At 54.4% G+C, this 57,671-nt stretch carries 47 protein-coding genes (2 of these 47 only partly in view); 24 read left to right on the forward strand and 23 right to left on the reverse strand.

The window, feature by feature from the left end:
- The 5 genes from HNQ92_RS05690 to HNQ92_RS05710 all read left to right on the forward strand — a co-directional run.
- Positions 1-1,762 carry the 3' portion of an alginate lyase family protein gene (locus tag HNQ92_RS05690; protein WP_184172094.1) on the forward strand. Its footprint begins 206 nt before the window's first position, so 1,762 of the gene's 1,968 nt are visible here — the last part of the coding sequence; its start codon lies off the left edge, out of view; its stop codon occupies positions 1,760-1,762.
- A gap of 32 nt (positions 1,763-1,794) precedes the next feature.
- Complete coding sequence (locus HNQ92_RS05695) at positions 1,795-2,679, forward strand: EamA family transporter (RefSeq protein ID WP_184172096.1); 885 nt, start codon at positions 1,795-1,797, stop codon at positions 2,677-2,679.
- Positions 2,680-2,999: 320 nt separating this feature from the next.
- Complete coding sequence (locus tag HNQ92_RS05700) at positions 3,000-5,846, forward strand: tetratricopeptide repeat protein (protein ID WP_184172098.1); 2,847 nt, start codon at positions 3,000-3,002, stop codon at positions 5,844-5,846.
- 439 nt (positions 5,847-6,285) lie between these two features.
- Positions 6,286-7,245 carry a nitrilase family protein gene (locus HNQ92_RS05705; RefSeq protein ID WP_184172100.1) on the forward strand — a complete coding sequence of 320 codons (960 nt, stop codon included), beginning with the start codon at positions 6,286-6,288 and terminating at the stop codon, positions 7,243-7,245.
- A gap of 80 nt (positions 7,246-7,325) precedes the next feature.
- Positions 7,326-9,494 (forward strand): polysaccharide lyase family 8 super-sandwich domain-containing protein, encoded by a 2,169-nt coding sequence (locus HNQ92_RS05710; RefSeq protein WP_184172102.1) that lies wholly within the window; start codon positions 7,326-7,328, stop codon positions 9,492-9,494.
- A gap of 26 nt (positions 9,495-9,520) precedes the next feature.
- Here HNQ92_RS05710 and HNQ92_RS05715 read toward each other — a convergent pair whose 3' ends face one another.
- Positions 9,521-10,279, reverse strand: a complete 759-nt coding sequence (locus HNQ92_RS05715; protein ID WP_184172104.1) for a glucose 1-dehydrogenase — start codon at positions 10,277-10,279, stop codon at positions 9,521-9,523.
- A gap of 442 nt (positions 10,280-10,721) precedes the next feature.
- Here HNQ92_RS05715 and ypfJ point away from each other — a divergent pair, with 442 nt between their 5' ends.
- The 3 genes from ypfJ (at position 10,722) to HNQ92_RS05725 (ending at position 12,248) form a co-directional block, all read left to right on the forward strand.
- A complete protein-coding gene (gene ypfJ, locus HNQ92_RS05720) occupies positions 10,722-11,570 on the forward strand; it encodes a KPN_02809 family neutral zinc metallopeptidase (protein ID WP_184172106.1) in 849 nt (282 codons plus the stop codon).
- Positions 11,571-11,769: 199 nt separating this feature from the next.
- Positions 11,770-11,901: a hypothetical protein gene (locus HNQ92_RS28900; protein ID WP_281380717.1), complete on the forward strand. Its 132-nt coding sequence runs from the start codon at positions 11,770-11,772 to the stop codon at positions 11,899-11,901.
- Positions 11,898-12,248 carry a hypothetical protein gene (locus HNQ92_RS05725; protein ID WP_184172108.1) on the forward strand — a complete coding sequence of 117 codons (351 nt, stop codon included), beginning with the start codon at positions 11,898-11,900 and terminating at the stop codon, positions 12,246-12,248. The genes HNQ92_RS28900 and HNQ92_RS05725 overlap by 4 nt, the downstream gene beginning before the upstream one ends.
- Before the next feature lie 46 nt (positions 12,249-12,294).
- On the opposite strand, the gene HNQ92_RS05730 is transcribed toward HNQ92_RS05725, so the two are convergent.
- Positions 12,295-13,134 carry a metallophosphoesterase gene (locus tag HNQ92_RS05730; protein WP_184172110.1) on the reverse strand — a complete coding sequence of 280 codons (840 nt, stop codon included), beginning with the start codon at positions 13,132-13,134 and terminating at the stop codon, positions 12,295-12,297.
- A 131-nt stretch (positions 13,135-13,265) separates the two neighbouring features.
- Here HNQ92_RS05730 and HNQ92_RS05735 point away from each other — a divergent pair, with 131 nt between their 5' ends.
- Positions 13,266-13,976 (forward strand): SRPBCC family protein, encoded by a 711-nt coding sequence (locus tag HNQ92_RS05735; protein ID WP_221307395.1) that lies wholly within the window; start codon positions 13,266-13,268, stop codon positions 13,974-13,976.
- Positions 13,977-14,085: 109 nt separating this feature from the next.
- On the opposite strand, the gene HNQ92_RS05740 is transcribed toward HNQ92_RS05735, so the two are convergent.
- From HNQ92_RS05740 to HNQ92_RS05750, 3 genes are all read right to left on the reverse strand, one after another.
- Positions 14,086-16,293: a B12-binding domain-containing radical SAM protein gene (locus HNQ92_RS05740; protein ID WP_184172112.1), complete on the reverse strand. Its 2,208-nt coding sequence runs from the start codon at positions 16,291-16,293 to the stop codon at positions 14,086-14,088.
- Positions 16,294-16,438: 145 nt separating this feature from the next.
- Positions 16,439-17,326 (reverse strand): aldose 1-epimerase family protein, encoded by an 888-nt coding sequence (locus HNQ92_RS05745; RefSeq protein ID WP_184172114.1) that lies wholly within the window; start codon positions 17,324-17,326, stop codon positions 16,439-16,441.
- Positions 17,327-17,392: 66 nt separating this feature from the next.
- On the reverse strand, positions 17,393-17,992 hold the full coding sequence (locus tag HNQ92_RS05750; RefSeq protein WP_184172116.1) for an RNA-binding protein: 600 nt from the start codon (positions 17,990-17,992) through the stop codon (positions 17,393-17,395).
- Between the two features lie 532 nt (positions 17,993-18,524).
- Between HNQ92_RS05750 and HNQ92_RS05755 the strand changes: the two genes are divergently transcribed.
- Positions 18,525-19,808, forward strand: a complete 1,284-nt coding sequence (locus tag HNQ92_RS05755; protein WP_246439707.1) for a Gfo/Idh/MocA family protein — start codon at positions 18,525-18,527, stop codon at positions 19,806-19,808.
- 9 nt (positions 19,809-19,817) lie between these two features.
- Complete coding sequence (locus tag HNQ92_RS05760; RefSeq protein ID WP_184172118.1) at positions 19,818-20,783, forward strand: sugar phosphate isomerase/epimerase family protein; 966 nt, start codon at positions 19,818-19,820, stop codon at positions 20,781-20,783.
- A 975-nt stretch (positions 20,784-21,758) separates the two neighbouring features.
- Here the strand turns inward: HNQ92_RS05760 and HNQ92_RS05765 are convergent.
- Together HNQ92_RS05765 and HNQ92_RS05770 are read right to left on the reverse strand one after the other, a co-directional pair.
- A complete protein-coding gene (locus HNQ92_RS05765; RefSeq protein ID WP_184172120.1) occupies positions 21,759-22,190 on the reverse strand; it encodes a hypothetical protein in 432 nt (143 codons plus the stop codon).
- A gap of 365 nt (positions 22,191-22,555) precedes the next feature.
- On the reverse strand, positions 22,556-23,065 hold the full coding sequence (locus HNQ92_RS05770) for a metallophosphoesterase family protein (RefSeq protein WP_184172122.1): 510 nt from the start codon (positions 23,063-23,065) through the stop codon (positions 22,556-22,558).
- Between the two features lie 144 nt (positions 23,066-23,209).
- Here HNQ92_RS05770 and HNQ92_RS05775 point away from each other — a divergent pair, with 144 nt between their 5' ends.
- The 5 genes from HNQ92_RS05775 to HNQ92_RS05795 all read left to right on the forward strand — a co-directional run bounded on the left by HNQ92_RS05775 (position 23,210) and on the right by HNQ92_RS05795 (position 30,157).
- On the forward strand, positions 23,210-24,265 hold the full coding sequence (locus HNQ92_RS05775) for a 3-oxoacyl-ACP synthase III family protein (RefSeq protein ID WP_184172124.1): 1,056 nt from the start codon (positions 23,210-23,212) through the stop codon (positions 24,263-24,265).
- Positions 24,266-24,322: 57 nt separating this feature from the next.
- Positions 24,323-24,937: a DUF6134 family protein gene (locus HNQ92_RS05780; RefSeq protein ID WP_184172126.1), complete on the forward strand. Its 615-nt coding sequence runs from the start codon at positions 24,323-24,325 to the stop codon at positions 24,935-24,937.
- A 183-nt stretch (positions 24,938-25,120) separates the two neighbouring features.
- Positions 25,121-27,943 carry an outer membrane beta-barrel protein gene (locus HNQ92_RS05785; protein WP_343062966.1) on the forward strand — a complete coding sequence of 941 codons (2,823 nt, stop codon included), beginning with the start codon at positions 25,121-25,123 and terminating at the stop codon, positions 27,941-27,943.
- A gap of 22 nt (positions 27,944-27,965) precedes the next feature.
- A complete protein-coding gene (locus tag HNQ92_RS05790) occupies positions 27,966-28,706 on the forward strand; it encodes a GLPGLI family protein (protein WP_184172128.1) in 741 nt (246 codons plus the stop codon).
- A 563-nt stretch (positions 28,707-29,269) separates the two neighbouring features.
- A complete protein-coding gene (locus tag HNQ92_RS05795; RefSeq protein WP_184172130.1) occupies positions 29,270-30,157 on the forward strand; it encodes an OmpA/MotB family protein in 888 nt (295 codons plus the stop codon).
- A gap of 84 nt (positions 30,158-30,241) precedes the next feature.
- On the opposite strand, the gene HNQ92_RS05800 is transcribed toward HNQ92_RS05795, so the two are convergent.
- Complete coding sequence (locus HNQ92_RS05800; RefSeq protein ID WP_184172132.1) at positions 30,242-31,246, reverse strand: phosphotriesterase family protein; 1,005 nt, start codon at positions 31,244-31,246, stop codon at positions 30,242-30,244.
- 38 nt (positions 31,247-31,284) lie between these two features.
- On the reverse strand, positions 31,285-32,952 hold the full coding sequence (locus tag HNQ92_RS05805; RefSeq protein WP_184172134.1) for a fatty acid--CoA ligase: 1,668 nt from the start codon (positions 32,950-32,952) through the stop codon (positions 31,285-31,287).
- A 107-nt stretch (positions 32,953-33,059) separates the two neighbouring features.
- Here HNQ92_RS05805 and HNQ92_RS05810 point away from each other — a divergent pair, with 107 nt between their 5' ends.
- Positions 33,060-34,016, forward strand: a complete 957-nt coding sequence (locus tag HNQ92_RS05810) for a threonine ammonia-lyase (protein WP_184172136.1) — start codon at positions 33,060-33,062, stop codon at positions 34,014-34,016.
- Positions 34,017-34,481: 465 nt separating this feature from the next.
- On the opposite strand, the gene HNQ92_RS05815 is transcribed toward HNQ92_RS05810, so the two are convergent.
- A complete protein-coding gene (locus HNQ92_RS05815; RefSeq protein WP_184172139.1) occupies positions 34,482-37,202 on the reverse strand; it encodes a TonB-dependent receptor in 2,721 nt (906 codons plus the stop codon).
- A gap of 259 nt (positions 37,203-37,461) precedes the next feature.
- On the opposite strand from HNQ92_RS05815, the gene HNQ92_RS05820 reads away from it, so the two are divergent.
- The 5 genes from HNQ92_RS05820 to HNQ92_RS05840 all read left to right on the forward strand — a co-directional run bounded on the left by HNQ92_RS05820 (position 37,462) and on the right by HNQ92_RS05840 (position 41,478).
- The gene (locus HNQ92_RS05820) at positions 37,462-38,598 is read left to right on the forward strand and encodes an alpha/beta hydrolase (RefSeq protein ID WP_184172141.1); all 1,137 of its coding nucleotides are present in this window, start codon (positions 37,462-37,464) and stop codon (positions 38,596-38,598) included.
- A gap of 353 nt (positions 38,599-38,951) precedes the next feature.
- The gene (locus HNQ92_RS05825) at positions 38,952-39,332 is read left to right on the forward strand and encodes an iron chaperone (RefSeq protein WP_184172143.1); all 381 of its coding nucleotides are present in this window, start codon (positions 38,952-38,954) and stop codon (positions 39,330-39,332) included.
- Between the two features lie 13 nt (positions 39,333-39,345).
- Entirely contained in the window at positions 39,346-39,924 is a 579-nt protein-coding gene (locus HNQ92_RS05830) for a sugar O-acetyltransferase (protein WP_184173721.1), read from the forward strand.
- Positions 39,921-40,904, forward strand: coding sequence for an NAD-dependent epimerase/dehydratase family protein (locus tag HNQ92_RS05835; protein ID WP_184172145.1), 984 nt, complete (start codon positions 39,921-39,923; stop codon positions 40,902-40,904). Before HNQ92_RS05830 ends, HNQ92_RS05835 begins: the two co-directional genes overlap by 4 nt.
- A gap of 43 nt (positions 40,905-40,947) precedes the next feature.
- The gene (locus tag HNQ92_RS05840) at positions 40,948-41,478 is read left to right on the forward strand and encodes a GNAT family N-acetyltransferase (RefSeq protein ID WP_221307396.1); all 531 of its coding nucleotides are present in this window, start codon (positions 40,948-40,950) and stop codon (positions 41,476-41,478) included.
- A gap of 109 nt (positions 41,479-41,587) precedes the next feature.
- Here HNQ92_RS05840 and HNQ92_RS05845 read toward each other — a convergent pair whose 3' ends face one another.
- From HNQ92_RS05845 to sucC, 4 genes are all read right to left on the reverse strand, one after another.
- On the reverse strand, positions 41,588-42,532 hold the full coding sequence (locus HNQ92_RS05845; RefSeq protein WP_184172147.1) for a helix-turn-helix transcriptional regulator: 945 nt from the start codon (positions 42,530-42,532) through the stop codon (positions 41,588-41,590).
- Positions 42,529-43,209: a DUF6624 domain-containing protein gene (locus HNQ92_RS05850; protein WP_184172149.1), complete on the reverse strand. Its 681-nt coding sequence runs from the start codon at positions 43,207-43,209 to the stop codon at positions 42,529-42,531. Before HNQ92_RS05850 ends, HNQ92_RS05845 begins: the two co-directional genes overlap by 4 nt.
- Positions 43,210-43,218: 9 nt before the next feature.
- Positions 43,219-44,610 carry an MATE family efflux transporter gene (locus HNQ92_RS05855; RefSeq protein ID WP_184172151.1) on the reverse strand — a complete coding sequence of 464 codons (1,392 nt, stop codon included), beginning with the start codon at positions 44,608-44,610 and terminating at the stop codon, positions 43,219-43,221.
- Between the two features lie 92 nt (positions 44,611-44,702).
- Positions 44,703-45,926, reverse strand: a complete 1,224-nt coding sequence (gene sucC / locus HNQ92_RS05860) for an ADP-forming succinate--CoA ligase subunit beta (RefSeq protein ID WP_184172153.1) — start codon at positions 45,924-45,926, stop codon at positions 44,703-44,705.
- A gap of 142 nt (positions 45,927-46,068) precedes the next feature.
- Here sucC and HNQ92_RS05865 point away from each other — a divergent pair, with 142 nt between their 5' ends.
- Positions 46,069-46,734, forward strand: a complete 666-nt coding sequence (locus HNQ92_RS05865; RefSeq protein WP_184172155.1) for an ABC transporter ATP-binding protein — start codon at positions 46,069-46,071, stop codon at positions 46,732-46,734.
- 237 nt (positions 46,735-46,971) lie between these two features.
- Here the strand turns inward: HNQ92_RS05865 and HNQ92_RS05870 are convergent, their stop codons facing one another.
- The 3 genes from HNQ92_RS05870 to HNQ92_RS05880 all read right to left on the reverse strand — a co-directional run bounded on the left by HNQ92_RS05870 (position 46,972) and on the right by HNQ92_RS05880 (position 49,601).
- The gene (locus HNQ92_RS05870) at positions 46,972-47,418 is read right to left on the reverse strand and encodes a DUF4174 domain-containing protein (protein ID WP_184172157.1); all 447 of its coding nucleotides are present in this window, start codon (positions 47,416-47,418) and stop codon (positions 46,972-46,974) included.
- A 190-nt stretch (positions 47,419-47,608) separates the two neighbouring features.
- Positions 47,609-49,237, reverse strand: a complete 1,629-nt coding sequence (gene groL / locus HNQ92_RS05875; RefSeq protein WP_184172159.1) for a chaperonin GroEL — start codon at positions 49,235-49,237, stop codon at positions 47,609-47,611.
- 67 nt (positions 49,238-49,304) lie between these two features.
- Positions 49,305-49,601, reverse strand: a complete 297-nt coding sequence (locus HNQ92_RS05880) for a co-chaperone GroES (RefSeq protein ID WP_184172161.1) — start codon at positions 49,599-49,601, stop codon at positions 49,305-49,307.
- Positions 49,602-49,829: 228 nt separating this feature from the next.
- Here HNQ92_RS05880 and HNQ92_RS05885 point away from each other — a divergent pair, with 228 nt between their 5' ends.
- A complete protein-coding gene (locus HNQ92_RS05885) occupies positions 49,830-50,537 on the forward strand; it encodes a hypothetical protein (protein ID WP_184172163.1) in 708 nt (235 codons plus the stop codon).
- 91 nt (positions 50,538-50,628) lie between these two features.
- On the opposite strand, the gene secG is transcribed toward HNQ92_RS05885, so the two are convergent.
- The 6 genes from secG to tamL form a co-directional block, all read right to left on the reverse strand.
- Positions 50,629-51,048, reverse strand: coding sequence for a preprotein translocase subunit SecG (gene secG, locus HNQ92_RS05890; protein ID WP_184172165.1), 420 nt, complete (start codon positions 51,046-51,048; stop codon positions 50,629-50,631).
- Between the two features lie 108 nt (positions 51,049-51,156).
- Complete coding sequence (locus HNQ92_RS05895) at positions 51,157-51,978, reverse strand: hypothetical protein (RefSeq protein WP_184172167.1); 822 nt, start codon at positions 51,976-51,978, stop codon at positions 51,157-51,159.
- A gap of 59 nt (positions 51,979-52,037) precedes the next feature.
- Entirely contained in the window at positions 52,038-52,592 is a 555-nt protein-coding gene (locus tag HNQ92_RS05900; RefSeq protein ID WP_184172169.1) for an LptE family protein, read from the reverse strand.
- A gap of 18 nt (positions 52,593-52,610) precedes the next feature.
- Entirely contained in the window at positions 52,611-53,903 is a 1,293-nt protein-coding gene (locus HNQ92_RS05905; protein WP_184172171.1) for a sigma-54 interaction domain-containing protein, read from the reverse strand.
- A 15-nt stretch (positions 53,904-53,918) separates the two neighbouring features.
- Positions 53,919-55,382, reverse strand: coding sequence for a tRNA (N6-isopentenyl adenosine(37)-C2)-methylthiotransferase MiaB (miaB, locus tag HNQ92_RS05910; protein ID WP_184172173.1), 1,464 nt, complete (start codon positions 55,380-55,382; stop codon positions 53,919-53,921).
- Between the two features lie 172 nt (positions 55,383-55,554).
- Positions 55,555-57,671 carry the 3' portion of a translocation and assembly module lipoprotein TamL gene (gene tamL, locus HNQ92_RS05915; RefSeq protein WP_343062968.1) on the reverse strand. The gene runs 319 nt beyond the window's last position, so 2,117 of the gene's 2,436 nt are visible here — the last part of the coding sequence; its start codon lies beyond the right edge, outside the window; it ends in the stop codon at positions 55,555-55,557.

The raw sequence follows: 57,671 nt of genomic DNA on the forward strand, positions 1-57,671 counted from the left end.
GCGGGCGCGCACGGCCGTGAAGCATCCCGTCGACCGGGCCGCGCGGGGTACTTGGCGGGGGAAGGCGGCTTCCGAGAAAGACCTTCAGGTAGCCAATGACGCCCTGCGGCAGGTGCTGGTGGGGCAGCCCGCCTACCCGCCCTACTTCTGCGGCGACGACATCGACTGGGGTACTTCGCCCGTGCCCGACAAGGAGTGGGTCTGGCAGCTCAACCGCATGAGTTTCTGGGACGCCCTGGCGCTGGCCTACGGACATACCGGCGACGAAAAATACGCCCGCGAATGGAGCGCCCAACTGCTGGACTGGAGCCGCAAAAACCCGCGCGACGAGGCCCACAAGTACGCCTGGCGGTCCATTGAGGCGGGGATTCGGGGCTACCGCTGGATGGGCCTCTACCAGCGGTTTCTGGACGCGCCTTCGTTTACGCCCGAGGTACTGGTGGCGTTTCTGAATAGCGCCTACGACCACGCCAGCTACCTCATGACCACCTACTCCAAAGGCAGCAACTGGGCCCTGATGGAAGCCGAAGGCATGGCGTTCATCGCCCTGACGTTCCCGGAATTCAAAGATGCCCCCGCCTGGCGCGACGAGGCGGTCCGGCGGCTGAACCTGGAGATCCACAACCAGGTGTACCCCGACGGCCACCAGCGCGAGCTGGCCTTTGGCTACCACATGGGCTGCATCGGCTGGTTTATGCGGACTTACGAGCTGGCCGGGCTCAACGGCCAGCAGTCGCTGTTTTCGGACAGTTACACGCGTGTGATTGAAAAAATGTGCGAAGTACCCCTGAAGCTCGCCTTCCCGGATGGCACTACGCCGCAGTTTGGCGACTCCTGGACGGGCAAGCCGGGGCAGTACTACGGCCAGCTTCGGGAGTGGGCGGGGTACTTTCAGCGGCCCGACTTCCTGTACGTCGCCTCCGAAGGCCGCGAAGGTACCCCGCCCGCCGCCACGGCCTTTGCCCTCGAAACCAGCGGCCTGTACTCCTTGCGGAGTAGTTGGGACAAAGACGCCATTTGTCTGGTGCTTAAGTGCGGGCCCGACGGCGGCGGCCACTGCCAGCCCGACAACGGTACCTTTGAGCTCTACGCGGGCGGGCGCTCCCTCATGCCCGACGCCGGGAGCTACATCTACAGCGGCGATCCCGAAAACCGCGCCTGGTTCCGACAAACCAAAGTACACCAAACCCTCACCCTCGACGGCGCCAACGCTGCCTACGCGCCCAAGCTGCTGCGCTGGCAGCCCCAACCCGCCCTGGACGTACTCGTGGTCGAGAACGCCAGCTACCCCGGCCTCACCCACCGGCGGGCGGTGCTGTTTGTGGATAAAAAGTACTTCGTGATCGTGGACGAGGCCCTGGGCGAAAGTACCGGCGACGTAGACCTGCACTTTCAGTTGGCTCCGGGCGAAGCCGTGTTTGACCAAAGTACCTTGGCCGTGCGCTCCGACTTCGCCGAGGGCTGGAACGTGCTGGTGCGAACTACCCCGCAGCCCGGCCTGGAGCTGACGCCCGAGGAGGGGCAGGTGTCGTTTGTGTATACCCAGAAAGAACCCCGCCCCGCCTTCCGGTACCGCCTCCGCAAAAGTACCCCTTCGCCCGACCTGCGGTTTGTGACGGTGGTGGTACCTTACGCCGCCGGTCCGGTGCCGAAGGTAAGCGCCCGGCTGCTGGGTACTTCCGCCGTCGGCGCGGCGCGCGTGGAGCTGGAGGTAGTCGTCAACGGCGAAACGAAGCGCGTGGGCTACGCGCTGGCCGACTAAATCAAAGTACCTTTTAATCATTACTCCCAAAATTGCTGGAAGGAATTTTCATCACGGCTGCGCTCGTCGTGCGGATTCTGGCCAATCCGCTGGGCAACGTATTCCAGAAAACCCTGACGACCCGGGGCCACCATCCCCTGCTGGTCAACTTCCTGACTTACCTGCTGCTGGGGCTGGTTTGTGTGGTACCGGCCTACGGGCTAGCGTGGGGTACCTTGTCGCCGGACTTCTGGCTCTACTCGCTGCTGGGAGGGGCCGTGGGGGCGCTGGGTAACGGTTTTTTGGTCAAAGCCCTCCAGAAAGGCGACCTATCCGTACTGGGTCCCATCAATGCCTACAAGGCCGTGATCGGGATGCTGGGCGGGGTACTTTTCCTGGGCGAAGTACCTGGCCTCTGGGGGCTGGCGGGCGTCGCCCTGATCATCTACGGCAGCTATTTTGTGCTCGAAACCACCGGCGAGGGCTTTTCCTGGGTACTTTTGCGAAGGAGTGAGATCCGGTTCCGACTCCTGGCCATGCTCTTGACCGCCATCGAGGCCGTGTTTGTCAAGAAGGTAGTACTGGCTTCGTCGGTGGCGGTGGCTTTTATGGGTTGGTGCTGGTTTGGGGCGCTTTTTTCCGGGCTGATCTTGCTCGTATTCCGTGTTAACCTCCGGCAGGAAATGCAAAAACTTTCCTTTCGTGATAGCCCGCCCTACCTAATGCTGATTGTTTGCGTAGGCCTGATGCAGTTCACCACCAACTACGTCTTCGACCACCTACCCGTGGGCTATGCGTTGTCCCTGTTTCAGCTATCTACCCTTGTGAGCGTCTGGTTTGGCTACCGGCTTTTCCAGGAAACCCACATCCAAAAAAAGCTCCTCGGCTCGGTCATCATGCTAGTAGGTTCGGTGATTGTGATTCTTTTTAAGGAGTAGGGAAGGGAAGGCCTAGATGAAAAAAGACCGCGGTGTGGTCACATGTTTATAGTTAAAAGGATCCCTAGTGTACCCGACCGTAGAGCGGTCGCACCCCGCTACGTTTGTGCGTCATCGGTCTCCGACCGAGAAAAGTACTCGCCCATCTGGTGCTGCGGTCACAGACCGCGTGACACCAGGGCGTGTAGCGGAGTGCTGCTCAGTTGAAAACTACGCTCAACGAAGCAGGCCGCTTCCTTTACTTTTAATCTGCAAAGACTTAGATTTAGGATCATATAATCTCAAGTCGTAGCTCCCACGCCCGCCACTTCCTTACCTCTATGAAAACAGAATTAGAATATTCTGAAGAAGCCAAACACCTCCGAGACACGAATAGAGTAGAAGAAGCCTTCATTTTAGTGGATCATGGATTATCATTTTACCCAAAATCGGCAATTCTATTTTTCAGAAAAGGTACTCTTTATTCATTCATAAAAGATTACGGACAGGCTATCTATTTTCACAATCATAGCATTTATCTTGATCCTGCCTTTGCCTCTCCTGAGTATGGGTTGGGGAGTGTCTATCATGATTTAAAAGAGTACGATCGGGCCATCCACCACCACGAGCAAGCCATTAAGAAGGATCCAAATGATGCCAATCCCGAGCATGGGCTGGGGAATACCTATCTTGCATTAAAAGAGTACGATCGGGCCATCCATCACTACGAGCAGGCTATCCAGATGGATCCAAACGATGCCTATCCCGAGTTTGGGCTGGGTAATGTCTATTTAGATTTAAAACATTATTCTCGGGCTATTCAGCATTATAATCAGGCTATCCAGAAGGAGCCTAATTTCGCTCATCCAGAAGAAAGGCTGGGAACTGTCTATCATGATTTAAAAGATTTCACTCTGGCCATCCTACATTATGAGCAGGCCATCCAGAATGATCCTGACTTCGCTGCTCCCGAGCACGGCATGGGGAATGTCTATCATGATTTACAAGATTACCCTCGGGCGATCCATCACTACGAGCAAGCCATCCAGAAGGATCCTGACTTAGCTGCTCCCGAGCACGGGCTGGGGAATGTCTATCGTGCATTACAAGATTACCCTCGGGCAATTCATCACTACGAGCAGGCCATCCAGAAGGATCCTGACTATGCCCATCCCGAGCACGGCATGGGGAATGTCTATCATGATTTACAAGATTACCCTCGGGCGATCCATCACTACGAGCAAGCCATCCAGAAGGACCTAAACGATGCCTATCCCGAGAACGGGCTGGGGAATGTCTATCGTGCCTTAAAGGATTACCCCCGGGCGATCCATCACTACGAGCAGGCCATCCAGAAGAATCCAAACTTCGCCTATCCCGAGCACGGGCTGGGTAATGTCTATTTAGATTTAAAACATTATTCTCTGGGCATTCAGCATTATAATCAGGCCATCCAGAAGGATCCTGACTCAGGCCTTCCCGAATACGGACTGGGGATAACCTATTATAATTTAAAAGAGTATTCTCATGCTAGAATTCATCTTACACGTTGCATATTTCTAGATAGTAGTTTAGCAACAGGAGTCGCTTACCAATTAGTGCCGATTTTTGACAAAGAGATACCATGCCCCTATTTAGTTCTTCATTTAGTGAGAATCGTTCCAGAAACATGGTCTGATTTAACTAGCATAGTACAACGCGCCCAAGCCCAGAGTCGAACGGTACAGCTATATCAAACTTATCTGAAAAATTACAGTGTAAGTAAAGAGAGCCAAAAGCAATACAAGTATCTGGAAGCACTCATTAATTACTTTATGGGGCTACCCTTCGAAGCTTACCGCATTTTTGGACAGGAAATTGATAGTAGTGAGGATTCTATTTCTCTCATGGGTAACTATTATTGGTTACAGGCGGCCACGGCTTTTGCTATTCCAGATGACACTTATAACACTCTGAAAGAAAACGCTATCTCAGATGCGTATGAACTTCTGAGCGCTCCTACTGATGCCTCAGCTCAGGAGTTATATTATGCAGCTCAAATTCTTTGGAATGAATTCCTATCCAAAAATGACCCAAAATTTGCCGAGCAGGCAGACCGTGCCTTTCAACTGGCTGATGAAGCTTCATACTTGCCCGCCGCTTACATGAGGGTACTGACACTTGGCACTTTGAACCGTACAGAAGAACAAGCTCAGAAAATAGCCCATATAATAAGTCTGGAGCTATCTGATCCTGATGGTCCTGCCTTTTTGAGAGGCTTTGAAGTGCAGAACTTAGATCCATCAAAAAAAGATTTTCTTACTCCTATATTGAAGTATGCTCATTTCACAGAAATAATTGAAGCCATTGAGCTTGTAAGCGAGGGCCCCGTCGCAAAAATACCCGAATTCTATCAGGCATGGCATATGCCTAATCTGGAAGAGATCCGAATTAAAGTAGAAAAAGTGGAGCTCGAAAATCTTAAATCAGGCCTGTTAAATTCATTTGTAGAAAAGGTAGGGTCTATATATAACACAGAGCGAGCAAATAAACTTAAAGAAGAGATTGATTTCATCGATGATGATTTACAGGATTCAATAGAACGTATTTTCACTAAGTACGATACACCAGTATCAAGTGAAGGATATTCCACAGATCTAGAATTCGAATTAGCGACCTTTATTCATAAATGGCGGGTAGCTCAACGTTACAGGCATGATGGTGGAGTAATGAGTGGCCGAATTGTCTACGAGAAGGTTATCGCTTACTTTATGCATAAAGGCATTTTAGAGCCTTTATCGGCCTTTTCACTTACGTATTACGCTTTCTTTATTCAGGAACGCCATAAACCTAAAAATCTCTATTCAATTTTCAGTTCAGCGTCCTTAGAGGGGACTACAGACATAGGAAAGGAAGCCTTAGCTGGCGTAGGAAAAACAATTATATCAACCACCCTCGAAATAGGCTCTGCCAGTCTTTCGCCGGTCACTTTTTTTGTGGGATTTATGATCAAAACGATCCTTCAGCACCGAGCGTTATTCTCATCTTCATGCTTAATTACGTTGTCGGCCAAAGACGATTACAACACCTTCAAGAGAATCTTAGACGAAAACACCTTAGAGCTAGTGAAACAGTATCGTCCCAAAGATCCAGACGAGCAAGGAGTCTGGGAGCAAATCTGCCGCTGGTACGATGAGCGTTCACTCTAGTTACATGCCAAGTAGTAACCACCAGCTAAAATCAACTAGCTCCGGTAACCTGCTAAGCGTAGTCTCCGACTCGGCGGCACCCCGCTGGGCGGCACCCGCTACGTTTGTGCGTCTTCGGTCTCCGACCGAGGTAAAGTACTTGCTCCCTGGTACTTCGGTCACAGACCGCGTGACACCAGGCCGTAGTTCAAACTACGCCCAACGGGGGGCTAGATGAAAAAAAGACCGCAGCGCGGTCACACGGTTTAGTTAAAGTCGTGCCCTCTTACGTACTGACCGACCACCCTGTGGTCGCACAGACAGGTTTCCCAGGAGAATGTAATGTTTCGTTCCGTTGTACGAGAAACAGAAGTCTAGAGAAAGTACCTCTAGTTGCCGATTTTGCTAATTTATTCCTAAATAGGTACTTATTTTGACCGTTTTAATTCAATTCCCTCTCATGCAGAACCTAAAAATAGCCACCGCGCAATTTGAGAACCGCAGCGGCGATAAAGCGTATAATTTGTCGGTGATCGAAAAGCTGGCCCAGCAAGCGGCGGCAGCGGGAGCGGACGCCATTGCGTTTCACGAATGCTCCGTGACGGGCTATACCTTTGCCCGGTACCTTTCCAAAGAGCAGATGCTGGAGCTGGCGGAGCGGATTCCGGACGGAGCGAGCGTAGCCCGCCTGACGGAAATAGCCCGTAGGTACGACATCGTGGTGCTGGCGGGGCTGTTTGAGAAAGACGAAAACGATGATTTATTCAAAGCCTACGTGTGCGTGGACAAAAACGGACTGGTGGCCAAGTACCGCAAGCTGCATCCGTTTATCAACCCGCACCTCACGCCCGGCGATGGCTACTGTGTCTTTGAGCTCAAGGGCTGGAAGTGCGGCATTTTGATCTGCTACGACAACAACGTCATCGAAAACGTGCGGGCGACCACGCTGCTGGGCGCGCAGGTGATCTTTATGCCCCACGTGACCATGTGTACGCCCTCCACGCGGCCAGGAGCGGGCTTTGTGGACCCCGCGCTCTGGGCCAACCGCGAGGCCGACCCTACCTCGCTCCGGTTGGAGTTCGACGGCCTGAAGGGGCGGGCGTGGCTCATGAAATGGCTACCCGCCCGCGCCTACGACAACGGCGTGTACGTGGTGTTCTCCAACCCGATTGGCATGGACGACGACCAGCTCAAGAACGGCTGCTCCATGCTCCTGGACCCTTTTGGCGATGTGTTGGCCGAGTGCCGTACCTGGGAGGATAGCTTCGTGATGGCCACCTTTATGCCCGAAAAACTCACGCAGGCGGGCGGGTACCGGTACCTGAAAGCCCGGCGGCCGGACCTCTACCGCGACATCCTGGGGCAGGAGCACCGGCCCGAGCAGAAGGTGGTGTGGCTAGAGGACCAGGGAAAAGAATAATTACCTATGTGACCGATAGAAACGGACTTCGTGAAGCTTTTGGAAGGGAATTGACTAAACCCTATTAACTGTTTTCTTCCATGAAGTACCTCTTACGGTGCCTGCCGCTGGCACTGATTCTTTCGCTATTGGCCTCGTTGGGTATGGCCCAAACCGAGGATATAAAATTGATTAAAAAACGGGTCGTGGAGGCGCTGATGGCTAGTCCGGTCAGCGATAGTACGGTGGAAGCCGCCCTGGCCAAGATGAACGAAGACGGTAGCTTCCGGGGCATCAACTACGAAGACCTGAGCCGCACGGCCAGCTACCCACACCGGGAGCACACCCGCGACCTGCTGTACATGGCGAAGGTTTACCAAACCAAATCGTCCCGCTTTTACAAGAGCAAGTCCCTGAAGGCGCAAATAGAAAAAGGGCTGGGCTTCTGGGCGAAGCACGATTTTGTGGGCGACAACTGGCACGACAGCCAGATCACTACCCCAACCGACCTGGGCGATCTGCTGCTGGTAATAGGCGACGAACTACCCAAGGACCTAGTGGCGAAGCTGCTGCCCATTGTCGGCCGGGCCAACATGAACGCCTCGGGCGCGCGGCCCAGCGGCGACCGCATCGTGATTGCGGGCATTCTGGCCAAAAACCTGCTTTTTCAGGGCAACTACCAGGAGTTTGATAAAATCATTCGGATCATTGAGGGAGAGCTGAAGTTTGCGACGGGCGAGCGCGGGATGCAGCACGACTACAGCTTTCACCACCGCGTGGACCGCGTGAACAACACCTCTTCCTACGGCTACGGCAAGTACGCCAACGCGTTCGGGGAGTGGTCGTACTACGTGGCGGGTACCCGCTATGCCTTTTCCAAAGAAAAAATAAATCATTTGGTGGACTACTACCTCGACGGCGTGTACAAGCAGATGGTGTACGGGGTGTACGAGGACATCAGTGTCAAGAACCGAAGCATCTCTCACAAGGCGACCTTCCGGCCGCACAGTACCCTCGAGATCGAGCGGCTGCTGGTCAGTACTGACTACCGCAAAGCCGAGCTGGAGGAAATCATCCGGCTGCGGAAGGGGCAAGCGAAGCCCTCGGCCTCCTTTGCCAAGTTCTTCTGGCAAACGGAACATTTCGTGTTTCAACGCCCGACTTACTACACCACCGTGCGCATGTTTTCGACCCGCAACCGCAACATGGAAGAACCTTACAACGGACCGGGAAAAACTACGCACCACCGCGCCGACGGCACCAACTACCTGATGTTAAAAGGCGATGAGTACCACAACATCTGGCCCGTGTACGACTGGCAAAAGATCTCGGGGACGACCATCGTGCAGAAACCCCAGCTACCGGGCCCGGACAACATCCAAAAGGACGGCCTGACCGACTTTGTGGGGGCCGTAACCGACGGCCTGTACGGAGCCGTGGCCTTCGATTTTAAGAGTCCGCATGACCCCCTGGAAGGCAAGAAAGCGTGGTTCTTTTTCGACCAGGAGTACGTATGTCTGGGTACGGGCATTAAATCAGCAGCCAACCAGGAGGTAGCCACTACCGTGAACCAGGTACTTTTGCGGAGCGAGGTACAGCTAATGCAGGAGGGTACTTCCCAGCAACTGCCGAAAGGAAGCCGCACCCTCCAGAACGTAAAGTGGGTACATCACGATAAGGTTGGCTATATTTTTCCCCAACCGGCCACCGTCCAGCTGTCCAACCAGGCCGAAACGGGCCGCTGGTCGGACATTACGGACCAAAAAAATATCAGCAAGGAGTTGGTCAGCGAAGAGGTATTTAACCTGTGGTTTAACCACGGTCGGAAGCCGAACGGGGCGTCCTACGCCTACATTGTGGTACCTGACGTAACGGAGCAGGCACTGAGCCAGAGTAGCCAGAACAACCGCTCGGTCGAAATCCTTTCCAATACCTCGGCGCTCCAGGCTGTGAAGCACGGACAGCTGGGTATCAGCCAGCTCGTTTTCCACCGCGCCGGGTCGGTCGAGATCGGGCCGGGCGTCACCGTAGCGTTGGATAGCCCCGGTCTGGCCATGCTAAAAACCAAGGACGGGCGGCTGAGTGAACTGACCCTGGCCGACCCATCGCGAAAACTCAGCCGGATCATGCTGACTGTGAGTGGCGTATACAAGGCCAAGGGTGAAAACTACCGCACCCTCGTGGACGAAAAGCAGCAAAGTACCCTTTTTATCGTGGACCTACCCCAGGACGTTTATAATGGAAAGAGCGTACACATCAGCGGCTTATGACCGCTGCTCAGGGTACTTGGCCCGCGTCAATAGGCCGTCCAGCCGCCGTCGGCCGTGACGGTGGTACCATTGAGGAAGCTCGCTTCGTCGGAGGCTAAAAACAGCGCCAGCTGAGCAATTTCGGCGGGTTCGGCGGCCCGAATATTATTAGCCGTGCCCGCATTCATGCGTTCGAACCCGGCGGGATGAATGTGGGCGTGTTCCATGATGTTGGTCGTGACGCCTCCCGGCGCGATGGCATTGCAGCGAATGCCGCGCGGGGCGTACTGGTAGCCAATGTTTTTGGTGAGCCCGATCAGCCCGTGCTTGGAGGCCGTGTAGGCCGCTCCGGCCCGTCCACCGTACAGCCCTCCGATGGACGCCACGTTGATGATGACGCCTTTTTCTTGTTGTAAAAATACAGGAATCGCTTTACGACAGGCATAGAACGGTCCGCTCAGGTTCACGGCCAGGACGGTATCCCACAGGGTATTGGAGACATCCGCCGCCGGTGTGAAATCATCCATGATGCCCGCGTTGTTGACCAGCATATCCAGGCCACCCCAGTGCGCCACGGTTTCGTCGATGAGTCGATTGACCTCTTCTTCGCGCGCGATATCGGCCGTCAGGGCGTGCACCAGGTACCCCTGCTCCAGCAGGCGTTGGGTAGCGGCTTCGAGCGGCGCGGCGTGCAGGTCGGAGAGCATCACCCGGGCCCCTTCTTGGGCAAAACGCTCGGCGATGGCTTTTCCAATGCCGGAAGCCGCTCCGGTAACGATGGCGATTTTATCTTGTAACTGGTTCATAGCGAGTAATGTGGTTGTTTGGTAAGTGAAAAGAAACCCGATTGGATTGGGCCCGTTTTGATAAAACAAAGATAAAGGCAGGCAGAGCAGCTTTTCCTGACCAATGCCTCCCCACCAACTGATATAAATCAGGTACCTCGCCGCTCCGGTTATTAAAGTACGTAGTCAGTCGGCAAAGTCCCCCTCTACTGAAAGGAGAGGGGGACTTAGGGGGCGGTCCGCCGCGCGGTGAGGTCAAAAAACAACTTACCAACCGGCGCGCCAGAAGTACCCAGGAAAACGTACTTTTGAACGAGTGATGCAAAGTACCCTGGCGCGTGGAATTTCGAAGGTACTTTGCATCCAGGCATACCTATTGTAGAGCGACGAAAGGGGGTACTTTTGGTGCCAACTAATTCCCCAGTTTTGATGAACGAACTTAACCACTAAATCCTGATCGAGTATGCGTTGGCAGAATTTACGAAGAAGCGGAAATGTAGAAGACCGCCGCGGCATGTCCGGCGGAGGCAAAGTAGCGGTGGGCGGCCTGGGGTTCGTCATTTTATTGGTAGTGGGCCTGCTGACGGGCCAGGACCCCGGCGAGATCCTGTCTAACCTCCAGGGCGACCAGCCCACCGAACAGACCGGCACCCGCCCTCCGGGGCCGCGGCCGGATGATAAAATGGCCGATTTCGTGTCGGCCGTGCTGGGGAGTACCGAGGACGTCTGGACGCAAATCTACGCCGAGAACAACGCCCAGTACCAGGCTCCGCGGCTGCAGATCTTCGAGGGCGCTACCCAGGGAGCTTGCGGTAGTGCTTCGGCGGCCATGGGGCCGTTTTACTGCCCGGCCGACTACAAGGTGTACATCGACCTGTCGTTTTGTGATGCCCTACGGGATCGGTTCAAGGCACCGGGCGAGTTTGCGGTGGCCTACGTGGTGGCCCACGAGGTAGGCCATCACGTGCAAAACCTGATGGGTGTTTCGGAGCAGGTGCAGCGGCAGCGTGGCCGCCTGAGCCAGGCCGAGTACAACAAACTTTCCGTCAAACTGGAGCTCCAGGCCGACTTCCTGGCGGGCGTCTGGGCCAACCGGGCGCACGAAATGGAAAATATCCTGGAGCCGGGCGACCTGGAAGCGGCCCTGAAAGCGGCCAACGCCATTGGCGATGATAAGCTGCAAAAAGAAGCCCAGGGCTACGTAGTACCCGACGCCTTTACGCACGGCACGTCCCAGCAGCGCATGTACTGGTTCAAGAAAGGCTACGAAACCGGCGATCTGAATCAGGGAAAATTTGAGGATATTCGGTAGCAGGAGAGGCCCGCTGATCACACCAAAGTACCTTGCCCGAACCGGCATCTTGAAAGCATTTCTTATAAAAAAAAGTAGGGTAGGTAGCGCGACGGGGAGACTGCCAGTCTGTACTTTTGTGTACCCGATCAAAGCGTGAGCCTAATCGTAAATAAGCTTCGCTACGGAGGGTATCTACTGTTCAACCATTCCTACTAAAATGAAAAGAATTGTTAGCACGAGCCTGTTGCTGATGCTCGTATTTTTTGGCGCCTTGGGCCAAACCCCGTCCGACACCATTGAGATCAAAAAGGCGCTGGGTATTGTATTCCGCAAAACGGCAAGAATTTGACGCCTAAGCAGCTGCTGGAGATAACCAGCTCCAATCCGGAGGCGTACGAACTCATGAAGAAGGCTAGGAATAAGGGGAACGTCAGCGCGGTCTTTAGCGGGGCGGCAGGTTTTTTAATCGGTTGGCCCCTGGGGACGGCCATTGCCGGTGGAAAGCCTAATTGGGCTTTGGCGGGCATTGGTGCGGGGCTTTTGGTGGTGGGAATCCCTATTTCGGCGGCTTCCACGCGCGAGGCCAAACGGGCCGTTCGGATTTATAATGATGATTTGAAAAAAGAAGCATTGACGCAGTTCGATCTTAAAATCGGCCTGACGGGCACCGGCTTAAGCGCAAAGCTGACGTTTTGACAAGGGACGTAAAGTGTAAAGTGCCTATCGCACCCATAAAGCTAACCTACCCCCGCTCCAGCCTAAACACCGTGATCTCCGGCCGCACGTTGAACCGCACCTGCCACAAATGCCCCAGCGCGCGGTTGATGTAGAGCGTGCGGCCGTCGTCCAGGGCAAAGGTACCTGCCGTGTACCTTTTGTTGCGTACGGGCAGCATCGGAGCCCGCAAAAAAGGCGGCTTGCACTGGCCGCCGTGCGTATGGCCCGACAAGATCCAGCTTTGGTAGCCGTTCCAGACGGGTTCGTCGGCTACGTCGGGGTTGTGGCAAAGTACTACGTTAGCCTGCTCTTTTTGCAGATCGCTCATAACCTGGTGGGGTGCGAAGTTGGTACCCCAGAAATCGTCGAGGCCCACGAAGTTCAGCCCGGCTAGGTTTTGCTGTTCGTTTCTCAATATACTAATTCCCTTTTCTTCCAAAATCCCCGCCACGCGCTGAGCTACCTCCGGCTCCTGCCAGTTAAGGCCGTAGTCGTGGTTACCAAGTACCCCCAAGGTACCTAATTTGCCCCGCACGGCGTGGGCGTATACTTCCCGCAGCTGCGCGAACTGCTCCTCGGATTCGTAATTGACGAAATCGCCGGTATACACCACAAAGTCAGGAGCGAGCTGCTGGGCCTTCTCAAACGACTCGATGAGGTACTGGCGGTCGAAGCGGTTGCCCACGTGCGTGTCGCTGATCTGCATGAGCGTCTTGCCCACCAAGGCGTCGGGCAAGTGTTTGATGGGCATGGGTACTTGTACAAATTCCAACCAGAAGGGTTCGACTTGCCAGGTGTAGAGGCCCGTCAGGAGACCGGCTCCGCCCAGCGCGGCGGCTCCCTGCAAAAAGTGTCTTCGATTCATGCGTTTTAGGAGCGGGTAAAGTACCCGGGTGGATCAATAACGACTTACTTAGGCTTAGCAAGATAAAGCCATTTTCCCAAACAACCCGTATTTCTTCGTAGTTATAGCTACTCAACCAGCTACGAATTGCCATGAAAAAAGCCTATAGTACCCTGATGCCCCGTCAGCGAACCAACGTAGGTTCTACTGAGCGGATCGTATCCCTGTTTGGCGGAGCCTGCCTGCTGTACGATGCCCTAACGAAAGAGGATACCAGTGTGGTGGAGGCTCTGGTGGGAGGGTACCTGATATTCAGGGGAGCTACCGGCTACTGCCCCGTGCATTCGGCCATCGAAGAGCGCCCCGCCCGGGAGCACAGCCAGAACATCAACATCAAAACGCGCCTGCTCGTGAAGCGCCCCCGCCAGGAGGTCTACGATTTTTGGCGCAAGCTCGACAACCTGCCCCTGTTCATGAACCACCTCGAATCCGTAACCGTACTGAACGAGAGGGAGTCGGAATGGAAGGCCAAAGTACCCGGCGGACTGGGGACGATCGGCTGGCGTAGCGAGATCGTCAAGGAAGAACCGGGCAGGCTCCTGGGCTGGCATTCCAAGCCGGGGGCGGTCATCGAAAATGGCGGCAAAATTGAATTTAGTGATCTGGGAGAAGGAGGTACCGAAGTGCAGGTGGTGATTTCCTACAAAGCACCCCTGGGCGTACCGGGCAAAGAGATTTCCCGGCTGCTGAATCCTTACTTCCGCGACATGGTGCTGGAAGACATCCTGAATTTTAAAAACTACCTCGAAACCAACGAAGTACCCGCGCCCCGCGAGCCCCTCCGGTACGATGGCGAGTCGTAAGTGGCAGAGGGCATAGGGGGAAGGGCATAGGGTACTTTAGTTGAAAGTACCCTGGCAAGCTCCCTTTCTCCGCGGGAGAAAGGGCTAGGGATAGAGGCATTTCACATCCCTACACCACCAGCAACCCGCTGGCGCGAAGTTCTCGCCAGGTACCTGAAGCGCTAAACGCCTCGAAAGTACCCAGGCCCGCGTTTTCGAAATCTTTTCTAAAATCCTCCAGCTGGTATGGTACGGGCTGCGTGGCAAGTACCTTGGGCAGGGCGTGGAGCAGCCACTCGGCTACGGGGATGGACGCTTCGACGGCCCACTCGTTTTTTTTATCGTAAAAAATCAGCTCGGCTCCTTGTACGCGCTGCTTACCCCGTTTTTCTTCAAAAATATTCAACGTAGGCAAACTACCCAGCCAGGTCAGGACGGCGTTGGGGCGGGGGGCTTCGGGGGGTACTTGCCGGAGGCTGTTTTCGATGTAGCGCGGCGGAACGGACGTAGAAGGTACTTTAAAATCGAACCAACGCCCGAGCGGAAACTCGAAACAGACGCCGTGCATGTAGTTGAAGAGCGACTTCCGCAGGCCTTCGGCGAAGCGGTCGTGGTCGGTACCCTGCGGGTCGTGGTGGTAGAGGTCGTTGTCGGCGAAGCCGCCGAAGTCGGGCCCGATGCGCTGCACGTTAAACGCCGCCGGGTGCAGACCTACGGGGCTGTGGGCGGTCATGGCGAAGCGGTGCCAAAAGCCCGACTGTACGACGCCCTGCTCAAAAAGCTGCCGTACCATTTCGAGCGAATCGATGGTTTCCTGGGCCGTTTGGGTGGGGAAGCCGTACATCAGGTAGGCGTGGACCATGATCCCCGCCTGCGTGAAGGCGTCGGCGACGCGCGCTACCTGGGCCACGGTGACGCCCTTCTTCATGCGCTCCAGCAGGCGGTCGGAGGCTACCTCCAGCCCGCCCGAAACCGCAATGCAGCCCGAGGCCTTGAGCAGGCGGCAGAGGTCCGGCGTAAAACTTTTCTCAAACCGGATGTTGGTCCACCACACCACGGTGAGCTTCCGGCGCAGGATCTCCAGCGCCAGGTCGCGCATGAGCGCCGGGGGCGCGGCTTCGTCCACAAAATGGAACCCGTTCTGCTCGGTTTGCGCCATGATTTCCTCGATCCGGTCGCAGAGCAGCTCCGCCGTCACGGGCTCGTAGCGCTTGATGTAGTCGAGCGAAATATCACAAAACGAGCACTTGCCCCAGTAGCAGCCGTGCGCCAGCGTGAGCTTGTTCCAGCGGCCGTCGCTCCAGAGCCGGTGCATGGGGTTCACGATCTCGATCACCGAGAGGTAGTTGTGCAGGGGCAGGTCGGCGTAGTCGGGGGTACCTACCTCGCGCTGGGGTACGTCGCGCTCGCGGGCACCGTTGAGGTACTTGACGTGCCCGTCGGCGGTGCGGAGGTAGGTACGTTTGAGCTGTGGCTCCTCGCGCTGGCTGTCCAGGTACTCCAGTAGGTACTTCAGGGGCGCTTCGCCGTCGTCGAGGCAGAGGTAGTCTACGTAGTCAAAAAAGCGCGGCTCCCGCAGCGAACGCAGCTCCGTATTGGCAAAGCCCCCGCCCATCACTACTTTGACGTGGGGGTAGTTTTGCTTGAGGTATTGCCCGCACTTGAGCGCCCCGTAGAGGTTGCCGGGGAAAGGTACCGTCAGGCACACCACGCTCGGCGCGCAGGTACTTAGCTTTTCGGCCAGGGCTTCCTGCAGCAGCTGCGACAGGTAGGTATCGGGAGCCAGCAGGGCTTCGTGGAGCTCGTCGAAGTGCGTGGCGGTGCGGCCCAGCCGCTCGGCGTAGCGGCTAAAGCCAAAGTACGGGTCTACGGCTTCCTGGATCAGGTCGCCCAGGTCTTCGAGGTATAGCGTGGCCAGGTGTCGGGCTTTGTCGTGAATGCCCATCGTGCCAAAGGCCCAGTCGAGCTCTTCCAGCGCCGCGAAGCGCCCCGCTTCGGGCAGGTAGCTGCGGTCGCAGATGCGGTGGGCCAGGGTGGGGTTTTTATTTTGTAAAAAACGAATAACCGGCCCGATGGTACTTAAGTAGTCGTCGCGCAGGCTGTAGATGCGGTAGCTGTTGTCGGTGAGCTCGGCGTCGGAGGCTTCCAGTTGCGCAAACAAAGTACCCAGCCCTTTTGCCGAAAAAAGTTTTAAGATCACCTCGATGCCCAGATCCGCCTGCTGCGCCGCCCGCCCGAGCGTGTTCAGGTACCCTTTCAGGTAGGCTGTGGCGGGGTAGGGGGTGTTGAGCTGGGTAAAGGGGGGCGTGATCAGTAAAATGTTTTTATTCCCGGACATGGCGGCACGTGGTCGTTTTTCAAGCGCAAAGATAGCGAATTCTCCGCCGGGACCGGAGGGAGGCTAAAGCGTAAAGCCAGCCTAAAGGTACCTCTGGCTTTACACGTTGATTATTAATCATAAAGTACCCCCGTTGCGAGGTACCTTACTCGCTGATCTCGATGATAAACGAAGCCTCGAAAGTCTGCCCCGCTTCCAGACGCTGGATGGCTTCCTTGTGTTCCAGCTGCTGGTCGGCATCCGCGCGGTCGGCGATGCCCAGCCACGGCTCTATACACACATAGTCGCCCTGCGGCTTTGCCCAGATTCCCAGGTAGGGGAAATCCGCAAAATGTACCGTCACCCGCTGCGGCGACTTGTGGCTGCGCAGCGTTATTTTTTTAGATTGAAGATTTTTAAAAATCAGGGCGTCGTTCTCAAACAAGTCGTGGCGCAGCGGCAGCGAGGTACTTTGGTCCAGCAGCGGCACGGTTTCGCCCGTCAAGAGTCCCTTGTCATTGATGGGCCAGATGGGGGCCGTTTCGGGTACTTCAAATTCCAGGTAGTAGTCGTCGTAGCGTTCGGTTGGGTGGATAGGGCAGCGAAAAGCCGGGTGCCCGCCCACCGAGAAAAGCATGGGTACTTCGTCGAGATTCGTGACTTCGTGGCTGACCCGGATTCGATTTCCTTCCAACAGGTACTTGACCCGAAACGCAAACCGGAAGGGGTACCTGGCCAGCGTCTCGTCGTCGGTTTGCAGCAGGAACGTCAGGCTCGTGGGGGTACTTTCTTCCAATACCACGCGCTCGTTGTTGCGCACAAAGCCGTGCCGGGCCAGCGGGTAGGCTTGGCCCTGGTAGTAGTAGGTACCTTCTTTCAGCTCCCCCACGATCGGGAACAGCACGGGCGCGTGGCTAGGCCACACGGCCGGATCGCCGTCCCAGAGGTACTCAAGGCCGCTCGTCACCGACCGGATGCCGCTGAGTTCGGCCCCGGTTTGCTTGACGCTTATTCGCAGATACTGATTTTCAAGCTGAAAAGTAGGTTGTGGCATGTCGTAAAAGTTAGTTCAAGGGGTACTTGGCGGGTCGCCCACGGCTGGTCGCCCACGGCCGGTTTATTACCACCAGTCGTCGTTCTTGCCTTTCTTTTTGCCAAAATCGCCCCCTTTGCTTCCTTTTTTCTTAAAGTCGCCGCCTTTGCTTCCTTTTTTCTTAAAGTCGCCTTTGAAACTTCGGCTGTCACCGCGCTCTTTCTTAAAGTCGGGTTTGAAGTCCGGCGTAAACAGGCTGCCGCCGCCCAAATCAGGCTCGTCGTCGATATCCTCCTTGCTGGCACCGTAATCCTTGGGGCGGGGCTGTGGTTTGGGCTCGCTGACGAAGCGCTTGGGCGGGGTTTCCCGTTCGCGCGGCTGGAAGGGTCGGCGCTCGGGGCGCTCGGCGGGTTTGGCCGGGCCCGCTCCCGGCCGGTCGGTACCTTTTCTAAACTGCGCTTCGTTCACCACCAGCGGGCGGCCTTCTACCTCCACGCCATTTAGTTCAGCAATGGCGTGCCGGGCCTGGTTGTCGTCGGGCATTTTTACAAAGCCGAACCCTTTGTTTTGGCGGGTCTGGTGGTCAATGATGATTTTTGCGGAAAGTACCTCTCCGTACTTTTCAAAGATTTCCCGTAGTTCTTTCTCCTGCATTTTGAAGGGGAGGCTCCCCACAAAAATTTCCATGGTGTTTTTGGCTTGGTTTATCGGTGACCATTTGGGTGTAAAATTAATAGTTTTCGGGACGGGACGCGCAAGATAAAAGTTGTTATTTTTGGCTAATTTTTATTTCTAATCAAAGTTTTTGTTATTTCCGGGGTCGGTAAAACCTCAACCAGGACTTCGGAGTACCCGTTTTGGCAAAAAGCCTTTCTTTTGCCGGGTCGGGTGAAGAGGTACTTTGGCGACGAACCCCGCCGGGGTAGGGTACCTACTCGAAAGGAGCCTAGCGGCGGTTGGGTACGTATAGCCCTCCCTTAATCCGCCCCGCCACCCGGCCCAAAGGGGTAGTTTGAGGACTCCCCGGCGGCCGCTTCGGCACGGGTAGTTAGCTGGGGTCCATTCCAATTTTTGCAACTATTTCGCGTTTTAACAGGTACGATGCTTCCTTTTTTCGGTATTTAATTCGGATAAGTAGTCCTTAAATAAAATTTTTTAAAATTACGCTGAGTATATTTGCGTACAGAACAAAGTACCTACTAATTTACTTAATATGTCTATGAAGACTTCACGCAGAGAAGTTTTGAAGATGGCGGGCGTCGCGCTGGCGAGTTCGGCCTTCCCGGTAATCCTACCTTCAAACCGCAGCTACGCGGGCATCAACAGCGAAACCCTGAAAGTGGGCCTGATCGGCTGCGGAGGCCGCGGCTCGGGTGCCGCCAAGCAAGCCCTCAGTGCCGACCCCAACGTAGTGCTTTACGCCGTGGGGGATATTTTCAAAGATAAAATGGAGCTTTCGCTCGATAGCCTTAAGAAGGTACACGGCGACAAAGTAGCCGTCGACGAAGGCCGTAAGTTCCTGGGCTTCGACGCCTTCCAAAAGGTACTTGACTCGGGCGTGGACGTGGTCATTCTGGCCACGCCGCCGCACTTCCGGCCCGAGCACCTGACGGCCGCCGTCAAAGCCGGTAAGCACGTCTTCTGCGAGAAACCCGTGGCCGTGGACACGCCCGGTATTCATAAAGTACTCGAAGCCGCCAAGCTGGCCAAAGAGAAAAACCTCTCGCTGGTGTCGGGCTTCTGCTGGCGCTTTCACGAGCCCAAGCGGGCCAGTTTTGCCAAGATTCAGGAAGGCGCCATTGGCGACGTAATGGCCGTTTACAATACCTACGACACGGGTACGCTCTGGTCGAAGCCGCGCGAAGAAGGCTGGAGCGACATGGAGTTTCAGCTCCGTAACTGGATGTACTACACCTGGCTGGCGGGCGACCACATCGTGGAGCAGGCCGTGCACAGCGTGGACATGATGTCGTGGGCCTTTGGCGACAAGCTACCCATCAGTGCCGTGGGCACGGGCGGCCGCCAGGTACGTACCGACGCGCTCTTTGGCCACATCTACGACCACTTCGCCGTCACCTACGAATACGAAAACGGAGCCAAGGGCTTTCACTTCTCGCGCCAGCAGGCCAACTGCGAAAATAGCTACGCCGTGGAGAGCTTGGGTACCAAAGGCCGCAGCATGGTCAACTGCTCGCGCAACGTCCACGAAATTACGGGCAGCAACCCCTGGAAGTACAGCGGTGAGCAGAACGACATGTACCAAACCGAGCACAACGAGCTCTTTGCGTCCATCCGCAACGGCAAGCCACTCAACTACGGCGAGTCCATGGCCAACAGCACCTTGCTCGCCATCATGGGCCGCATGGCCGCTTACACGGGCAAGAAAGTGACCTGGCAAGACGCCCTGAACTCAACCGAAAAGCTGGGACCGGATACCTACAGCTGGGATATGAAACCGCCGGTGGTGGAGGTAGCGCGTCCGGGCATCACGCCTTTTATCTAGCCCTAGCGTATGCAACGAAGAGATTTTCTGAAAAATAGTACGCTGGGTTTGGGAGCCACTGCGCTGGGCGTGTCCACGCTGGGCGTATCCACGCTGGCAGCCGGTCCTTTGGTGAGTCCGGCGGCTGGTACCCTGACCCAAACGGAAGCTGCGGCGGTGAATACCGCCGCCCGGCCGATGATTAAGAAGAGCCTCAAGTACGGCATGATCAAAGAGGACCTGTCGCTGCTGGATAAGTTCAAAATGCTCAAAGACCTGGGCTACGACGGCGTGGAGCTAGACTCACCCAACGATCTGAGCGAAAAGGAAATTTTGAATGCCCGCGACAAGAGCGGCCTGGAGCTACCCGGCGTGGTGAACTCGCTGCACTGGAAGTCGCCGATCTCGGACCCGGACCCCAAGGCCCGTACGGCCTGTACAGAATCGATGAAGGAAGCCCTGCGGGCCTGCAAGCGCTACGGCGGCACCACGGTGCTGCTGGTGCCGGGCGTGGTCAACGACGGCATCACCTACCAGGAGGCCTACGAACGCTCACAAGCCGAGATCCGGAAGATGATCCCCGTGGCCGAGGAAACGGGCGTGAAGATAGCCCTGGAGAACGTCTGGAACAATTTCCTGATCAGCCCCGTGGAGGCGGCGCGCTACCTCGACGAGATCAACCACCCGCTGGTGGGCTGGTACTTTGACGTGGGCAACATCCTGCGGTACGGCTGGCCGGCGCACTGGATCGAGATCCTGGGCAAGCGGATCATGAAGCTCGACATCAAGGAGTTTAGCCTCGAGAAGCAGAAGAACGAAGGGCTTTGGAAGGGCTTCGAGGTGGAGCTGCTGGAAGGCGACTGCAATTGGCCCGCCGTGAACCAGGCCCTGGTGAAGATCGGCTACTCGGGCTGGGCTTCGGCCGAGGTCCGGGGCGGCGATCGCAAACGACTGCAAACCGTGAGTGAGAAAATGGACCAGATCTTTAAAGCCTAGCTTCGGCTATTCTAACTTAATACAAGTACCTGCGCCGATGGATTCATTTCCGTCGGCGCTTTTTTATGGGGCTACCCAGGTGGTAGACAGTGCGGCGATCGTGGCGTTGGGAGGTAGGTACCCAGGGCTACCTATTTTTTGTTCCTAATCCCTGCCAGAGCGGCCTCCGATACGGGGCAAGGAAGCGCCATTCGCAGGTACTTAAGGCAATTTGAAAGACGTTCAAGAAATTCAACGATTCACTCGCCTGGCAGAGTCAATAATTCGTGTTTTAGCCAAATGGATTATCGTTTAAAAAGCCTGAAAGAAGAAGCAAGGAAAGGGGGTAAAGATTTACTAGTAAGGTACTTAATGGCGTTGGCGGTCGTTTGGTTTCTGCTGAGGCCTTTCACAAAGTACCTGGTTTTGAACTCCCGAAGTACCCTTGTTTATCTGCCATAATCTGTGGTTTTAAACCAAAAAATGGTCAAAAAAGGAGTGCTTTTTTGAAACGGAAAAGCCGCCTGTGATCTACCCTTAAAACCCGTCTTCCGCTTTCTTCTGCTCTGTTAATGTCCAGTTACTTAACGTACTTTCTATGTTCGGAGCCCTGGGTACTTCGCCGGTACGTATTCCGTAGAAACGCGCCAAAGTAGGTAAGGCTAACCGGCTTTTATCGTCCACTTAGTTGTCGTTTTTTCGGGAAGGTACTTGCTGATCCGGACCATTCCCTAACTACCAACGTAAGGAAAATAACCGCCCTTGCTAAGCAAAAAACTAACAGAAATAAAGTGCTTTGAATCGAGCCAAGTACCTGGAATTTAGAAAGGTTCTTTGCCTTCTGGCGGGGCCCGGAAGCCGTAAATGAAAGGCACGTACCGGCGAGGGTACCCGGCGTACGGGCAGATGTGGGAAGTGGAGCAGCGAGTATAAACACAACGAAGCCACTCCGCATGAGAGTGGCTTCGTCGAGAATACGAATGTATCATCAAGAAATTAAGCCTTTTTTCTGGGCTCGGATTCGATGAGTTTTAGCTCAAAGCTGTTTTGGCTACCTTGGTACTCAAAAGGCTTGGCGGCGTACACAAAACCGGTGTTTTCAAAATCGACACCCTGCTTGGTTAAGATTCCTTTGAGGGGAATGGAGTAGCCCCGGCCACGCTTTACAATAGCAAACGCGAATTCATCGCTGGGGTCGGCCTCAACCAGAAAAATAGAAGTAAGTACTTTTTTACGGGTATTGGCTCCGATGCGGAAGGTACTTTCTAAACCAACGCCGAGTTCTTCCAGGGTATTGCTAGGGAATATTAGTTGGCCTTTGGAAGAAATGGAACAAGTAGGTAGTTCGTTTTTTTCAACCTTAGCCTTGGTTTTGGTCTGAACGGAATTGTCGGCTGGTGAAAAGAATTGAATGTCTTTTTTGCTCATGATTCATTGTTTTTAGTTGTAAGATGGGCAAAGTTTAAAAAAAAATACTATATCCCATAACCTCAACCGTAATAAATCGCTTTTTTGGTAAAAAAAGATACATCTACTTTTTAATTTATTCAGGAATGACTCATTTAATCGGTACCTTCGAAGGCCTAGGTCGATTTTAAAATATTAAAAGGATCGACTGGATTTTTAATAATACAGAAGAAAAAAGAAAGCGCTTCGTGGGTTATAATCAGAAGTTATTTGGTGAAATGGGCAGAGCTCTCCGGGAGGGATGGGAGAGAAATGGGTTGTGTTTGGGCGGGCTACCAAAGTACTTTTGCCGCACTTTCGTTTTTGGCAATTAAATCACCGGATACTTAGTACAAGGCCGAGCGTAAACCAAGCTCCACTACTTCCATGTTGGCGATCTGTCCTTCGTGGAGCGAGAAGCGCAGGGCTGTGCGTACTTTATGAAAGCCTTCGCGTCCGGCCGCGCCGGGATTCAGGTACAGCATCTGGCCCAGCTTGGGGTCGCGCATGACGCGTAGGATGTGCGAATGTCCACACACGAAGATGTGGGGCGGCTGGGCCAGCAACTGCGGCCGTACCTGAGGATTATAGCGCGGCGGGTACCCGCCAATGTGCGTCATCCACACCCGGAAGCCTTCCAATTCAAAGCGGCAGTTTTCCTCAGAACGTAGCTTGACCTCCTTGCCGTCGATGTTGCCGTACACGACGCGCAGCGGTTTGAAATTTTCTAATTGTTCGATAATACCGGCATCGCCCACGTCACCCGCGTGCCAAAGCTCGTCGCATGGGGCAAAGTGCTGGAAGAGAGCGGGGTCCAGGTAGCCGTGGGTATCCGAGAGCAAACCGATTTTTAGCATGGAAGCAAGGGTAAGCGTTATCAAATTTCGTAGAAACTATTGGATATATATGCGAATAATAGCACCTTTGGACGTATGCTTAGGGGAGGAGGAGCCCGCAAGGTAATCAGCACAGTATTCCATTGACAAACTACGGTATTTAAAATGATGAAAACGAAAATAGCCGGGCTGGGTTTTTACGTACCCGACTGGGTGGTGACCAACGACGAACTGACCAAGCTGATGGAAACCTCGGACGCGTGGATTCAGGAGCGAACGGGGATCAAGGAGCGGCGCTACGCCCGCAAACACGAAGAAACCACCACCACCATGGGCGCGCGGGCCGCGCAAATTGCCATCGACCGGGCGGGCATTCAAAAGGAAGATGTGGACTTTATTATTTTTGCTACGCTCAGTCCCGACTACTACTTTCCCGGCTGTGGGGTACTTCTGCAGCGCGAGCTGGGGATTACCAAAACGGAAATAGGAGCCCTGGATATCCGCAACCAGTGCTCGGGCTTTATCTACGGCCTGTCCATTGCCGATCAGTTTATCAAAACGGGCATGTACAAAAACATCCTGCTGGTAGGCGCTGAAATGCACTCGATGGGGCTCCAGTTCAGTACGCCCGGGCGTAACGTATCCGTCATCTTTGGCGACGGTGCCGGGGCGGTGGTGCTCCAGCCTACCCAAAAAGAGGGACAGGGCATTTTGACCACGCAGCTGCATTCGGACGGTACCCACGCCGAGCAGCTGGCCATGATAAGCCCCGGCAGCCACGGCGGCTACCACCTCGGAAAAGAGAAGTTTGGTTTTCCGGATACCGAATTTGGCGAAATTTTCGTTTACCAAGAACTGATTGAGCAGAAAAGTTACTACCCCACTATGGAAGGCCAACTGGTATTTAAAATGGCCGTTCAGAAATTCCCCGAGGTTATCATGGAAGCACTCGCCAAAACCGGCTTAGAGAAATCGGCCATTGATTTGCTCGTGCCGCACCAGGCAAACCTTCGCATTAGCCAGTATGTACAGGCTAAGCTCGGGCTGCGCGACGACCAGGTCTGGAACAACATCCAGAAGTACGGGAATACCACCGCCGCCTCCATTCCCATCGCGCTCTGCGAGGCCTGGGAGGCTGGCAAAGTCCGGGAGGGTGACCTGGTTTGTCTGGCGGCTTTCGGAAGCGGTTTTACCTGGGGCTCGGCCTTGATCCGGTGGTAATGTAGTGGGGCGGGGTACGGAAAGTACCTTTGCCCGAGGAAATAAACAGAAGAACGTATGAAGATGGTGATGCTTTGCCGGTGGTTGTTTTTGGTATTGGGGGGTGTTTCGGCGCACGGCCAGGAGGTAGTGTACGACGTATGGCTGTCGGGCAGAAACGTGGGGCATCTTACCGTCTCTCCGGCGCAGGGAGGCTCCCCGAGCCACCAGAACCTAAAGGTAGAGGGAAATATTAATACCTTTTTTTATAAGGTAATCTACGTAGGAGAAAATACGTACGAAAAAGGCGTTTTGAAAACCTCGCTCTCGAGCCAACACGTAAACGGTCAGTTTAAAGAAAAAACGCAGACGTACCAAAAAAACGAAGGGTACCTGATTGCGCATACCGAAGAGAAAAAACCACGGCGCCTCCTGCCGGAAATGCCGACGCCCATCCTGAACACCGTAACCAGTCTTTACTACCGCGAACCCGTGAACTACCGACAGGTCTACTCCGAGCGCTACGGTCAAATGGTCACCATCGACAAGGTAGGTCCGGCGGCTTATAAAGTAAACATGCCCGACGGCAAAGCAACCGTTTATAAGTACGAAGGTGGGCGGTGCCAAGAGGTTCTGGCGCGCATCGCGGGCTTGTCGTTAAACTTCAAACTACGCGAGACTAACTCAAACTAACAACTGTTTTATTGGAAAAAAGTACCTCCGTTTATTCCTGATCGGAGAAATAAATTCGTGGGTAGGTTTGGTGGAAACTAACATTTTAGTTAATTTTAACAAAAATTAACGTAGCGGCGTGCAACTATATCCCGCGTAGTTACGACTTTTGAACTATTCTTCCACTCTAAGCCTACCTTCGCCTTGAAAAAATGCTTACTTCTACTGCTGATTAGCTGTATTGGCTGGTCAGCCATGGCCCAAACTACGGGTCGCTACACCATCAAAGGGACTGTTATGGACTCAACGGGCAACAAGCTGCCCGGCGCCACGGTGATGCTCCTGCTCCCGAAAGATTCTTCGCTGGTCAATTACGGCCGCACCGACACCGAAGGGGCACTGGAATTCAAGAATGTCAAACGAATTACCTACCTCCTCAAGATTTCGTACGTAGGGTACCTGCCCTTTCAGCAAGAAGTAAAACCTACCGATGAGGCCATCAACGAGCTGGGTACTTTGCAAATGAAGGAGCTCAACCAGGACCTGTTTGAGGTAGTGATCAAGACGGCCCGGGCCCCGCTCAGCATCCGGGGCGATACCGTCGAGTACAACGCCAGCTCCTTCAAAGTACCTCCCGGATCTACCGTAGAAGACCTGCTACGGCGCTTGCCGGGGATGCAGATCGGACAAGACGGAAGTATCCAGGCCCAGGGGGAGGAAGTAAAACGGGTAACGGTAGACGGCAAGCGGTTTTTTGGGGATGACCCCAAAATGGCCACCAAGAACCTCCCGGCCGATGCCATTTCCAAAGTACAGGTCTTTAACGACAAGTCGGAGCAGTCGCGCATTACGGGGGTAGACGACGGCAAGCGAGAGAAAACCGTCAACCTTGAGCTAAAAGACAGCCACAAGAAAGGGGGCTTTGGCAAAGCCACGCTGGGGGCCGGTACCGACTCCCGGGCGGAGGCCAAGATCAACTACAACCGCTTCAATGACAAGCAGCAGTTTGCGATCGTGGGCTTCGGCAATAACGTCAACCAGACGGGGATGTCCTGGGACGACTACCAGGATTTCCGGGGTAGCCAGTCGTTTAACTGGGGCGATAACGCCGACTTTGGGTTTAGCAGCGGAGGGATGTATTACTACTCTTCGGGCGACGACGAAAGCGTGACGCTGCAGCCCGGGGGCGGAAGCCGAGACCGGGGCTTTACCAAAAACTACGCCGGCGGGGCCAACTATAACTACGACGACAAGAAAACGAAGCTCAACACCAGCTACTTTTACAACCAAACCGAGCAAACCCTTGATGCCTTCTCGCAAAGGGAAAATTTCCTGAGTAACAACACTTCCTTCCGGACGCTGAACGACAACACCCGCCTAAACTTCAACGCCAACCACCGCGGTAACCTGCGTTTTGAGAAAAAGCTTGACTCCCTCAATACGCTGGTCATATTCAGTAATGGCCGCTACGGGCAAGGAAATAACCGCTACAATAGCCTTCAGCAGTTTTACCGGAATGACGGTACTTTGTCCAACCAGTCGACAATTAATAACTTCAATCAATTTAACTCGTTTGCCATAGAAAACGCGATGATCTACCGGCACGAGTTTCGTAAAAAAGGACGCAACTTTGCGGCCAGCGTGACCTACAACGTCAGCAACTCCCAGGGAGATGGGGATCAACGGTCAGTTAATGAATTCTTTTTTGAAGGCAACCGCCCTGATTCGCTCTTGAACATTAGCCAGGTCAACCAAACCAACAGCCTGCGTAATGTAATCAAAAGCAGCGTGTATTACATTGAGCCCTTCGCCAAGAAGTTCTTCTGGGAAACCTTCTACAACTTTAGCTACCGTACCGACGAAGTGGACCGCGACGTGTCCGACCGTCGGGGAGACGTAGAGGTACGGAATAGCTTCCTGAGCCGCTACTACACCAACAACTTCACCTACAACCGGCTGGGTACTTCGGTTCGGTACTCGCACAAGGGCCTGAATCTGGTGGCGGGTCTGGCGGGGCAGCAGTTTAAGCTGCGGGGCAAGTACGCCGAAGACCAAACGTCACGGGACTTTGGGCGCATCGACCGGACTTTCTTTGCCTGGATTCCCAACGTTTCGTTCAACTATAACCTTAAAAACAACCGTTACCTGCGGGCTAATTATAGTGTCAGCTTACAGGAGCCTTCCATCCGGGATTTGCAGCCAATCGTAGACAATAGCAATCCGCTTTACATTCAGATAGGTAACCCGGATCTACTCCCGCAAACGTACCACAACGCCAGCGTAGGATACAGTCACTTCAATCCGGGTAATTTCACGCAGTTTTTTGTGAGCCTTAACTACACCTACAACGTCAATCAAATTATTTATAACCAAACGATCGACGAAAACTTCGTGACAACTACCCGCCCTACCAACATCACCGGTGGGGAGCGATTGGGTGTGTACGGCAACTACGGCTTCCCGCTCAAGAAAACCAAGGCTACACTGAACGTATTCTCGTCGCTGAACTTCAGCAACAACATTACGTTTATTAACGCCGTCGAAAACCAAACCCGCACCGACGCCTACAACGTGGGCGTACGGCTGGATCTGACGCCGGTAGACTGGCTCACCTTCTACCCGAATGCCAACTGGAACATCAGCAATACCCGCTATTCCATCAATACGTCGCAGAACCAGCAAATCGTGAATAATACCTACGGAGCCGAAATGAACATACGCCTGCCGAAGGATATTTTCATTAAGTCAGACTTTGTGCACCGTTCTTATGTCAACGAGCGCTTCGGGTTTAATCAGCAGATTCCGATCCTGAACATGGCCGTCTATAAACTATTCCTCAAGAACAAGCGGGGCGAAATGCGCCTGACGGCCTACGACGTGTTCAATCAAAACCGCGGTATTACCCAGTTTGCTTCCCAAAACTTTGTGTCCCAGGAGCAGATCCAAACCCTGGCGAGGTACTTCATGCTCAGCTTTTCGTACAACATGCGGGGCATGAAGTCGACGATTCGCCGGCAGAGTTATTAATCATCTCTTAATCATTGATAGTATGAAATTAATTCGAATCCTGCTCTTTACACTAAGTACCCTGCCCGTATGGGCGCAGCCGGTAGAGGGCGTAGTTACCTACGAGCGAGTGCAATACTGGACCAAGATCAACGCGCGCCTGCCCTTCCTGAGCCAGGAAGAGAAAGACCGCATGAAAATGACCTGGGGGAGTAGCGATGGCTATAAAGAAAAAACCGTGCTGTACTTCAACGAAAACCAGAGCAAGTACACCAAGAACACCGAAGCCACCGGTGGCTATTCCTGGAGCAAAGAGGAGGATATTTTTTACCGGGATTTTGCGAATGGAACTCAGAAAAGCCTCCTAGCCATGCTGGGTAAAACCTACCTGCTAGACGATTCCCTGCCGGAACCCCACTGGAAAATCATGAACCAGATCAAGGACATCAGCGGCCATGTGTGTATGCTGGCCGTGATGGATGACACCGTCCGGAAGCAGACCATCAAGGCCTGGTTTGCGGATGACATCCCGGTCATGGCGGGCCCCGAAAAGTTTTTTGGCCTGCCCGGATTGATTTTGGAAGTAGATGTCAATGACGGAGATGCCATCATTACGGCCATAAAAGTAGAGATGAAGCCAGTCACGGAGGAAATTAAGTTACCCAAGAAGCTAAAAGGAAAAAAGCTGACCAACGCCCAATACGAGTCGCTTATCAGCAATCATATCCAGGTGAGTCAGAAGGCATACCGAAATCCGTATTGGGATATGAGGTATTGGTATTAAAAAATAGCTGGATACAAAACTAGTCCATTGGGCCCGGCGGCACGTATTGTGTGCAGCCGGGTTTTTTAATGTCCTTCGGGGAAAGAGGATCCGGCGGGCATACCACCAGCTAAAAAGGCCCCATAATCGGTTTTTGCAGAATAGGTGCTTTTAGGGAGGCACGCGCCGAACTCCCGAAAAGCTAAAAATTTCATTATAAAATAATTAGAAATGGGGAAGAGTACTGCTAAAAAGTACCTTTCGGGCAAAGGCTAAAGAGAACTTTTTGTTTGGGGGTTTTGTGATTAATTGATTGTTTTACAGAATGTTATCGTTAATTAGTACAAGCGATAAGTACCTGGTCGCCCATGACGGTCTAAATAATTTGCAGCTTTGGCACAATAATTTGGTAAGAATAACAATGAAAGTACTACGTTTTTAAGCCGAGTATGTTAATTTTGCAACCTGAAACGCTTGAACAATACGCCGATGGTTTGAGAATCAAGAACTCATTTTCAAACTTTTATGTTTAAAACAACTGAAATAAAAATAACCAATCACGCTTAATTTAACTCGCTAACCCCATGCAAAAAACAATTGTTGCCATTGCCCTCTTACTTACCCTTGGATCTTGTGCCAGTAAAAAGAAAATGGTTGCCTTAGAAAATAAGGCCAATGAAATTCAATTACAATTAGACAAGGCTAGGGCTGATCTGAACGATTGTGACGGAAAAACGGCTAACCTGAACACGCAGCTCAAGCAAAGAGCCGATGAGCTGGCCAGCCGGAACAGTCGGGTAAAGGAATTAGAGGACCAGGTTGATTATCTGAAAAAGAACAACAACCAACTGTTGGACCGTATGTCTGACTTGTCGGTAATTTCCAAAGAAGGCGCTGAGAGCATCAAGCGCTCGATGGAGACGATGAACCAGCAAGGTAAGTACATCCAAAACCTGAACACGAGCATCCAACGCAAGGACTCGCTGAACATGGCGCTGGTGATGAACCTGAAGCGCTCGCTACAAGATGTGAGCGACGAAGACGTTCAGATCGAAGTGAAGAAAGGCGTTGTATACGTGTCTCTGTCGGACAAAATGCTTTTCAACACGGGTAGCTACAACATCACTTCCAAAGCAGAAGTAATTTTGGGTAAAGTAGCCCGCATCCTGAACGACTACAAAGAAATCGAGATTCTGGTAGAAGGCCACACGGATAACGTACCTTACCGTAGCGAAAACCTGGTAGACAACTGGGATCTTAGTGTGAAGCGGGCAACGTCCGTAGTAAGAACGCTACAAGAAAAATACGGTGTATCACCTACCCGCATGATTGCCGGTGGCCGTGGCGAGCACCTACCCAAAGTGGGTAATGATAGCAAAGATAGCCGTAGCCAAAACCGTCGCACGGAGATCATCATTACGCCTAAATTGGATCAATTCTTCAATCTGTACACGCCCCAAGCTGGTAAATAAGCAAAGGGTAGTTTGAGATTACGAATGAAAGCCCGCTGGCAAGTTGTCAGCGGGCTTTCGCATGTTTTAGAACTAAGGGCGCAGTCAGACTTTACGCACACGTAGCGTAAAAGCGTCGGCGGGATTGGTCACCAGCAGCTGCTCGAAGTCATTTTCCGTGAAGCCTCGCTTCCGAAGGGCGGGCAGCAGCCGGTCAAAAAGCGGCGTGTAACCCACAAAAGTACCCCCGTCGGGCTCACCGGGCCGGTACCAGCCCGCGTCGTGCGAAAGCAGCACGTGCGACAAGTACCCGTTCGTTTTTAGCAGCTCGATCCAGGGCACGTACTCCTCGGGGTTGCCCCAGCCCAGGCCGTCCAGGCTCACCCAGGTACCCAGCTGAGCCGCTTTGACGTACCAATTCTTGACGGGCTCGCCCTGCGCGTGTACCCACACAAACGCCCGCGGCGCTACGCCGTGGGTGCGAAGTACCTCGATCTCCTCCAAAGCCGTGGCGGCCGGGCCGGTGTGCGAGCAAATGGTGAGGCCGGTGCGCAGGTGCGTCAGTGCCGCGGCTTTGACAAGCTTACGGTGTAGCTCCGAAAGGGTACCTGCGTTGACGCCGATCTTGATAAAGCCCGGCCGCACGGAGGTACCTTCGATGCCCTGCTCAAATTCGGCCGTCCAGCGCTGGGCCAGTTGTTCGGCGGTTTCGTCGAAGGCCCAGGGCGGCAGGTACTTGTTATCCACGGCGCCGTAGTAGCCCGTGTTGGTGAGGAGTTGCAGACCGCTTTGCTCCGCGAGCTCCAGCAGTAGCAGCGGATCTCTTCCCAGGAAGGCGGGCGTACATTCCAGCAGGGTTTTTAACCCCCGCTCGCGGGCTTCGCGCAGGTAAGGAAGTACCTTGGCCACTACTTCGGCACGGTCCCAGCGGCTGGCGCTGATGCGGTCGGCCCCGATGAAATCCACGAGTACGTGCTCGTGAATAAGGGTAGTACCTAGCTGCGAAGCCGGAATTTCCCCTTGGATTGTCATGATTTTTCCCACCGGTGGCCTGCTGATCAGCAGGGGAGCCGCCAGGCTGGCTTGCAAAAAACGTCGACGCGTGAGCATAGGCAGGTACTTTGGGGAAAACTACCTCAGGGTACTTTTCAAATGGTTAAATCTACCCGTATTTTCTTTTTGTCGATCTTCCCGACGCTCGTTTTCGGAATGTCAGGGACAAACAAAATCCGATCGGGAATGTACCAGGGCTTAATCTCCCCTGACTCCACAAAGCGCTGCATTTGCTGCTTGATGAGCTCGGCCGTGAGCAGATCCTGAAAGTCGGGCTTCGGTACGACCAGCGCGTTGGGGCGCTCGCCCCAGCGCGCGTCGGGCATTCCTACCACGGCTACTTCGGCCACGCCCTCTACCTGCGAGAGCAGGTTTTCGAGGTCCAGGGACGATACCCACTCGCCGCCCGTTTTGATGACATCCTTCACCCGGTCCGAGATCGTAAGGTAGTAGTCGGGCCCCAGGCTGCCTACGTCGCCGGTGTGCAGCCAGCCGTTTTCCCAGAGTTTCTCAGAGTTTTCGGGCTCTTTAAAGTACCCCTGGGTCATCCACGGACTGCGGGCCACTACTTCGCCGGTAGCCTGCCCGTCGTGGGGCAGGAAGGTACCCTGCTCATCGACGAGGCGTAACTCCACGAAGGGAGCCATTTTGCCCGCTTTGGTACGGTAGGCCAGCTGTTCTTCCAGGGGTAGTTGTAGTTGTTCTTCATTGAGATGAACCACCGCCATCACGGGGGCGGTTTCGGACATGCCGTAGCCCTGCGACACGTTAATGCCCAGCTCCAGAGCCGCTTGGGCCAGGCCGCGCGTCAGGGCCGAGCCGCCGATAATCACCTTCCAGTTGGAGAGATCCACCTGCTTGGCCACGGGGCTTTGAACGAGCATGTTCAGGATGGTAGGTACGCAGTGCGAGAAAGTGACTTTCTCGGTGAGCAGCAGGTTGAGAAGCATGGGTGGTTCGTAGCGTCCCGGATAGACCTGCTTGGCATTGAGCATCGTAGCCACGTAAGGGAAGCCCCAGGCGTGGACGTGAAACATGGGCGTAATGGGCATGTAGACATCCCGGTGCGAAAAAGGCAGCGCTTCAAAGCCGCAGAAGTAGCTCACCAAACCCATGGTGTGCATAAACAGCTGCCGGTGCGAAAAGTACACGCCTTTGGGGTTACCGGTAGTGCCGGTGGTATAGAAGCTCGTAGCCCAGGTATTTTCGTCAAAATCCGGGAATTCAAAGGCATCGGCGGCTTCGGCGAGTAATTGCTCGTACTCACCGGCGGCTTCTACGGCCGTGGTCGTGACGGCCTCAGGCGCGTCGCCGTACACCCGGTCACTAATGAGTACGTAGGTACGTACCGTCGTAATTTGATCTTTGATGGCCTCTAGAATGGGCAGAAAATCTTCGTGAACCAGCAGGATAGTGTCCTCGGCGTGGTTGATGGTATACAGGATCTGCGCGGGCGAAAGCCGGACGTTCACCGTGTGCAGAATGGCACCCATACAAGGTACGGCAAAGAAGCACTCCAGGTACCGGTGGCTGTCCCAGTCGAGCATGCCTACGGTGTCACCGGGGCCAATGCCCAGGCCCGTCAGGGCGTTGGCAAGCCGGTGGATACGCTGGTTCAGGGTCAGGTAGTTCATCCGGAACAAGTCCCGGTACACAATTTCGCGCTCAGGATTGTAGCGCACGCTTTGCGCCAATATATTTTTGATCAGAAGGGGAGAATCGTACGCAGACTCGGTACGGGGTATTACTTTTGTTTCAATCATATCACGCGTTGGTTTTGGGTAATAAATGACTCTTTGTGCCGAAGCTATTATATTAGTACACATCCCTTTAAAGATACTATTTCTCCTTTATTTATTTCAAGAAAAGTATGACCCACGAGATCTACCCGAGCCGGGAAGTGATTGAAGCGGCCCACGACCGCATCCGTCCGTTCATTCACCGTACGCCCGTTCTTACCAGCGCTACGCTTGATGCCCTTAGCGGAGCAAAGCTGTACTTTAAATGCGAAAATTGGCAGAAAATCGGGGCTTTTAAAGCCCGGGGCGGGCTCAATGCCGTGCTGTCGCTCAGCGAGCAGGATCTTAAAAATGGCATCACGACGCATTCTTCCGGCAACCACGCCCAGGCAATTGCCTACGCCGCACGCCAGGTTGGGGCAAAGGCCTACATCGTGATGCCCGACAATTCACCCCGCGTCAAGATTGAGGCCGTAAGGCAGTACGGGGCCGACATTGCGTTTTGCGTCAATACGCCCGAAGCCCGGCAGGAAGCGGTAGATCGGTTGGTGGAGCAAACGGGGGCCACGTTTATCCATCCCTTCAACGACTACCGCGTCATTGCGGGCCAGGCTACCGCCGCCCGGGAGCTGATAGAGGAGGTAGGTACTTCGCTGGACGTAGTCATGGCTCCGGTAGGCGGCGGCGGACTGCTGAGCGGAACGGCCTTGGCGGCCAGGTACTTTTCGCCGCAGACTACCGTGGTGGCGGGGGAGCCGGAGGGAGCCGCCGACGCGGTACTTTCGTTTCGGAGCGGACAGATCGAACGCGCGCCCTACGTACGCACCATCGCCGACGGCCTGTTGACACCTTTAGGTACCAAGACGCTCCCGATCATTCTCGAAAATGTGAAAGAAATTCTGACGGTTTCGGATGACGAAATTGTGGCTGCCATGCGCCTGCTCTGGGAACGCATGAAGATCGTCGTGGAGCCGTCGGGAGCGGTACCTTTGGCAGCCCTGATAAAACACAAGGAAAGGTTTAAGGATCAGCGCATTGGCATCATTCTGACGGGTGGGAATGTAGATTTGGGCAAACTACCTTTTTAAAGGTACAACATCTGTATATCAATCGGTTACAAGTAGCATTATAAAGATATATTTTGTAAAATATTCTATGTTTTTACAGTTACTATTTTTACATTTACAAGGTTAGTGAAAAGCTCTGGGCAACTGGGGCTCAACACTATACACACTCATAGAAGGCTCGGCTTAGGCTGGGCCTTTTTTATTTCATGCTTTGATAAGCAAAAGGATAAGTACCTATAAAGCATAAAGCCTCTTCGAATCGATACGATTTGAAGAGGCTTTATGTAAACTACGAGGCTAGATTTAAAACAAAATGATGAACATTTTGTATACCTTTTAAGCTTGCTTGTTTACTTACGAGTACAGCTATTTGTAACGTTAAAGTGAACAGCCTGGTTGTTTCAACCAGGCTTGTTTTGTTGCATATACGTATACGCGTGGGTTATGGATTTAATTTTTTGTGAAAATTTTCATTTTTTTTCAAAATCATAAACCCAGCGCCCACCCCAGGTACACAACCCGACCGATCGGAGCCGAGCCGTAGGCGTGGATCGCGTTGGCGTTGGTGAGGTTGGTGCCGCCGAGGCGCAGGGTACTTTGGAGTGAAGCCAGGCGGTACCCGAGTTGTGCATCTACGGTACCAAAGGCGCCAATCGTTCCCTCATCAAAGGGCATGAAGTAGGTGTAGCCCGTTTGGTAGCGGTAGTTGAGGCTGTACATAAGCTGCTTATGCTCGCCATCCAGCCCCAGGTTAAACTTGTGCTGCGGCGTATTGAAGCCCAAAATGAGACCCGGTACATCGTCTTCGTTGATGTGCGACCAGGTGTAGTTTCCGGCTAGATGTATTTTTTTGGAAATAAAGTAATCGGTAGCAAGTACCACGCCCTGTGTAAGTACCCGTTGCTCGGCGTTGGCCCACACCTGAATCAACCGTCCGCGGGTACGGTCGCTGGCGGGTTTGGCGAAATCACCGCTGGGGGTAGGTAGGGGAGCACCCGTGACGGCCAGCCCGTCCTCGCGGCCGTAAAAGCGCAAGGTACCTATGAAGTCCCGGTAGTGGGAGCGGTAGTAGCTGGCGTCGACGTAGAAACCCTTGAATAGCTGCGCTTTGTAGCCAACTTCCCAGGTATTGACCTGCTCGGGCGAGAGGCTTTTGATCCGTTGGGGCTTCAGGAAATCAGGATTAGACTGGCCCTTGGGCAGCACCGAAACCGCGTTGAGGCCTTCGTAGCCGTTGTCGATGTTGCCCTGCACCAGCAGGCTCCCAAAATCCAGGTAGATGAACTGATCCAACTGAGCGGGCTGCCGGTAGGCCTGGGCGTAGTTGAGGCGTAGGTTGTGCTGCCGCTGTTCGCCCAGCGAAAGTACCCCCGAAATGCGCGGCGAAAAACGCGCCCCGAAGTTGCGGAACTGATCAAAACGCCCGGCAAAGGCCAGCCGCAGGCGGTTGTTGAGTAGCTCCTGCCGCAGCTGCGCGTAAGCGCCGCCTTCCCAGTTGACGATCTGGTCACGCCGCTGTACCTCGTTGGTGCCGGGCCGCACGGGTGACTTGTCGCCGTCAGCGAGCAAAGTACCCTGCGAGCGCAGGATGTGCGTACGGTAAGAAGCCCCGGCAATGAGGTGGGTACTTGGGGCCAGCAGCCACTCTTTCTGCCCGCTGACGTCCCAGAACCGCGCCGTATTGGCAAAAGCCGCGCCGCGTACGGTTTGGGTACCGTTGAGGTCGATGGTCCCTACGCCCGTTACGATTTGCTCGCGCAGTTGATTAAACAAAGTACTCCCCACGGGTACCTGTACCCCCGCGGCCAGCTGAGACGCGAGACGCTGAGCTTCTTCCAGCCCCAAGCCCGCCGGAATGGCCTGAGGCAACGTATAGGGTACGGGAGCCCCCCCCGCCGGATTGGGCAGGTACGTACCGCTTAGGGAAGTACCCGCCGCCAGGCCGGTGGTTCGGGCTGCGCTGAAGAGCTGGTTCCAGAGGGTAAAGTAGTTTTGGGCAAAGGTCGGGTACCTATTGCCGTTGGCCTGGGTACCAGCCGTCATGGGGGCATTCATGATGCCGTTGCCGAGGGAAGCCAGGTCGTAGGCCTTGCCGCCGTAGTCGAAGACGGTGTAGGCGCGCAAAAACCAGCCCTGGCCCGAAAGCTCGGCCCGGTGGAGGTCATATTGCATGGCGCGCTGCGCGTAGCGGCTGCTACTCTGGAAGATACCATTGCTGGAGGAGTACTTGTATTCGTAGATAGCCTTGAGGTGTTCGGTAATCTTCCAGTGTAAAGAAGGGTTAATCCGGACGTTTCCGGCCTTGTAGCGGTCGTTGAACAAGCCGAACAAATCGCCCGGCGCGCGGGCCCAGAGCATGGCTTCTTCGGTATAGCCCGGCGCGTACAGCCGGTAGGGCTGGCCGTTGTTGAGGGCCGTAAGCGCCGGATTGGTAACGGAAGTACCCACATCGCCGTAGCGGTTGAGGGCGTTCCAGCCCAAGGGCGAGCCTGCGGCGTTGTTGGACGGATCGGCCCCGGCCAGGCCACCCGCCGTTACCCGCCGGATGGCGGCTTCGCTACTACCCACAAACTCGTCGGCCGAGAAGTAGTTGGCATTTAATTTAAAAGCCCAGCGGGTACCCAGCGTGCGGGCGTAGCGGAGCTGGGCGTCGAGCAGGCTGCGGCTGCCGCCCCGCAGCGAGGCCGTCAGACCGGGCGTTTCGAAGGGATCTTTGGTATTCATCATCAGTACCCCGTTGAGGGCGTTGGAGCCGTACAGGGCCGAGTTGGCCCCGTGGATCAGGTCCACGCTCGCGAGGTCCAGCTCGGGTACGCCCATCCAGTTGCCGTAGTAGAGCGAGGCGGTGGGGGAGGTGACGTCCACGTAGTCCACGAGCTGCACCACGCGCTCGGCCTTGGAGCTGTTGAAGCCGCGGGTACTGAAGCTGGTAATGAGCCAGCTCGACTGGTTCACGTCGATGCCTTTGTAGCGGGCCAGGCTGGAAATCAGCTCCGTACCGGGCTGGCGCTGTAGTTGGGCGGCCGTAATGTGTTCTACCGTCACGGGCGTTTCCATCACGCGCTCCGCCGTGCGCGAGGCCGACACGATGATTGCTTGGAAAGTACCCCCTTCGCGCTGGGCGGTGGTGTCGGTCTGGGCCCAGGTTAAAGTGGGTAAGCTGCTGGCTATGAGGATAGAAAGGGCGTTTCGATAAAGTGAAAACATAGAATACAAGGGTTGTTTTGGGGGCGAAGTTAAGTACTTGCGCCACATAATGGTACTTTTGAGAAGAGCATAGATCATGAAGAGGAAGTGCTTTTGCCTACCTACCCATGACTTGCGCAACACGTATTGCGCTCAATAAAGGTACTTTAGGCACGACAACGGGCTAATCCCTTTCTCATTTTTTGATGTATACCCATCGCGGATCAATAGAAACATAAAGTACCTGCCTTTTCATGCTACATACTCTTCCTGTACGTCTATGAAAAAAGCGTTTCTTTTCCTGTGCCTACTACCCTTGAGCCTGCGGGCGCAGGAGCCGGAGCTGTGCCCCGGCAACTACTTCACGCCCGAGCAGGGCAAGGCTTTCCTGGAGCAGCAAGTACCCGCCACCCTGGCCGACTGGGAGAAGCGGCGCGAGCAGATCCGGGCGCGCATCCTGGACGGGGCCGAGCTGCGCAGCATTCCGCCCAAGCCTACGTCCAGCCCTATGCGGCACAGCCGCCGGGTGATGGAAGGCTACTCGGTGGAGAACGTGGCTTTAGAAAGTATCCCTGGTTTTTGGGTTACGGGTAATCTGTATATGCCGTTGGAGCCGCAAAAATCCTACGCGGCCATCCTGAGCCCGCACGGACACGGCAACGACATGCGCTTTCATGAACAAACCCAGAAGCGCTGCGCGACCCTGGCCCGCATGGGCGCCATTGTGTTTGCGCCGGATATGGTGGGGCAGGGCGACTCCAAGCAGTGCGAGCACAAGCTCACCAAGGCCATCAAGCTACAAACCATCAATAACATGCGCGCCCTCGACTTCCTGCTGTCGCTGCCGGGTGTCGATCCGGAGCGGGTGGGTGTGACGGGGGAGTCGGGTGGAGGTACCCAGACCTTCCTGCTCACGGCCCTGGACCCGCGCGTGAAAGTAGCTGCCCCCACGGTCATGGTGTCAGCCTACTTCTTTGGCGGTTGTACCTGCGAGAGCGGCATGCCCATTCATAAAAAGGGTACTTTTCAGACCAACAACGTCGAGATAGCCGCCCTGGCCGCGCCGCGCCCGTTGCTGCTCACCTCCGACGGTGGCGACTGGACCCGCTACACGCCCGACGTGGAGTACCCGCACGTGCGGCATATCTATGGCCTGTACGGCAAGCAGGAGCTCGTTTCTAATGTCCACCTACCCGACGAAAAGCACGACTACGGCCCCTCCAAACGCAAGGCCATGTACCCCTTTATGGCCAAGTACCTGGGCCTGGACCTGAAAAAGGTACTTGACGCCTCGGGGGCCATCGACGAGGGACCCTCTAAGGTACTTGAAGCCAAGGACCTACGCGTCTTCGACGAAGCACACCCCCGCCCGGCCAACGCGCTTATGGGCGACGCGGCGATTCTGGGTAGTTTGTAAAAGGGGGAAATTTGGCGTAGCTTTTGACTCGTATATCGGAGGCGTGATTTGTAGGCTGATGGCGCACATCGTTCGGGGAACGATGACGTAGCGGAATGCTGCCCAGCGACAGACTGAGCCCTACATGGGGGTTGAGTAAATAATCATGAGTAAAAAAGTGCCATCGGCACGCGATGTTTGTAGTCAAAATGACCATCCAAATCCGGTCGCGTGCCTTTGGGTACGCAACCAGCGGTGGAGTTGCGTACCCAAAGGCACGCGGATTCACTACCTAAATCCTTTTCTACAAACATTCGACCGCTACGCGGCCAATAAGCGCATCGTTCAAGTTAATTTTTTTAACCTCCATTCTTATGCAAACGACCACGATTCCGCAAAACATCGACGAGTACATTGCCGGATTTCCGCCGGAAACGCAGCAGGTTTTAGAGCAGGTAAGGGCCACGATCCGCGCCGCCGCGCCGGAAGCGCAGGAAACGATCAGCTACGCCATGCCGACTTACAAATTGAAGGGCGTGTTGGTGTATTTCGCGGCATTCAAAAACCACATCGGCTTTTACGCTACGCCGACGGGCAACGTGGCCTTTTCGGAGGAAATTGCGGGCTATAAAGTAGGGAAAGGGTCGATCCAGTTTCCGTTGAACCAGCCCATGCCGCTGGAGTTAATCAGCAAAATGGTTAACTTTCGGGTACAAGAAAACCTGGAGAAAGCCGCGCAAAAGGGTAAAAAGTAACTGATTCGACATGATGAAAAGTGAAAAAGAAAAAATGCTGGCCGGTGAGCTCTACGACGCACTGGACCCGCAACTTTCGGAAGAAAGAGTGAAGACGCGGCTACTGATCAAGGAACTGAACGAGGGCCGCGAAGACGAGCCGGAAGAGCGGGCGCGTATTTTGAAGGAACTGATCCCCCACGCGGGTGCCGGATTATGGCTCCAGCCGCCGTTTTACTGCGACTACGGTACCAATATGTACCTGGGCGAACGGGTATTTTTTAACTTCAACTGCGTGGTGCTGGATGTGATGAAGGTGACGATCGGGAGCCGCACCCTCTTTGGGCCCAACGTACAGATCTACACCGCGACGCACCCGCTGAACCACGTGGAGCGGGCCTCGGGTCTGGAATACGCCAAGCCTATTTCCATTGGCGAAGATGTATGGGTAGGGGGGAGCGTGGTGATTTGCCCCGGCGTCAGCATCGGCGACCGGGCCGTCATTGGAGCCGGGAGCGTCGTTACGCGTGACATTCCGGCGGATGTTTTTGCGGCGGGGAATCCGTGCCGGGTCATACGGTCGCTGGGCGGAGAAATAGCCGAGAGCTTATGAAGATTTTGATTACGGGCAGTAGCGGCCATTTGGGAGAAGCGCTGGTGCGTACCTTCAGAGGTTTAGATCATGAGGTAGTTAGTACGGATATTCGGCCTTCGGACTATACCACGAAGCTTGGTTCGATCGCGGACCGGGCTCACGTAAAACGGTGCCTGGAGGGAGTGGAAGCCGTGATTCATACGGCTACGTTGCACAAGCCCCACGTAGCTACGCACAGCTATCAGGATTTTGTCGATACCAATATTACCGGTACCCTGCACCTGCTGGAAGAGGCCGTAGCGGCGGGCGTCCAATCGTTCGTTTTTACGAGCACAACCAGTACCTTCGGGGACGCCCTTACGCCCCCGGTCGGCGCTCCGGCGGTCTGGATAACGGAAGAAGTCACGCCCATTCCCAAAAATATTTACGGCGTAACCAAGGTGGCTGCCGAAAATCTTTGTACACTTTTTCACCGAAATCACGGATTACCGTGCGTGGTACTTCGTACCTCCCGCTTCTTTCCGGAGGAGGATGACCTAAAGCTAAACCGGCAGACGTACCAGGACGGAAACAGCAAAGCCAACGAGTTCCTTTACCGGCGGGTAGACATCGAAGACGTGGTGAGTGCGCACGAACTGGCGCTCGAACGGGCATCGGCGCTGGGGTTTGGTCGCTACATCATCAGTGCTACTACGCCCTTCACGCCCGACGATCTGGCCGAGCTAAATGGCCATGCTCCACTGGTCGTGAAGCGACTTTTCCCCGACTACGAGGAGGTGTATGCACCATACGGTTGGAACATGTTCCCGGCTATTGAACGCGTTTACGTCAATGAACGCGCACAGGAAGCGCTCGCCTGGCGTCCCATCTACGATTTTCGACATGTGCTCGATAGCCTGAAAGCAGGGACAGACCCTCGTAGTCCCTTAGCCCGTGCCGTAGGCTCCAAGGGGTACCATGCTCGTCGGTTCCACGATGGCCCTTACCCAACCCGGTAAAGCGCCTGTTGTAAATATAAAAAAATAAGAAGCCCATATCCCGTTGAAAGAAATCAATAACACCGTACACATCGTCCCTGTTACTCCGGCGGATCTTCCCGTCCTTCGGGAGCTCGCACGGCAGACTTTCTACGAAGCTTTTTCGGAGGCTAATACCCCGGAAGACCTGCAAAAATACCTGGATGCGGCCTTTACCGACCAAAAGCTCCGGACCGAACTGGAGGAGGTACTTTCGGCATTTTATTTTGCCAAAATTGACGACCAGCCCGTGGGATACCTGAAAGTAAATGTGGGAGCCGCGCAAACGGAATTGCACGAACCTGAGAGTATGGAGATCGAGCGGATCTATGTGTTGGCGGCCTATTTGGGGCAGGGCGTTGGGCAGGTACTTTTTGAGGAGGCGCTCCGGCTAGCCAGGGCTCAGGCCAGAAAGTACCTCTGGCTGGGCGTGTGGGAGCACAACGCACGAGCCCTTCGGTTCTACGAAAAAAATGGCTTCGTGGCCTTCGGATCACATTCGTTTCGGCTGGGTGAAGACGAGCAAACGGATATTTTGATGAGGCTCACGCTTTAGACGGCAGGTACTTTGGAAGTACCCGGCGCGTTATAAACGCTTCTCTCCGCAGGTTCGCGTTGCAAACGCGAACCATCCCAACAACGCGAATCATCCCACTCAAGGTACCTTACTCCAAACTTGACAAAGCCGCCGAAAGTACCCCTTTTACGTGCCCTCGCAGGGCCTCCGGGCTCACGATGCGTGAGCGGTCGGCAAACATGAGGTACCAGCGGGCAAAAGCGGGCAGCGAGTCTGACAGGAACGTCATCTCCATCCAGGGCCCGATGGTTTGTTCCGAAACAAAGCCGTAGTAGTACTTTTGGTTTTGAATGTAGCGCGCCAGTTCCGGCTCGACCCGGATCACGACCCGCTCCAGGTTTTCTTTGGGTGGCAGGGCGTCGAGGTACTCTTTCAGCGAAGCGTGCTTATTTTCGAAGGTGCGGTCGGTGCAGCTGATTTTCAGAATCCGGTCCGAGCGAAACTGGCGGTAGTCGTGGCGCAGGTGGCAGAAGCCGATGGTATACCAGTAGTTGTTTTCGTGAAAAATCCCGATGGGCTCGATGGCACGCTCGGTGGTGTCGGTGGTATTGAAGGCTTTGTAGGAAATCCGGGCGATTTTTTTCTCCGAAATGCATTTCAAAAGTACCTCGAGCGTATCGTCAGAAGCCGCATGAAAAGCGGTGGATTGCCGAAAAACCTGGATGTGGCCTTCCATATTTTCCAGCAGATCTTTCTCCGTGCTTTTCAAGACCGATTTAATTTTATACAGCGCCGACTCGAACCGCTTTTGCGTGGCCGTATCCGTAAATTTTTCCACCAGCTTTTCGGCCGTCAGAAACGAAATCGCCTCCTCGCGCGTGAACATCACCGGGGGCAGCCGGTACCCATCCACGAGCGAGTACCCCACGCCCGCCTCGCCGATGAGCGGCACGCCCGCCTCTTCCAGCGAGCGGATGTCACGGTAGACGGTGCGCAGGCTGATGTCGAAGCGCGCGGCGATGTCCTGCGCTTTGACTACCTTGCGCGATTGCAGCTGAATCAGAATGGCCGTGATGCGGTCGAAGCGGTTCATAGATCAAGGTCGTATTGAGCGCGTACTTCGTTCATGGTCAACGGCTTGTAGTCAATGTTTAGCCGCTTGGCGTTTTGCTCCACGGTCAGGTCAAAGCCCGCCTTTTTCCGGCGCTTGTTCACTTTTTTGGGGTTGTCGATGGGCCAGATAAAGCAGCTCGTGCCGGTCTGATCCCTCAGCGGGCGGCAGGCACCCTGGGTACCATAGATTTGCTCTTGGCCCTGGTACATCAGCTGGCGGTCCTGCATCATGGCCACCAGCCTATAGGGAAGCTCTTTCTGCTTACCCGCTTTTTCGATCTGGCCAAAGTACTGGTCGATCTTTTCGGAGTGCTGGATCACGTACCAGGCGGCCTCGTTGGTGCCTTCGCCCACCAGCGACTTGCCGGGGTACCCGTATTGGAGAAATACCTGCTCGATAAAAACCAGGTTGGTCGAGTCGAGGGTACTTTGGAGGTCCCAGAGGTGGCCAAACAGCTCGCCGGGAGGTACCTGCATCGAGCGCGCGAGGGAGTCCGTCTGCAGGGAATCGTAGGTGTTGATGTTCATGAGGAGCTCGCGGTACTTTTGGTCAAGTACCATCACGCTATCGAGCTGCGCCTTGAGGCGGGGATTGGCCACCTGCTGGCCGTAGGCGCAGGGCACGGTAAAAAGGAACAGAATAATAAGGTACTTCATGGCTTGGGGTTAGGGGGTAGTTTCGAGCGTAGGTTGCGGGATGGGTAGTTCGGTGGGGTAGTAGTGGGCCTTTTGATACCAGGTGTACAGCCCCAGCAGCAGCAGGGTACTTAGCTCAGCCAGCGGCCGGGCCAGCCAGATACCCTCCAGCCGGGCGTTGGTGGCCACCGGTACCAGCGCCAGAAAAAGGCCGACGAAGCCAAGCCCCTTCAACGCGTTATACAGGACGGATAACCGCACTTTGCCCATGATTTGTAAATAAAGAGCCAGGAGGTAGTTGGGCCCGGCCACCAGGTAAATCAGAAAAGAAAGCCGGATGGCGTCGGAAGCTACCTGCCGGAAGGCCTCGGATTCGTTATCGGTAAACATTTGCAGGAGCAAGTTTGGGAAAAAGAAACCGAAGGCGTACACCACCACACCTACCGCCATCGTAAATAGCAGCGCAAACCGCAGCGTGGAAAGTACCCTTCGGGCCGAGCCAGCCCCCAGGTTGAAGGCCATGATGGGTTGGGCGGCGATCATGGCGGCGGTGAACAGGCGCAGAAAGATATTGTTCATGAAATTAAGTACCCCAAACGTCGCCACGGCCAGTGAGCCGTAGGGCAGCAAACTTTGGTTGACCAGCAGAAAACCGAGCGCCATGCAAAGTTCGGACACAAACGAGGGAAATCCGTAGCCGAGTAGCTCTTTCCAGGCACCAAAGCGGAGCGAAAATTGGAAATGGGTAAAACGCAGGAGCCCGTTGCGGCGGCGAATGGAAACGTAAATGTACCCCAGGGCCACGAGCAGCGACAGGCCGGTGGCGATGGCCGCACCCGCTACCCCGAAAGGAAAAATAATCACCAAAAGTACGTCCAGGGCGATATTGAGCAGGGAAGAAAGGACGGAGGCGTTCTTGGAAATGTGGGGCGCGTTGTCGTTGTTCAGGAAAGTACCCCAAAGTACCCTCACCACCAACAGAGGCAGCGACAGCAGGCTCCAGAAAAGGTAGTCGGTCGTATAATCGAGCAGGAGAGGGTTTTCCGAACCAGCCAGAAAGGCAGCCAGGGGGCGGGCAATGAACACGGCACTGGCTGCCACCAGGCCGCTTGCTACCAGGCCCAGGGTCGTGGCAAACTGGAAAAGCTGCTGTGCCGACTGATGCTGGCCCGCCCCGCTGCGCTTGGAAAACAGAATCCCGCTTCCAATCATGAGCGGTAGCACCAGTGCCATCACCACGAGCAAAAGCGGCGCGTACAACCCCAGCGCGGCCACGGCCTCCTTGCCCAGGTACTGTCCTAACACCAAGCCGTTGATCAGCTGGTGGGTTGTGATCGACAGCATACTGACCAAAATAGGACCGTAAAACCGGAAAAACAGCGGACCGATCGGATCTTTCCCTAACTCATTGGGCGGTCTCATGGGATGGGATTTAGGTCAGGTAAAGGCGGGATAAAGGACAAAAAGCAGGGCAACTCAACGAGTTGCCCTGCTTTCTAAAGGTACTTTGAAAATTATAAGCCCAGCTCGGCCAGTACTTCCGACACCTTCACGGCGGCTTCTTTGAACTCGATGGCCGAGTATACTTTCAGGCCCGACTCGTTAATGATCCGGGCGCCTTCTTCGGCGTTGGTACCTTGCAGACGCACGATGATGGGTACGGGAATTTCTCCAATGGCCTTGTAGGCTTCTACCACGCCGGCCGCTACGCGGTCGCAGCGCACAATTCCCCCGAAGATATTGATCAGGATGGCCTTCACGTTGGGGTCTTTCAGGATAATCCGGAAACCGGCCTCAACCGTGGTGGCGTTGGCTCCACCCCCTACGTCAAGGAAGTTGGCGGGTTCACCGCCCGACAGCTTGATGATATCCATGGTAGCCATAGCCAGCCCGGCACCATTGACCATACAGCCCACGTTGCCGTCCAGCTTCACGTAGTTGAGGTTGTTGGCTCCGGCTTCTACTTCCAGCGGATCTTCCTCGTTGGTATCGCGCATTTCGGCCAGCTCCGGGTGGCGGAACAGAGCGTTGTCGTCCAGGTTTACTTTGGCGTCTACGGCCAGGATCTTGTTGTCGGAGGTTTTGAGCACCGGGTTGATCTCGAACATCGACGAGTCACTCTCGTTGTAGGCGCGGTAGAGGGCCGTGATGAATTTCACCATTTCTTTGAAGGCATCGCCTTCCAGCCCCAGCGCAAAAGCTACCTTACGGGCTTGAAACGCCTGCAAGCCCACGCGCGGGTCGATCCACTCCTTCATGATTTTCTCGGGCGTGTGCTCCGCCACTTCTTCAATGTCCATGCCCCCTTCGGTGCTGGCCATGATTACGTTGCAGTTTTTGGCCCGATCCAGCAGAATCGACAGGTAGTACTCTTTGGGCTCCGTAGGGCCAGGGTAATACACATCTTCGGCGATCAGTACTTTGTTAACACGCTTGCCTTCGGGGCCGGTTTGGTGGGTTACCAGTACCTTGCCCAGGATATTTTTTGATATGGTCCGCACATCCTCCATGGATTTAGCCAGGGCGACGCCGCGTTGTTCGCTGCCTTCGATTTTTCCCTTGCCGCGTCCACCGGCGTGGATTTGCGACTTGACCACAAACCATTTCGTGCCGGTTTGGCTGCTGAGCTCACGGGCTACTTCCACGGCTTTGTCGGGGGTGTCGGCTACGACACCTTCCTGGATGCGCACGCCGTATTTTTTAAGGACGCTTTTGGCTTGATATTCGTGAATATTCATGAGTATAATAGTAAATTGGTATTTTCACGGCAAATTAGCGAATTATTCAAAATGGCGGACAGTTTTGTTTGCCTTTTGTGCAGGAAACGGCAGCTAAGCCCTGCGATCCTGCCAACTTTATACCAGCAAGACACGCATGACTATGTCCTTACTACAAGCTCAGGGAATTACCCGCACCTACGGCAGCCTCCAGGTACTTAAAGGAATTGATTTGATCATTCAGCCCGGCGAGGTAGTGGCTATAGTAGGTGCTTCGGGGGCGGGCAAAAGTACTTTGCTCCACATCATAGGTACTTTGGACCGGCCCGACCAGGGAAGCGTCCAAATTCAGGACACGGATGTGTCGCGCCTGAGTGACAAGGCTTTGGCTCAGTTTCGAAACGAGCGGATTGGGTTTGTGTTCCAATTCCATAACCTGTTAGCAGAATTTACAGCGTTAGAAAACGTCTGTATGCCGGGCTTTATCGGCGGAAAAGCCAGCGAGGCGGGCATTCGGCAGCGCGGCAAGGAGCTTCTTGCTTTACTGGGCCTGGCGGACCGCCAGGATCACCTTCCTTCGCAGCTTTCCGGGGGAGAGCAGCAGCGGGTGGCGGTGGCAAGGGCCCTCATGAACCAACCCGCCATTGTACTTGCGGATGAGCCCAGCGGCAACCTCGATTCCAAAAATGCCGAAGATTTGCACCGGTTATTTTTTCAGCTGCGCGACGAGCTCGGCCAAACCTTCGTGATTGTCACCCACAACGAAGAGCTAGCCCAAATGGCAGACCGCCGCCTTAGCATGCGGGATGGTTTAATGGAAAGCGTATAGTATAATTTTGAAGTGTTTTAATAGTATTTTTTCGTTCTAATATTGTACTAATTTATCATTATTTAAAACTAGATTAAATTAGTGTCATTTATATTAAGACATTATAAAATAATTATATGACATTTAGGTTGTTATAATGTCCTGAGAAGGATGTTTTTCATAACGTTGAGTAAATTAAATAGCCGCCTGGTTCTTTCAGGCGGCTATTTTGTTACTGATAACTAACTATAATTATACTTAGAAGAGCTGAGCCCGGGAGTGAACGGGCGGGCGCTCGCTGGCATCTAGCAAACGGAGCAGCTGAGGTACTTGCGTAAGCTTGGTGCTGGACAGGCGGAGGTTGCCCTCTTCGTCGATCACCCATACATGAAAGCGATCGGGCTGGTAAGAAAGCTTGCGGTGAAGGTACTCCTGACTGGCCGCGTCAAGGCGGGTAGGTAGCGACACGATCACGATTTTCTCCTGATGAAAGAGCTGGGTGTAGGGCAACCAGGCGTTGAGCTGCTCCTTCAGTAGCTGTTGCTGATCTTCGGGCGCGTACACCACTACCAGTTTTTCGTTCCAGACTTGCTTTTCCTTCAAAAAGGAAGGAAGCGTATTGTTTTGGCCCCAGCTGGGTACTGATAAGCCTACTAGTAGGCCCAATAGACCTCCAAGTGTAAGGAGCGGACGGTATTTTTTCATGGTCGTATTACTGTACTGTTATGCCAATGTTAACTTATTGTTAATTTTAGCATTTTAGCGCGTAAAAGCAAGCATTTAACCACGAATTATTTTAAAGGGACTTGAAATAGTTATTTCGGAGGTTCATATACGGAAGAAGGCCGGGTCATTTGACCCGGCCTTCTTCCGTATTCGTAGGATGACTCGAAGATTACATCATGCCGCCCATGCCACCGCCGTGGGGCATAGAAGGAGCCGCGTTTTCTTCGGGCTCGTCGGCAATGACGCACTCGGTCGTTAGCAGCAATCCGGCGATAGACGCGGCGTTTTCAAGCGCCAGACGCGTTACTTTCTTCGGATCGATGATACCCGCCTCGAGCAAATCTTCGTAGGTATTGTTTTTGGCGTTGTAGCCAAATCCGCCCGTACCTTCTTTCACCTTCTGAACCACTACGGAGCCTTCGCCACCGGCGTTGGCCACGATCGTGCGCAGTGGAGACTCAAGGGCCATGCGGATGATATTGATACCGGTTGTTTCGTCTTCGTTGCTGCCTTTCATGTCTTCCAGGGCAGCAACGGCACGGATCAGGGCCACACCACCACCAGCTACTACGCCTTCCTCAACGGCGGCGCGGGTAGCGTGCAGAGCATCGTCCACGCGGTCTTTCTTTTCTTTCATCTCTACTTCGGTAGCCGCACCGATGTACAGGATCGCTACCCCACCGGATAGTTTCGCCAGGCGTTCCTGCAATTTCTCGCGGTCGTAGTCCGACGTCGTATTTTCGATCTGGGCTTTGATCTGGTTCACGCGGCCCTGAATATCATCCGACTGGCCATCACCGTTTACAATCGTGGTGTTGTCTTTGTCGATGATCACTTTTTCGCTGCTTCCCAGGTACTCAAGCGTAGCGTTTTCCAGTTTGAAACCACGATCTTCGCTGATCACCGTTCCGCCCGTCAGGATGGAGATGTCTTCCAGCATGGCTTTGCGGCGGTCACCGAAGCCAGGGGCTTTCACGGCGGCTACTTTCAAGGCACCGCGGATTTTGTTTACTACCAGGGTAGCCAGCGCTTCGCCGTCTACGTCTTCGGCAATAATCACCAACGGACGACCCGTCTGGGCTACTTGCTCCAGTACGGGCAGCAATTCTTTCATCGAAGATACTTTCTTCTCCGAGATCAGGATGAATGGGCGCTCCATTTCAACCTCCATTTTCTCGGTATTGGTTACGAAGTACGGAGACAGGTAGCCGCGGTCAAACTGCATCCCTTCTACAGTTTTTACTTCGGTTTCGGTACCGCGGGCTTCTTCTACGGTGATTACGCCCTCTTTACCTACTTTTTCCATGGCCTCGGCGATCATCGTACCGATCTCCTCGTCGTGGTTGGCCGAGATGGTGGCTACCTGAGCAATTTCCTTGGACGTAGAAATATTTTTCTTTTGTTTTTCCAGGTCCTTCACAATCACGTGTACGGCTTTCTCGATACCACGCTTCAGGTCCATGGGGTTAGCACCGGCGGCTACGTTCTTTACGCCAATGGAGTAGATCGCCTGAGCCAGTACGGTAGCGGTAGTGGTACCGTCACCGGCCGAGTCGGCGGTTTTGGAAGCTACTTCTTTTACCAGCTGAGCACCCATGTTTTCCATGGCGTCTTTCAGCTCAATTTCTTTGGCCACGGTTACACCATCTTTGGTGATGGTAGGTGAGCCGAATTTTTTATCAATCACTACGTTGCGGCCACGAGGTCCCAAGGTCACCTTTACAGCATCGGCCAGCGTATCTACGCCCCGCTTGATCTTATCGCGAGCTTCTACGTCGAAAAATATCTTTTTAGACATGTTTTTTGTTTTTTAATAAAAAGTTGAACTACTAACTAGCTACAAAAAATGCGTAAGCCATCAATCCTTAGCCGATAACGGCGTAGATATCTGATTCGCGCATGATGAGGCAATCTTTACCATCAACGGACAATTCGGTACCGGAGTATTTCCCGTAAAGTACCGTATCGCCTACTTTCACGGTAATAGGCTCGTCTGTCTTACCTGGACCAACGGCAATGACCGTACCACGTTGGGGTTTTTCCTTGGCGGTATCAGGAATAATGATACCAAACGCTGTTTTTTCTTCGGCCGGAGCAGGCTCAATCAGAACCCGATCCGCTAGGGGTCGTACGTTCACTTGTACTTCTGTTGCAGTTGACATAGTATAAAACGTTTTTTTACAGTTGTCAGTTAGTTTTTTTGACACCATACCCTTCTACATAAGTTGTGCCAGCCGTATTTACTGTCATTTTTTCAGGAGCGCGCTGACATTCTTGTTATTTGGGCGGTTGGGAGGTCAAATGAAAGGTATATAACATTATTTTAAAATATCGTTTGGTATTTGAAGAGAATTGCCTAAATTTTTACCGTTAACCCACCCGATAAAATTATGACAAAGCTTCATGGCGATTGGCTAACCGAAGGTATCTGGGATTTTGAGTATAAAAAGTATGTCTTACTGGCATACTTGCAGCAGGTGGAGCAGGACTTCTCGTCAGACCGGCTCTTCCCGTACCTTCCTGACCTGCGGCTACACTACGAGAACAGCTTACGCCTCAAGGAAAAAAAAGGAGCCATGCGGGCGTCTTTTCCTAAGCGCGTCCGGGGTATCGATAAAAGTACCCTTAAGATCCAGTACGAAGAGGTACTTCCGGAAGATACCTACCTCAGCGAGCTGAATGCCATCATCGACTACGCCCTGCCGCGTTTTTCCCGCACCCTGACCCAGGGCCAGGAGCGCTACGGGGCCGTGGAGGCCAGCCTGACTTTTGTGCCCGTGGGCATCATGCCCCTTCGTACCGACGAGGGGTACCTTTTCATTCACCGCAGCCGACGGCAGGAGACGAGCATCTTTCGGTATCAGGTAGCCCTATTTGGGGCCGATCGGCAGCGCTACGTTCAAACCGTCCTGGTGGATTCGGTCCGGAAGGGGCTGGGTACTACGTTCGAAAATCTGAAGGTAGATCTGGTTCGGAGATTTCGCGCACTGCCCAACCCAGCTACCTACATGGTCGAAACGCAGCGGGACTACCCGCTCGACGAGACGCTCCTGCCCGCTGCCAAACAGCTGATGATCCGGCACCTGAACCTAGCCTAGGTACTTATAAACCTGAAACTACCTAATAAAACAAGAGCCGCTTCCGGAACACTAAATCCCGGAAGCGGCTCTTGTTTTGGGCTCACCGATGCTAGTTAGACGTGTCGGTTGGGGACGTAGCGGGAGCCGTACCTTCGGGAGTGACTGCGCCCGGCGCATCGGCCCCGGAAGGACCCGGTGAAGTAGCTCCCGGCACGGCCGGAGCAATATTGCCACCCGGTAGGGGGGTACTTTGCGCTTTTTCGATATTCACGCTGTTGACGGATTCACCGGCTTGCGTGCCTTCTCCTACCAAAATATACGATACCAGGGCAATGGCCATGATGCTGATGGCCAGCCCCCAGGTGATTTGTTCGAGCAGGTCGGTGGTCTTTTTTACGCCAAACATTTGGGACGACCCGGTTCCCGCAAATTCGCTGGAAAGCCCGCCTCCCTTGGAATTCTGTACCAAAACCACCAGGATCAGCAGAACGGCGATAATCGCCACAAAAATTACAATTGCCAAATACATGCTTTTAAAAATAAAGGGGTAAAAATAAGTAAAGAGTAAATTCGTGAAATCGTTTTAATTTCGCTTAGACGCCGGGACCGAACTAACACGAAGTGCGTAGGTACCTGATCACTTCCGGTCCAATTCTTCTATTTTTTTCGCAAAGTAATCCTTTTTTTCTGGGAATTTCAAAATCAGTTTCTCGTAGATGTTGATTGCCTTCGCGATCTTGCCCTGTTTGATTAAGATGAGCGCGAAGGATTCGGTAGCCAAACCATCAAAGGAAGGGACGGGCTGGCGGGCACTCAGGTCTTCCACTTCCACCGGTTCGGCGGTATTGGCCCGGATCGGCCCGATCCGGGGATCGTTCTTAATAAAGTTTTCGATGATTTCCTGCTGCTTGCGGCGCTCATCGGGCCTTTTTTCGGGCCGGGGAATAAGCTCGATGGCTGGGTAAGGTACTGCCTTAAGGCGTTTGTGAGTCAATCCTTCTTCAATAACCTTTTCGGCTATGACGCTGTCGTCAACCGGCAGGAAGTTGGTTTCCGGACTGGGGGCCTCAACGGCGTTATCTTCGGTAGAAGTAAACTGGCTTTCGAAGCGGATCAACGAAATGGGTTTTTCACGGCCGTAAGGGGTCACGCCCTGGCGGGTGCTGCTTGGCCCGTAGGGCAGCTCCGTCAGGCGGTTGAGCAGCGAGCCCGACCACTCAAACTCGTTTTCGACCAGGCGGCGAAGCGCGCCCCGGTTGAGTGCATAAACGGCCGCCCGCGGGATCACTTCGGTGGCTACCCGTTCCGACTGCGAGGCGGATTTGGCGAGGAGCGCGTGCCCGAGCTGGCAGTAAGGAAAGTTCTCTACCAGGTACTCAAGCCGGGACTGATCCCCTTGCCCGAGATCGTAAGGGTGCGTTATCCAGTACGTAAAAGTTTCTTTGTCAACGGTATGCATGAAATCGTAGAAATAGTGGGGTCGGGAGGAGGTACCTAAAAGTACGAAAGGATTGCCGTTTACCAATCGGCAGCTGACTTATTAAAAATATCCTGCACCAGCTGATCCAGAATGCCGGGCAAAAGCCGGGCCTCGTTTTGGTTGAGGGTTTGGCCCTGGGGGAAATCCGCGTAAAAAGTAAAGGACTGGTCGAAGTTCTTGGTTTCGTCCTTGTTGTTGGTAAAGCGGGTTTGCACCGTGACGTTGAGTCGGTTGAGTCCGGCCTGGTCGTTGGCGGTAGGGGCCATGGGTACTACGTCATAGCCCGTGATGGTACCTTCCAGCAGCAGGTCACCGCCGTTGGGTACCTGCGTGAGGTTGGTGTTGCGCTGGAAGTATTCCTTCAGCTTTTCGGTGAAAGTCAGCGGCAGGTTGGCGGGCCCCCCGGCGGTACCCATGTTGAAGTTAAGAACCGTAAACGTTTTGATGTCGGGGGAGAGGCTGGTGCCGGTAAAGGAGTAGATGCCGCAACCCGAGAACAAAAAGGGCGCTAAACTAACGAGCAGGGAAAGGCCAAACCGCCGGATCTTTCCGAAGGTACTTGCTTTTGTCAGGTACTTATTACTACGGGTCATTTGCTTTTTCACGTTTACCTACTCCTCAATATCGTACTGCTTGATTTTCCGGTACAGAGTCCGCTCCGAAATACCCAGGGCCTGGGCCGCGTACTTGCGCTTGTTGTTGTTTTTTTGCAAAGCCTTGATAATCATTTCTTTCTCTTTCTCTTCCAGCGAGAGCGACTCCTCTTCCTCCGTCACGTGGGTCACGTCCTCGATCTCGCTTCGCTTGTCGGAGTAGCGATCCAGATCCACCACCCGCGGCGGCGGGGAGGGCAGCAGGCGCGGCGTTTCGGTCCGGCTGGGGGAGGTACCTGACTCAGGGCTGGTGATGGTACTGAATAATTCCTGGTGGTCTTTGAGCAAATCGCCGCCGTACTGCTCGTTTTGCAGCACGTTTTTAACCAGCTTTTTGAGCTCGTTGACGTCGCGGCGCATGTCGAAAAGTACCTTGTAAAGTAGCTCCCGCTCGGAGAAAGAAGTACCTTCTTCGGTCATGCTAAGGGGAATCAAGGCCTTCCGGCTGGGTGTCTGCACGGGGTGCAGGTACCTGTGCAGGGTCTCGGCGCTGATCTGCGTATCGTTGTTGGTTTCCAGGATCGTGATCTGCTCGGCGATGTTCTTAAGCTGGCGGATATTGCCCGGAAACTCGTAGGCCATGAGCATTTCGCGGGCGCTGGCGGTGAGCCGGACGGGCCGGGTACGGTAGCGCTCCGCAAAATCGTTGGTAAACTTACGAAAGAGCAGCAGCACGTCTTCGTCCCGCTCGCGCAGCGGGGGCACAAAGATCGGGACGGTGTTGAGGCGGTAGTAGAGGTCTTCGCGAAATTTGCCCTGACCCACGGCGTCACGCAGGTTCACATTGGTGGCCGCCACCACGCGCACGTCGGTCTTCATGACCTTTGATGAACCCACCCGGATGTACTCGCCGTTTTCGAGTACCCGCAGCAGGCGTGCCTGGGTGCCAATGGGCATTTCGCCAATCTCGTCCAGGAAGATCGTGCCGCCGTTGGTGGTTTCAAAGTACCCCTTACGGGTATCCAGCGCCCCCGTAAAGGCACCCTTTTCGTGGCCGAAGAGCTCCGAGTCGATGGTACCTTCGGGAATGGCTCCGCAGTTGATCGCAATGAACGGACCGTGCTTGCGGGCACTCAGGCTGTGGATGATCTTGGAAAAAGACTCCTTTCCGCTGCCGCTTTCGCCGGTGATGAGTACCGTGAGGTCGGTGGCGGCTACCTGCATGGCCACGTTGATGGCGTGGTTCAGGCCGGGGGAGTTGCCAATGATCCCGAAGCGATTTTTTATGGATTGTATTTCGGAAGAATTCATTCGTTTGTACGTAGGTTAACTGACCGCTTCCAGCTCTACCGCCTTTCCGATCAGTGTGGCGGCGGTACATTCCGTCACCAGCACGTGCACGTACTGGCCTTTCTGGAAATTTTCGCGCGGAAACACCACTACTTTATTTTGGTCGTTGCGTCCCTGCAGGTCGTCGTCCGAGCGCTTGGAGGTACTTTCTACCAGTACTTTATGAACACGCCCCACCGCCCGCTGATTGCGTTCCAGGGACAGTTTTTGTTGTAAGGCGATAATTTCCTGTAAGCGGCGTTTTTTTACGGCTTCGGGTACATCGTCCACCAGTTTTTTGGCGGCCGGGGTACCGGGCCGCTCCGAGTACGCAAACATATAGCCGTAGTCGTAGCGGGCATACTCCATCAACGAAAGCGTATCCTGGTGCTCTGCTTCGGTTTCGGTACAAAAACCCGCGATCATGTCGTGCGAGATACCACAATCTTCCCCCAGAATGGCCCGGATGCGGTCGATCTTCTGGAGGTACCAGGGGCGGTCGTAGGTACGGTTCATGAGCTGAAGTACCCGGCTGTTGCCGCTCTGGGCGGGCAGGTGGATGTACTTGCAGATGTTGTCGTACTTTTTCATGGTGTAAAGTACCTCGTCGGTGATGTCCTTGGGGTGCGACGTGCTGAAGCGCACCCGCAGGTCGGGACTCACGAGCGCTACTTTTTCCAGGAGCTGCGCAAAGGTAACGGGCGCGGCCAGGGTACTTTCAGCCCCCGCCGGGGCGGTCCATTTGTAGCTGTCTACGTTTTGGCCCAGCAGGGTTACTTCCCGGTAGCCGTTGGCAAAGAGATCCCGCGCTTCTTGTACAATCGAGAACGGATCGCGGCTGCGCTCCCGGCCGCGGGTGTAAGGTACCACGCAGAAGCTGCACATGTTGTCGCAGCCCCGCATGATGGAAATGAAGGCCGTAATGCCGTTGGAATTGAGCCGAATGGGGGAGATGTCGGCGTAGGTTTCCTCCCTGGATAAAAACACGTTGACGCCCTTCTGGCCGGTTTCGGCTTCTTCGACCAGCCGGGGCAGGTCGCGGTAGGCGTCGGGGCCGGTCACGATGTCAACCATCTTTTCTTCTTCCAGAAATTTCGCCTTCAGGCGCTCTGCCATGCAGCCAAGTACCCCAATGAGCATCCCCGGTTTTTTCTTTTTGAGGGCATTGAGGTGCTGGAGGCGGTTCCGTACTTTTTGCTCGGCGTTGTCGCGAATGGCGCAGGTATTCAAGAAAATCAGGTCGGCGTCCTGCTCGGTGGAGGTGGTAGTAAAGCCCGCCTCGCGCATCACCGACGCCACAATTTCGCTGTCCGAGAAGTTCATCTGGCAGCCGTAGCTTTCAATGAATAGCCGTTTGCCGCTGCCCCGTACAGGTTCGTTTTCGGATACCTTCACGAGGTCACAGGCCTCCTTGTCGGACTCGGTAAGTATTTTTAACGTTTCGATAACACGCTGTTCCATGGAGATAATCAAATCCAATGTACCCGCAGGTACGCTTTATTAAGAATTTACTTCGCTACTTGGCGAGTATGAGGGTACTTTTTTCAGAAACGCAAATGTACAAAATAGTTGGCAAAAACTGACAAAGTGGCAGTAAAAGGATTGCCTCTTTTTGCGTGGCCCGGGCTCGGATTTAAAAGGGGTACCCCACGCCCAGGTTGATGTTCAGGAAGTTTTTCTGACGGGTGTTAAATAGCTGTCGGAAGCGAAGCTCGTCCAGTACAAACTCCTGTAAGTAAGGGTCGTAGACGCGTATGCCAAAGTCGAACCGGAGCACAAAGTAGGAGAGGTCGTACCGGATGCCAAAGCCCGTGCCGACGGCGATTTCCCGCAGAAAATTTTTAGAAAAAGCGTCGTCCCGTCCCGACGTACCGGGGGTCGTGAGATTCCATACGTTGCCCGCGTCCAGAAAGAGGGCGTAGTTGATATTGCCGAAAAACTGCGCCAGGCGGCCCCTCAGTTCCAGATTTCCTTCCAGCAGAAAATCGCCCGGCGCTTCGACCGAAAAATTACCGGACGTCAGGCGTGGCGGGGACGAGCCGGGTCCCAAACGCCGCGGTAGCCAGGCCCGAATGCTGTTGGACCCCCCGGCGAAGAAGTACTTTTCGTAGGGAGGTACCGTACTGACCCCGTAGCTGTACACACTGCCGCTGTTGACCCGCGCCACGAAGGAAGAGTACCCCCGAATGGGCCAGTAGCGGCGGTAGTCGACGTTCCAGCGCAGGTACTGGAAAAACTGCAGGTTCCCGAATACGTTCTGGATCAGTTGCTGCTGGCCCGGAAACAAACTCAGGCTGGTACCCCCCGACTCCAGCGCTACCCGCAGGTAGTGGGCGTTGGTGGGCGCTTCCAGGAAGGAGTTGGTGTTGTGAATGAACGTAAAATTGACGTCCGAGACGAAGGATTTCCGAAAGCTATTGATGAGGTTGTTGCCCTGCTCCTGCAGGGTATCCAGCAAATTCTGAAACTCCCGGTCCAGCCGGGTGGTGTTGAGGATATTCAGGTCGATGAGCGACAGGTTGTAAAACGTACTGACCGAGGGCTGCAGCGAGTACGTCAGGGCCGACTTGACGCTGGTACGGGTGTACTCGGGCCGGTTGATGTAGTTGAAGCCCAGCCCTACCTGCGTACGGGGATTGAACCGCCCCAGCTGGTAGCGCGAAGCGCCCACGGGCAGGAGCAGCTGCGGAAAGATGAGCGACGTATTGAGGCTTACTTCCTGGCTGCGGTACAGCCGGTCGGCGTTGCTGAAGCCCGTTACGGCCTCGATGCCCCCCCGCAGGTTGACCTCAAAGTTTTCGAGGCCGTGAAAGACATTACGTACTTTGTAGGATAAATTGGCAAACGGACCCGGCGTCTGCTGCTGGATCACGTTCAGGCCCACGTCGGCCGAGAGCTGGTACTTATCCATCGGAATAACCCGAAAAAATTCCTTGAGCTGAGTGGAGCTGGAATCATAGCCGTAGTTGACAAACCGGAACTGATCCGTCAGGGACAATTGCCGCTGCGTGTCGCGCTCGTTTTGCTGACTGTACAACGCCCCCGGCCGGACCCGGATCTTGCTGTTGAGGATGCGCGGCGAAAACCGCTGGTCGGAATAGAGGTACCTGATCCCCTGAAAGCGAGTGGTGTCCCCCAGCAGCGGAAGTCCGCTGTTGGGGGGGAGTAGTTCAAAATCCACCGCTTCTACCGTGTAGGTTTTATGGCTGGCCTGGCCCGGCGGGTTGCTGACCCGCACCAGGATGTCTACCTGTTGGTAGAGACTATCCGTGGCGGGCGACACGATGGTGTCGTTGACGAGGAACGAAACATACTGACGCGAAAAACCGTAGTACCCGTTGTCGCGCAGCAGGGTTTCGATCCGGATGCGCTCCTCCTCGAAGGCGTCACCGTCGTAGCGTTTTTTAGGGATCAGCAGCGACTGCTTTTGGCTGGCGGTGAGCAGGCTGTCGATGTGGAGGTCGGGAAGCTGGTACCTGACCTGGCGGATCAGGGTAGGGCGGTTTTCGGTGATGAGGTACCTTACCCGCACCCGCTGGAAACTGGTATCGGTAGTGTGGCTAACCTGGCCTTTAAAATAGCCGTTATTGAACAGGTAGCTCTGCATCTTCTCGGCGTTGCGGCTCACTTCCTGCTCGTTGAAGTACACCGGGGGCTCGCCCAGTACCCGCATGGCAAAGTTGCCCTGCTCCACCCGGCGCCGGGCCCGCTCTATTTTCTTCCCGTAGGTGCGCTGCACTTTTTTGAGCC

This window comes from Rhabdobacter roseus (assembly GCF_014202275.1).
Lineage (GTDB): Bacteria > Bacteroidota > Bacteroidia > Cytophagales > Spirosomataceae > Rhabdobacter > Rhabdobacter roseus.

Excerpts from the sequence above, each read along its gene's own strand:
- HNQ92_RS05740 (WP_184172112.1), bottom strand. The coding sequence starts at position 16,293 with ATGTCCGGGAATAAAAACATTTTACTGATCACGCCCCCCTTTACCCAG.
- HNQ92_RS05815 (WP_184172139.1), bottom strand. The coding sequence starts at position 37,202 with ATGTTTTCACTTTATCGAAACGCCCTTTCTATCCTCATAGCCAGCAGC.
- HNQ92_RS05900 (WP_184172169.1), bottom strand. The coding sequence starts at position 52,592 with ATGACCCGTAGTAATAAGTACCTGACAAAAGCAAGTACCTTCGGAAAG.
- HNQ92_RS05870 (WP_184172157.1), bottom strand. The coding sequence starts at position 47,418 with ATGAAAAAATACCGTCCGCTCCTTACACTTGGAGGTCTATTGGGCCTA.
- HNQ92_RS05830 (WP_184173721.1), top strand. The coding sequence starts at position 39,346 with ATGAAAAGTGAAAAAGAAAAAATGCTGGCCGGTGAGCTCTACGACGCA.
- HNQ92_RS05705 (WP_184172100.1), top strand. The coding sequence starts at position 6,286 with ATGCAGAACCTAAAAATAGCCACCGCGCAATTTGAGAACCGCAGCGGC.
- HNQ92_RS05780 (WP_184172126.1), top strand. The coding sequence starts at position 24,323 with ATGAAGATGGTGATGCTTTGCCGGTGGTTGTTTTTGGTATTGGGGGGT.
- HNQ92_RS05845 (WP_184172147.1), bottom strand. The coding sequence starts at position 42,532 with ATGAACCGCTTCGACCGCATCACGGCCATTCTGATTCAGCTGCAATCG.
- sucC (WP_184172153.1), bottom strand. The coding sequence starts at position 45,926 with ATGAATATTCACGAATATCAAGCCAAAAGCGTCCTTAAAAAATACGGC.
- HNQ92_RS05835 (WP_184172145.1), top strand. The coding sequence starts at position 39,921 with ATGAAGATTTTGATTACGGGCAGTAGCGGCCATTTGGGAGAAGCGCTG.
- HNQ92_RS05700 (WP_184172098.1), top strand. The coding sequence starts at position 3,000 with ATGAAAACAGAATTAGAATATTCTGAAGAAGCCAAACACCTCCGAGAC.
- miaB (WP_184172173.1), bottom strand. The coding sequence starts at position 55,382 with ATGGAACAGCGTGTTATCGAAACGTTAAAAATACTTACCGAGTCCGAC.
- HNQ92_RS05790 (WP_184172128.1), top strand. The coding sequence starts at position 27,966 with ATGAAATTAATTCGAATCCTGCTCTTTACACTAAGTACCCTGCCCGTA.
- HNQ92_RS05755 (WP_246439707.1), top strand. The coding sequence starts at position 18,525 with ATGAAGACTTCACGCAGAGAAGTTTTGAAGATGGCGGGCGTCGCGCTG.
- HNQ92_RS05850 (WP_184172149.1), bottom strand. The coding sequence starts at position 43,209 with ATGAAGTACCTTATTATTCTGTTCCTTTTTACCGTGCCCTGCGCCTAC.
- HNQ92_RS05775 (WP_184172124.1), top strand. The coding sequence starts at position 23,210 with ATGATGAAAACGAAAATAGCCGGGCTGGGTTTTTACGTACCCGACTGG.
- HNQ92_RS05905 (WP_184172171.1), bottom strand. The coding sequence starts at position 53,903 with ATGAATTCTTCCGAAATACAATCCATAAAAAATCGCTTCGGGATCATT.
- HNQ92_RS05730 (WP_184172110.1), bottom strand. The coding sequence starts at position 13,134 with ATGAATCGAAGACACTTTTTGCAGGGAGCCGCCGCGCTGGGCGGAGCC.
- HNQ92_RS05855 (WP_184172151.1), bottom strand. The coding sequence starts at position 44,610 with ATGAGACCGCCCAATGAGTTAGGGAAAGATCCGATCGGTCCGCTGTTT.
- HNQ92_RS05760 (WP_184172118.1), top strand. The coding sequence starts at position 19,818 with ATGCAACGAAGAGATTTTCTGAAAAATAGTACGCTGGGTTTGGGAGCC.
- ypfJ (WP_184172106.1), top strand. The coding sequence starts at position 10,722 with ATGCGTTGGCAGAATTTACGAAGAAGCGGAAATGTAGAAGACCGCCGC.
- groL (WP_184172159.1), bottom strand. The coding sequence starts at position 49,237 with ATGTCTAAAAAGATATTTTTCGACGTAGAAGCTCGCGATAAGATCAAG.
- HNQ92_RS05885 (WP_184172163.1), top strand. The coding sequence starts at position 49,830 with ATGACAAAGCTTCATGGCGATTGGCTAACCGAAGGTATCTGGGATTTT.
- secG (WP_184172165.1), bottom strand. The coding sequence starts at position 51,048 with ATGTATTTGGCAATTGTAATTTTTGTGGCGATTATCGCCGTTCTGCTG.
- HNQ92_RS05880 (WP_184172161.1), bottom strand. The coding sequence starts at position 49,601 with ATGTCAACTGCAACAGAAGTACAAGTGAACGTACGACCCCTAGCGGAT.
- HNQ92_RS05820 (WP_184172141.1), top strand. The coding sequence starts at position 37,462 with ATGAAAAAAGCGTTTCTTTTCCTGTGCCTACTACCCTTGAGCCTGCGG.
- HNQ92_RS05770 (WP_184172122.1), bottom strand. The coding sequence starts at position 23,065 with ATGCTAAAAATCGGTTTGCTCTCGGATACCCACGGCTACCTGGACCCC.
- HNQ92_RS05715 (WP_184172104.1), bottom strand. The coding sequence starts at position 10,279 with ATGAACCAGTTACAAGATAAAATCGCCATCGTTACCGGAGCGGCTTCC.
- HNQ92_RS05745 (WP_184172114.1), bottom strand. The coding sequence starts at position 17,326 with ATGCCACAACCTACTTTTCAGCTTGAAAATCAGTATCTGCGAATAAGC.
- HNQ92_RS05795 (WP_184172130.1), top strand. The coding sequence starts at position 29,270 with ATGCAAAAAACAATTGTTGCCATTGCCCTCTTACTTACCCTTGGATCT.
- HNQ92_RS28900 (WP_281380717.1), top strand. The coding sequence starts at position 11,770 with ATGAAAAGAATTGTTAGCACGAGCCTGTTGCTGATGCTCGTATTTTTT.
- HNQ92_RS05765 (WP_184172120.1), bottom strand. The coding sequence starts at position 22,190 with ATGAGCAAAAAAGACATTCAATTCTTTTCACCAGCCGACAATTCCGTT.
- HNQ92_RS05865 (WP_184172155.1), top strand. The coding sequence starts at position 46,069 with ATGTCCTTACTACAAGCTCAGGGAATTACCCGCACCTACGGCAGCCTC.
- HNQ92_RS05805 (WP_184172134.1), bottom strand. The coding sequence starts at position 32,952 with ATGATTGAAACAAAAGTAATACCCCGTACCGAGTCTGCGTACGATTCT.
- HNQ92_RS05825 (WP_184172143.1), top strand. The coding sequence starts at position 38,952 with ATGCAAACGACCACGATTCCGCAAAACATCGACGAGTACATTGCCGGA.
- HNQ92_RS05710 (WP_184172102.1), top strand. The coding sequence starts at position 7,326 with ATGAAGTACCTCTTACGGTGCCTGCCGCTGGCACTGATTCTTTCGCTA.
- HNQ92_RS05800 (WP_184172132.1), bottom strand. The coding sequence starts at position 31,246 with ATGCTCACGCGTCGACGTTTTTTGCAAGCCAGCCTGGCGGCTCCCCTG.
- HNQ92_RS05750 (WP_184172116.1), bottom strand. The coding sequence starts at position 17,992 with ATGGAAATTTTTGTGGGGAGCCTCCCCTTCAAAATGCAGGAGAAAGAA.
- HNQ92_RS05895 (WP_184172167.1), bottom strand. The coding sequence starts at position 51,978 with ATGCATACCGTTGACAAAGAAACTTTTACGTACTGGATAACGCACCCT.
- HNQ92_RS05810 (WP_184172136.1), top strand. The coding sequence starts at position 33,060 with ATGACCCACGAGATCTACCCGAGCCGGGAAGTGATTGAAGCGGCCCAC.
- HNQ92_RS05735 (WP_221307395.1), top strand. The coding sequence starts at position 13,266 with ATGAAAAAAGCCTATAGTACCCTGATGCCCCGTCAGCGAACCAACGTA.